The 56,129-nt window shown below is 69.5% G+C and carries 50 protein-coding genes, 1 tRNA gene and 2 pseudogenes; 34 read left to right on the top strand and 19 right to left on the bottom strand.

The features are described from left to right. Positions 1-491: 491 nt before the first annotated feature. A pseudogene (locus HMPREF3121_RS12380) lies at positions 492-827 on the top strand (integrase core domain-containing protein); the annotation flags it as partial. Here HMPREF3121_RS12380 and glgX read toward each other — a convergent pair. Together glgX and HMPREF3121_RS05095 are read right to left on the bottom strand one after the other, a co-directional pair. Then, positions 824-2,965: a glycogen debranching protein GlgX gene (glgX, locus tag HMPREF3121_RS05100; protein WP_070520558.1), complete on the bottom strand. Its 2,142-nt coding sequence runs from the start codon at positions 2,963-2,965 to the stop codon at positions 824-826. The pseudogene HMPREF3121_RS12380 and the gene glgX overlap by 4 nt on opposite strands. A gap of 153 nt (positions 2,966-3,118) precedes the next feature. Then, a complete protein-coding gene (locus HMPREF3121_RS05095) occupies positions 3,119-3,673 on the bottom strand; it encodes a TetR family transcriptional regulator (RefSeq protein ID WP_070520555.1) in 555 nt (184 codons plus the stop codon). Between the two features lie 187 nt (positions 3,674-3,860). Here HMPREF3121_RS05095 and bioB point away from each other — a divergent pair, with 187 nt between their 5' ends. Then, positions 3,861-4,871: a biotin synthase BioB gene (gene bioB, locus HMPREF3121_RS05090; RefSeq protein WP_070520530.1), complete on the top strand. Its 1,011-nt coding sequence runs from the start codon at positions 3,861-3,863 to the stop codon at positions 4,869-4,871. Positions 4,872-4,873: 2 nt separating this feature from the next. After that, a complete protein-coding gene (locus HMPREF3121_RS05085) occupies positions 4,874-5,167 on the top strand; it encodes a biotin synthase auxiliary protein BsaP (protein WP_070520527.1) in 294 nt (97 codons plus the stop codon). Between the two features lie 16 nt (positions 5,168-5,183). Here the strand turns inward: HMPREF3121_RS05085 and HMPREF3121_RS05080 are convergent, their stop codons facing one another. Continuing rightward, a complete protein-coding gene (locus HMPREF3121_RS05080) occupies positions 5,184-6,329 on the bottom strand; it encodes an 8-amino-7-oxononanoate synthase (RefSeq protein ID WP_070520524.1) in 1,146 nt (381 codons plus the stop codon). Between the two features lie 105 nt (positions 6,330-6,434). Here HMPREF3121_RS05080 and HMPREF3121_RS05075 point away from each other — a divergent pair, with 105 nt between their 5' ends. The 4 genes from HMPREF3121_RS05075 (at position 6,435) to nadC (ending at position 10,712) form a co-directional block, all read left to right on the top strand. Next, entirely contained in the window at positions 6,435-7,022 is a 588-nt protein-coding gene (locus HMPREF3121_RS05075; protein ID WP_070520521.1) for a hypothetical protein, read from the top strand. A gap of 40 nt (positions 7,023-7,062) precedes the next feature. Further along, complete coding sequence (nadA, locus tag HMPREF3121_RS05070; protein WP_070520518.1) at positions 7,063-8,151, top strand: quinolinate synthase NadA; 1,089 nt, start codon at positions 7,063-7,065, stop codon at positions 8,149-8,151. 3 nt (positions 8,152-8,154) lie between these two features. Next, positions 8,155-9,738: an L-aspartate oxidase gene (gene nadB, locus HMPREF3121_RS05065; protein ID WP_070520516.1), complete on the top strand. Its 1,584-nt coding sequence runs from the start codon at positions 8,155-8,157 to the stop codon at positions 9,736-9,738. 131 nt (positions 9,739-9,869) lie between these two features. Beyond that, positions 9,870-10,712: a carboxylating nicotinate-nucleotide diphosphorylase gene (nadC, locus tag HMPREF3121_RS05060; RefSeq protein ID WP_070520513.1), complete on the top strand. Its 843-nt coding sequence runs from the start codon at positions 9,870-9,872 to the stop codon at positions 10,710-10,712. Positions 10,713-10,740: 28 nt separating this feature from the next. Here nadC and HMPREF3121_RS05055 read toward each other — a convergent pair whose 3' ends face one another. From HMPREF3121_RS05055 to HMPREF3121_RS05045, 3 genes are read right to left on the bottom strand one after another with little or no spacing between them, the layout of a single operon-like run. Continuing rightward, the gene (locus HMPREF3121_RS05055) at positions 10,741-11,331 is read right to left on the bottom strand and encodes a hypothetical protein (protein ID WP_070520510.1); all 591 of its coding nucleotides are present in this window, start codon (positions 11,329-11,331) and stop codon (positions 10,741-10,743) included. Positions 11,332-11,367: 36 nt separating this feature from the next. Further along, positions 11,368-12,954: a hypothetical protein gene (locus tag HMPREF3121_RS05050; protein ID WP_070520507.1), complete on the bottom strand. Its 1,587-nt coding sequence runs from the start codon at positions 12,952-12,954 to the stop codon at positions 11,368-11,370. Between the two features lie 41 nt (positions 12,955-12,995). Next, positions 12,996-13,961 carry a hypothetical protein gene (locus HMPREF3121_RS05045; protein WP_141742976.1) on the bottom strand — a complete coding sequence of 322 codons (966 nt, stop codon included), beginning with the start codon at positions 13,959-13,961 and terminating at the stop codon, positions 12,996-12,998. Between the two features lie 193 nt (positions 13,962-14,154). On the opposite strand from HMPREF3121_RS05045, the gene hisD reads away from it, so the two are divergent. The 6 genes and pseudogenes from hisD to HMPREF3121_RS05020 all read left to right on the top strand — a co-directional run bounded on the left by hisD (position 14,155) and on the right by HMPREF3121_RS05020 (position 20,193). Beyond that, entirely contained in the window at positions 14,155-15,486 is a 1,332-nt protein-coding gene (gene hisD, locus HMPREF3121_RS05040) for a histidinol dehydrogenase (protein ID WP_070520501.1), read from the top strand. Further along, positions 15,483-16,625, top strand: a pseudogene (locus HMPREF3121_RS05035) (histidinol-phosphate transaminase); the annotation flags it as partial. The gene hisD and the pseudogene HMPREF3121_RS05035, both read left to right, overlap by 4 nt. 105 nt (positions 16,626-16,730) lie before the next feature. Further along, positions 16,731-17,354: an imidazoleglycerol-phosphate dehydratase HisB gene (gene hisB / locus HMPREF3121_RS05030; protein WP_070520499.1), complete on the top strand. Its 624-nt coding sequence runs from the start codon at positions 16,731-16,733 to the stop codon at positions 17,352-17,354. Further along, complete coding sequence (locus HMPREF3121_RS12590; RefSeq protein WP_168161368.1) at positions 17,351-17,524, top strand: hypothetical protein; 174 nt, start codon at positions 17,351-17,353, stop codon at positions 17,522-17,524. The genes hisB and HMPREF3121_RS12590 overlap by 4 nt, the downstream gene beginning before the upstream one ends. 110 nt (positions 17,525-17,634) lie before the next feature. Further along, on the top strand, positions 17,635-18,981 hold the full coding sequence (locus HMPREF3121_RS05025; protein ID WP_070520496.1) for an MFS transporter: 1,347 nt from the start codon (positions 17,635-17,637) through the stop codon (positions 18,979-18,981). A gap of 12 nt (positions 18,982-18,993) precedes the next feature. Continuing rightward, positions 18,994-20,193 carry an MFS transporter gene (locus HMPREF3121_RS05020; RefSeq protein WP_246816074.1) on the top strand — a complete coding sequence of 400 codons (1,200 nt, stop codon included), beginning with the start codon at positions 18,994-18,996 and terminating at the stop codon, positions 20,191-20,193. Between the two features lie 45 nt (positions 20,194-20,238). Here the strand turns inward: HMPREF3121_RS05020 and HMPREF3121_RS05015 are convergent, their stop codons facing one another. Continuing rightward, positions 20,239-20,877: an arsenate-mycothiol transferase ArsC gene (locus HMPREF3121_RS05015; protein WP_070520493.1), complete on the bottom strand. Its 639-nt coding sequence runs from the start codon at positions 20,875-20,877 to the stop codon at positions 20,239-20,241. 218 nt (positions 20,878-21,095) lie between these two features. Between HMPREF3121_RS05015 and hisH the strand changes: the two genes are divergently transcribed. The 15 genes from hisH (at position 21,096) to HMPREF3121_RS04940 (ending at position 38,801) form a co-directional block, all read left to right on the top strand. Then, a complete protein-coding gene (gene hisH, locus HMPREF3121_RS05010) occupies positions 21,096-21,770 on the top strand; it encodes an imidazole glycerol phosphate synthase subunit HisH (RefSeq protein ID WP_070520489.1) in 675 nt (224 codons plus the stop codon). Positions 21,771-21,922: 152 nt separating this feature from the next. Further along, positions 21,923-22,657: a bifunctional 1-(5-phosphoribosyl)-5-((5-phosphoribosylamino)methylideneamino)imidazole-4-carboxamide isomerase/phosphoribosylanthranilate isomerase PriA gene (gene priA / locus HMPREF3121_RS05005; protein WP_070520486.1), complete on the top strand. Its 735-nt coding sequence runs from the start codon at positions 21,923-21,925 to the stop codon at positions 22,655-22,657. Positions 22,658-22,733: 76 nt separating this feature from the next. Further along, positions 22,734-23,552 (top strand): inositol monophosphatase family protein, encoded by an 819-nt coding sequence (locus HMPREF3121_RS05000; RefSeq protein ID WP_070520483.1) that lies wholly within the window; start codon positions 22,734-22,736, stop codon positions 23,550-23,552. Between the two features lie 52 nt (positions 23,553-23,604). Then, complete coding sequence (gene hisF / locus HMPREF3121_RS04995; RefSeq protein ID WP_035122541.1) at positions 23,605-24,381, top strand: imidazole glycerol phosphate synthase subunit HisF; 777 nt, start codon at positions 23,605-23,607, stop codon at positions 24,379-24,381. Further along, positions 24,378-24,782 carry a phosphoribosyl-AMP cyclohydrolase gene (gene hisI / locus HMPREF3121_RS04990; protein ID WP_070520480.1) on the top strand — a complete coding sequence of 135 codons (405 nt, stop codon included), beginning with the start codon at positions 24,378-24,380 and terminating at the stop codon, positions 24,780-24,782. The genes hisF and hisI overlap by 4 nt, the downstream gene beginning before the upstream one ends. 92 nt (positions 24,783-24,874) lie before the next feature. Continuing rightward, positions 24,875-26,458 (top strand): anthranilate synthase component I, encoded by a 1,584-nt coding sequence (locus tag HMPREF3121_RS04985; RefSeq protein ID WP_070520477.1) that lies wholly within the window; start codon positions 24,875-24,877, stop codon positions 26,456-26,458. Next, positions 26,448-27,206, top strand: a complete 759-nt coding sequence (locus tag HMPREF3121_RS04980; RefSeq protein ID WP_070520474.1) for a TIGR02234 family membrane protein — start codon at positions 26,448-26,450, stop codon at positions 27,204-27,206. The genes HMPREF3121_RS04985 and HMPREF3121_RS04980 overlap by 11 nt, the downstream gene beginning before the upstream one ends. A gap of 138 nt (positions 27,207-27,344) precedes the next feature. After that, complete coding sequence (trpC, locus tag HMPREF3121_RS04975) at positions 27,345-28,148, top strand: indole-3-glycerol phosphate synthase TrpC (protein WP_070520472.1); 804 nt, start codon at positions 27,345-27,347, stop codon at positions 28,146-28,148. A gap of 42 nt (positions 28,149-28,190) precedes the next feature. After that, positions 28,191-29,588: a tryptophan synthase subunit beta gene (trpB, locus tag HMPREF3121_RS04970; RefSeq protein WP_083291291.1), complete on the top strand. Its 1,398-nt coding sequence runs from the start codon at positions 28,191-28,193 to the stop codon at positions 29,586-29,588. Beyond that, positions 29,585-30,370, top strand: a complete 786-nt coding sequence (trpA, locus tag HMPREF3121_RS04965) for a tryptophan synthase subunit alpha (RefSeq protein ID WP_070520470.1) — start codon at positions 29,585-29,587, stop codon at positions 30,368-30,370. Before trpB ends, trpA begins: the two co-directional genes overlap by 4 nt. Further along, positions 30,367-31,266, top strand: a complete 900-nt coding sequence (gene lgt / locus HMPREF3121_RS04960; protein ID WP_070520467.1) for a prolipoprotein diacylglyceryl transferase — start codon at positions 30,367-30,369, stop codon at positions 31,264-31,266. Before trpA ends, lgt begins: the two co-directional genes overlap by 4 nt. A 10-nt stretch (positions 31,267-31,276) precedes the next feature. Continuing rightward, positions 31,277-32,698, top strand: a complete 1,422-nt coding sequence (pyk, locus tag HMPREF3121_RS04955) for a pyruvate kinase (RefSeq protein ID WP_070520549.1) — start codon at positions 31,277-31,279, stop codon at positions 32,696-32,698. 165 nt (positions 32,699-32,863) lie between these two features. Beyond that, on the top strand, positions 32,864-35,497 hold the full coding sequence (glgP, locus tag HMPREF3121_RS04950; protein WP_070520464.1) for an alpha-glucan family phosphorylase: 2,634 nt from the start codon (positions 32,864-32,866) through the stop codon (positions 35,495-35,497). Positions 35,498-35,766: 269 nt separating this feature from the next. Beyond that, entirely contained in the window at positions 35,767-37,470 is a 1,704-nt protein-coding gene (locus HMPREF3121_RS04945; RefSeq protein WP_083291294.1) for a BCCT family transporter, read from the top strand. A gap of 197 nt (positions 37,471-37,667) precedes the next feature. Then, positions 37,668-38,801, top strand: a complete 1,134-nt coding sequence (locus tag HMPREF3121_RS04940) for an alkene reductase (RefSeq protein ID WP_083291290.1) — start codon at positions 37,668-37,670, stop codon at positions 38,799-38,801. 15 nt (positions 38,802-38,816) lie between these two features. Here the strand turns inward: HMPREF3121_RS04940 and HMPREF3121_RS04935 are convergent, their stop codons facing one another. From HMPREF3121_RS04935 to HMPREF3121_RS04920, 4 genes are all read right to left on the bottom strand, one after another. Next, positions 38,817-39,776 carry a TIGR03571 family LLM class oxidoreductase gene (locus HMPREF3121_RS04935; protein ID WP_070520458.1) on the bottom strand — a complete coding sequence of 320 codons (960 nt, stop codon included), beginning with the start codon at positions 39,774-39,776 and terminating at the stop codon, positions 38,817-38,819. A 65-nt stretch (positions 39,777-39,841) separates the two neighbouring features. Then, complete coding sequence (locus HMPREF3121_RS04930; protein WP_070520456.1) at positions 39,842-41,128, bottom strand: amidohydrolase; 1,287 nt, start codon at positions 41,126-41,128, stop codon at positions 39,842-39,844. Positions 41,129-41,284: 156 nt separating this feature from the next. Continuing rightward, positions 41,285-42,634: a DUF4921 family protein gene (locus HMPREF3121_RS04925; RefSeq protein WP_070520453.1), complete on the bottom strand. Its 1,350-nt coding sequence runs from the start codon at positions 42,632-42,634 to the stop codon at positions 41,285-41,287. Between the two features lie 9 nt (positions 42,635-42,643). Then, entirely contained in the window at positions 42,644-43,774 is a 1,131-nt protein-coding gene (locus tag HMPREF3121_RS04920) for a glycerate kinase (protein WP_070520451.1), read from the bottom strand. A 46-nt stretch (positions 43,775-43,820) separates the two neighbouring features. On the opposite strand from HMPREF3121_RS04920, the gene HMPREF3121_RS04915 reads away from it, so the two are divergent. The 5 genes from HMPREF3121_RS04915 (at position 43,821) to HMPREF3121_RS12585 (ending at position 47,915) form a co-directional block, all read left to right on the top strand. Further along, a complete protein-coding gene (locus tag HMPREF3121_RS04915) occupies positions 43,821-44,204 on the top strand; it encodes a hypothetical protein (RefSeq protein ID WP_070520448.1) in 384 nt (127 codons plus the stop codon). Between the two features lie 345 nt (positions 44,205-44,549). Then, a complete protein-coding gene (gdhA, locus tag HMPREF3121_RS04910; RefSeq protein ID WP_070520542.1) occupies positions 44,550-45,893 on the top strand; it encodes an NADP-specific glutamate dehydrogenase in 1,344 nt (447 codons plus the stop codon). A gap of 71 nt (positions 45,894-45,964) precedes the next feature. After that, the gene (locus tag HMPREF3121_RS04905) at positions 45,965-46,720 is read left to right on the top strand and encodes a sulfite exporter TauE/SafE family protein (protein ID WP_070520446.1); all 756 of its coding nucleotides are present in this window, start codon (positions 45,965-45,967) and stop codon (positions 46,718-46,720) included. 450 nt (positions 46,721-47,170) lie between these two features. Beyond that, positions 47,171-47,488, top strand: coding sequence for a hypothetical protein (locus tag HMPREF3121_RS12375; RefSeq protein ID WP_141742975.1), 318 nt, complete (start codon positions 47,171-47,173; stop codon positions 47,486-47,488). Between the two features lie 316 nt (positions 47,489-47,804). Beyond that, positions 47,805-47,915, top strand: a complete 111-nt coding sequence (locus HMPREF3121_RS12585) for an integrase core domain-containing protein (RefSeq protein ID WP_371327322.1) — start codon at positions 47,805-47,807, stop codon at positions 47,913-47,915. On the opposite strand, the gene HMPREF3121_RS04900 is transcribed toward HMPREF3121_RS12585, so the two are convergent. From HMPREF3121_RS04900 to HMPREF3121_RS12125, 8 genes are all read right to left on the bottom strand, one after another. Beyond that, positions 47,912-48,664 carry an amino acid ABC transporter ATP-binding protein gene (locus HMPREF3121_RS04900; protein ID WP_070520539.1) on the bottom strand — a complete coding sequence of 251 codons (753 nt, stop codon included), beginning with the start codon at positions 48,662-48,664 and terminating at the stop codon, positions 47,912-47,914. The two genes, HMPREF3121_RS12585 and HMPREF3121_RS04900, sit on opposite strands and share 4 nt — an antisense overlap. A 53-nt stretch (positions 48,665-48,717) precedes the next feature. Beyond that, entirely contained in the window at positions 48,718-49,695 is a 978-nt protein-coding gene (locus HMPREF3121_RS04895) for an amino acid ABC transporter permease (protein WP_035122556.1), read from the bottom strand. After that, positions 49,692-50,588: an ABC transporter substrate-binding protein gene (locus tag HMPREF3121_RS04890; RefSeq protein ID WP_070520442.1), complete on the bottom strand. Its 897-nt coding sequence runs from the start codon at positions 50,586-50,588 to the stop codon at positions 49,692-49,694. Before HMPREF3121_RS04890 ends, HMPREF3121_RS04895 begins: the two co-directional genes overlap by 4 nt. An 11-nt stretch (positions 50,589-50,599) precedes the next feature. Continuing rightward, positions 50,600-51,880, bottom strand: coding sequence for an NAD(P)-dependent malic enzyme (locus HMPREF3121_RS04885; protein WP_083291289.1), 1,281 nt, complete (start codon positions 51,878-51,880; stop codon positions 50,600-50,602). A gap of 122 nt (positions 51,881-52,002) precedes the next feature. Beyond that, entirely contained in the window at positions 52,003-52,794 is a 792-nt protein-coding gene (locus HMPREF3121_RS04880; protein ID WP_141742974.1) for a hypothetical protein, read from the bottom strand. Between the two features lie 208 nt (positions 52,795-53,002). Beyond that, positions 53,003-53,076 (bottom strand) — tRNA-Leu (locus HMPREF3121_RS04875). 54 nt (positions 53,077-53,130) lie between these two features. Then, on the bottom strand, positions 53,131-54,132 hold the full coding sequence (locus tag HMPREF3121_RS04870; protein WP_083291288.1) for a DUF368 domain-containing protein: 1,002 nt from the start codon (positions 54,130-54,132) through the stop codon (positions 53,131-53,133). A 157-nt stretch (positions 54,133-54,289) separates the two neighbouring features. Then, positions 54,290-54,910: a TetR/AcrR family transcriptional regulator gene (locus tag HMPREF3121_RS12125; protein ID WP_141742973.1), complete on the bottom strand. Its 621-nt coding sequence runs from the start codon at positions 54,908-54,910 to the stop codon at positions 54,290-54,292. A 280-nt stretch (positions 54,911-55,190) separates the two neighbouring features. Between HMPREF3121_RS12125 and HMPREF3121_RS04860 the strand changes: the two genes are divergently transcribed. Continuing rightward, a partial coding sequence (locus HMPREF3121_RS04860) for a 5'-3' exonuclease (RefSeq protein ID WP_371327323.1) occupies positions 55,191-56,129 on the top strand: 939 nt, incomplete at its 3' end.

Below are 56,129 nucleotides of genomic sequence, written 5' to 3'. Positions count from 1 at the left end.
AATTACGCACTCCAGATCCGGATGAGCCGGTTTGGGGTGGGGGTGGTGGTCCCCGTGTTTTGTCGGCCCCCTTTGGGCCGTTTCAGGCTTTGCGACGGCCGTCGTCAAGCATCTCTTTCTTGGATGGTCGGCGGCGACCCGGCGGATGGAGACCGCGTGAGAAACAGCCGGCAGGAGCGTGCCCGGATGGTTGGAGACCCGATGGGGGCGTCTGAAAGGGCCTGAATACGACAAATGCAGCCTCATGCCGAGTGAACGTCGATAAAAGCCCAGGACGAGAAAATCCGTGGCTGCATTTGTCGTCTAACTGTTGTGACCCCGGTAGGTCGCGAACGTTGCCTACCGGGCGAGGAGTGCCTGGCCCAACTCATCGTCGACGACGGATGGAACTGCGCCCGAGCCGCCGAACGATTCCACGTCTCGACCTCTACGGTCCACCCGGTACTGCGCCGCTGCCTGCTCGCGCTTGGCGTACACGGAAACCCCCGGCGTACCGGTCGCGGTTGTTCAACGACGTGCTTGCTGCCCAGCAGATCAAACACATCTTCACGCGTCCGCATCGGCCGCATCCCCGATGGCGGTGGCAGGCGCAAACGTGGCCGCAGACCAACGGCCAAGGTCGAGCGGTTCAACCGGACGGTGGCCGCTGAATGCGCCTACGCCGGTACCGACGGCGGCGAGGGCCGATACTTGCGACGGCGAAGCCGCCCGTGCGCGGCAGTATCCGGGGTGGCTGCATCACTGCAATCACCACCGCCCCCCATAGCGCACTGGGCGGCTCAACTCCCGCGGAAGTCGTTCACAACCTCGCGGGACACAACAACTAGAGCTTCTCCATCAGCACGACGGTCGAACGCGCCGGAACGCGCAGCTCACCCTCGGGGTGCACCAGGCGCTCGCGGGTCGGACGCCCGGTCAGCTCGGTGGTGTCGATGATCACTTCCCACTCGGAGGCGTACTCGGTGCCCGGGATCTGGAAGGTCAGATCCTCGTGGTGGGAGTTGAAGCACAGCATGAACGTATCGTCGACGATGCGGTGGCCGCGGGCGTCGGGTTCGTCGATGGCCTTGCCGTTGAGCCACACCATCAGCGACTTGCCGAAGTCGAAATCCCAGTCGTCCTGCGTCATGACGCGACCCTCGTGGGTCAGCCAGGCGATGTCGCGGTCGTCGGTTTCGGCGCCCAGCGGGCCGCCCTTGAGGAAGCGCCGGCGACGGAACACCGGGTGGTCGGCGCGCAGCTTCAGCAGGAAGCGGGTGAAGTCCACCAGCTCCGAGTTGGTGCGCACCTGGTTCCAGTCCATCCACGCCAGCTGGTTGTCCTGGCAGTAGACGTTGTTGTTGCCCTTCTGGCTGCGGCCCATTTCGTCGCCGTGGCTGATCATCGGGGTGCCCTGGGACAGCAGGAGGGTGGTCAGGAAGTTCCGGCGCTGCCGTCCGCGCAGCTGCAGGATGGTCTCGTCGTCGGTGGAGCCTTCGACGCCGCAGTTCCACGAGCGGTTGTGGGATTCGCCGTCGCGGTTGTCCTCGCCGTTGGCCATGTTGTGCTTGTGGTTGTAGCTGACCAGGTCGTTGAGGGTGAAGCCGTCGTGGGCGGTGACGAAGTTGATCGACGCGGTGGGGCGGCGGTCGTTGTTTGCGTACAGGTCGGACGAGCCGGTGATGCGGGAGGCGAATTCGCCCAGGGTCGACGGTTCGCCGCGCCAGTAGTCGCGGATTGTGTCGCGGTACTTTCCGTTCCACTCGGTCCACTGCGGGGGGAAGTTGCCCACCTGGTAGCCGCCTTCGCCGACGTCCCACGGTTCGGCGATGAGCTTGACCTGCGACACGATCGGGTCCTGCTGGACGAGGTCGAAGAACGCGGACAGGCGGTCGACGTCGTGGAACTCGCGGGCCAGGGTGGAGGCGAGGTCGAAGCGGAAGCCGTCGACGTGCATCTCCGAGACCCAGTAGCGCAGGGAGTCCATGATCAGCTGCAGCGAGTGCGGGTGGCGGACGTTGAGGCTGTTGCCGGTGCCCGTGTAGTCCATGTAGTGCTGCTTGTCGCCTTCGACGAGGCGGTAGTAGGCGGCGTTGTCGATGCCGCGGAAGCAGATGGTCGGGCCCATGTGGTTGCCCTCGGCGGTGTGGTTGTAGACCACGTCGAGGATGACCTCGATGTCGGCGTCGTGGAACGCGCGGACCATGCCCTTGAACTCGGACACCGCGCCGCCGGGCTTGGTCGACGCGGCGTAGTCCTGGTGGGGGGCGAGGAAGCCGAAGGTGTTGTATCCCCAGTAGTTGCGCAGGCCGAGGTCGCGGAGGCGGTCGTCCTGGAGGAACTGGTGGACGGGCATCAGTTCGATGGCGGTGACGCCGAGGTCCTTGAGGTAGTTGATGATCGCGGGGTGCGCGAGGCCGGCGTAGGTGCCGCGGAGGGATTCGGGCACGTCCGGGTGCGTCATGGTCATGCCCTTGACGTGGGCTTCGTAGATGACGGTTTCGGAGTAGGGGTGCTTGGGCTGGCGGTCGGTGGCCCAGTCGAAGAAGGGGTTGATGACGACGGAGGTCATGGTGTGGCCGAGGCTGTCGTCGGTGTTGCGTTTGCTGGGGTCGTCCAGGTCGTAGCTGAACAGGGACTTGTGGCCGTCGAAGTCGCCGTCGAAGGCTTTGGCGTAGGGGTCGACGAGCAGTTTGCTGGGGTCGCAGCGGTGGCCGTTGGCGGGGTCGTAGGGGCCGTGGACGCGGTAGGCGTAGCGCTGGCCGGGCATGATGCCGGGCAGGTAGCAGTGCCAGATGTGGGCGTCGACTTCTTCGAGGGGGATGCGCTTTTCTTCGCCTTCCTCGCTGATGAGGCACAGTTCGACCTTTTCCGCGATATCGGAGAACAGGGCGAAGTTGGTGCCGGCGCCGTCGTACGTGGAGCCCAGGGGGTAGGGGTCGCCGGGCCAGACCTGGTACTCGCCGTCGATGTTCGCGTTTGTCATGTCGATAACCATACCGGGAGGGGGCCGGGTTATACGCGCCGACGAAACCTTTGGTGCGTTACGGATTCATGGGATGTGCTTTACGACGGCCCGGCCTCGGGGTGAGCGGTGTGCGGGGCGGGTGAGGTGCTGGGAGCGTTCGGCGTGTCGGCGTCAGGAGTCCCCGGCGGCGATGCCGGCGATGATCAGGTCGACGCCGTGGCGGATGCGGCGGCCGTGTGCGGTGGGGTCGGTCGGGTTGTCCGCGACCCTGGCCAATTCTGCGGCGGTCTGTTCGTCGACGGTGGAGCCGAGGATGAAGTAGACGAGGGTGGCCGCGGCGTCGACGGCCAATTCCTCCCCGATCGGGGCGTCGGAAAGCAAGGGGACGAGAATCGAGGCCGGTCGTACGGAGACGGTGTCGGTGGCCAGGCCGGCGGAGACGACCTCGGCGCCGTCGCGGTGCGACGTCAGGCACTCGTGGAGTGCGGTGGCGAAGGCGGTGACGTCGGTGGGCCAGTTTCCGGTGGACTCCAGCTCGGACAGGGGTGCGAGCAGCTGGTCGGCGACCGCGCCGAGCAGCGCCTGCTTCGACGGGAAATGCCAGTACATGGCGCCGGCGGCCGCGTCGAGGTGGCGGGCCAGGCGGCGGATGGTCAGGTCCTGGAGTCCGTATTCGTCGAGGATCTCCATTGCCGCACCCATGATGATGTCCTTGGTGAGCTGCACGGAATCCACGTTATCGGAAAGGGAGGGGGCGGGTTCGGCCAATTTCTTGAACGACGTTCGTGAGCGGGGTACATTCGTCTCCAAACATCCTTCGATATAACGATCGCGCCCCGCGGAGCCTGCGGCGGCCACGTTTCCGGTCGGCGGTGCCGCACATCGCCGAATCACCCACCAGCCAGGAGAACCCATGACCGACAATTCCTCCGCCGACATTCTCGAGATCGCCCGCGAGAAGGTGCTCGGCCGAGGGGAAGGCCTCGACCATGCCGAAACCCTCGCAGTGCTCCAGCTCGACGACGACCGGGTCGACGAGTTGCTCGCCCTCGCCCACGAGGTCCGCCTGAAGTGGTGCGGCGAGGAAGTCGAGGTGGAGGGCATCATTTCGCTGAAGACCGGCGGCTGCCCCGAGGACTGCCACTTCTGCTCGCAGTCCGGCTTGTTCCAGTCGCCGGTGCGCAACGCCTGGCTGGACATCCCGGCCCTGGTCGAGGCCGCCAAGCAGACCCAGAAGACCGGCGCCACCGAGTTCTGCATCGTCGCCGCGGTCAAGGGTCCGGACGAGAACCTGCTGTCCCAGCTCGAGCAGGCCGTGCAGGCCATCCAGGAGGAGGTCGACATCAACGTCGCCGCCTCGGTGGGCATCCTCACCCAGGAGCAGGTCGACCGCCTGGCCAAGGCCGGCGTGCACCGCTACAACCACAACCTGGAGACCGCGCGCTCGCACTTCCCGAACGTCGTGACCACCCACTCCTGGGAGGACCGCGCCGAAACCCTGCGCATGGTCGCCGAAGCCGGCATGGAGGTCTGCTGCGGTGGCATCCTGGGCATGGGCGAGACGTTGGAGCAGCGCGCCGAGTTCGCGCAGGACCTGGCGGCGCTCAACCCGACCGAGGTGCCCATGAACTTCCTCGACCCGCGCCCGGGCACCCCGTTCGAGGGCCGCGAGCCGCTGCCGGCCAAGGATGCCCTGCGCGCCATCGGCGCGTTCCGCCTCGCGCTGCCGAAGACGATCCTGCGTTTCGCCGGTGGTCGTGAGCTCACCCTCGGCGACTTGGGCGCGGAGCAGGGGCTGCTCGGCGGCATCAACGCCGTCATCGTGGGCAACTACCTGACCACCCTGGGCCGCCCGGCAGAGCAGGACCTGGACATGCTGGGCAAGATCCGCCTGCCCATCAAGGCCCTCAACGCGACGGTCTAGTCATGGCGGCCACCACCGCGCGCACCACGGCGCGCCGGGGCTCGAACCCCGACTCGACGGAGTTGCTGAAGGCGACGTTGCTCGGCGACCCGCCGGAATACGACCCATTCACCGGCGCACACCTGGCGGCGGGGGAGGAGCGGCCGCTGAGCCACTCCGCCCGCGCCGGGCTGGAGGCGCCGCGTTACTGCCGTCTGTGCGGGCGCCGCATGGTCGTGCAGGTCCGGCCCGACGGCTGGTCCGCGCGCTGCTCGCGCCACGGCGAGCTCGACTCGGCGCTGCTCGAACGCCGCTGAGCGAATCTCGCCGGGTCTAGGCCGGCGGCACGTCGCCCGGGCGCGGGGCGGCGCGCCGAAGTTCTTCCGCCGTGAGGTTCGCCCGCGCCGTGATGCGCAACCGTGAGCCTCCCGGCGGCACGCTCGGCGGGCGGAACACCCCGACGAGCACGCCGCGCTCGCGCAGGTTGTCGCGCGCGGCGACCGCGCGGACCGGATCTTCCAGGATCACGGGCACCACCGCCGACGGGGGAGCGGGAACCCGCCACGCGTCCGCGATGGCCTCTGCATTGCGCAGGACGGATGCGGGCAGCGACGGATCGTCGGCAAGCATGCGCAACGCCGCCAGCGCGCCGGCGGCGGCCGGCGGGGCGAGGGCGGTGTCGAAGATGATGGGTCGCGCGACGTCGATGAGATGGTCGCGCAACTGCGGCAGGCCGAGGATCGCGCCGCCCTGGGCGCCGAGCGACTTCGACAACGTCACCGTGACCACCAGATCCGGCGCGCCGGACAGTCCGGCCGCCGCCACCGCCCCGCGCCCGCCGGGGCCGACGACCCCCAGCCCGTGTGCCTCGTCGACGAGCAGCGCCGCACCATGCGCGCGGGCGACGTCGTACAAGGCCCGGACGTCGGCGACGTCACCGGACGTGGAGTACACGGCGTCGGAGATCGCCAGGGCGCGGGCTTCCGTGCGCGAGGCCAACGCCTCCTCGATCGCCGCGACGTCGCCGAGAGGGGTAACCGCCACGCTGGCCCTGGACAGTCGGCAGGCGTCGATGAGCGAGGCATGCGAGCCGCCGTCGGAGACGATGAGATCGCCGCGCCCGGCCAGCGCCGTCACCGCCGCGAGGTTGGCCATGTACCCCGACGAGGCCGTCAGCGCCGAGCCGAACCCCATGAACGCGGCCAGCGCGCCCTCCAACTCGTCGTGGACGACCGTCGCGCCGGTGACCAGGCGCGATCCCGTCGACCCCAGCCCGTAGTCGTACAGGGCGGCCGTCGCCGCGTCGACGACGGCGGGGTGGGAGTGCATGCCCAGGTAGTCGTTCGACGCCAGGTCGAGCAGTTCGGCCGGCCCGGGCGGTCGCGGCGACAGGGTGCGGTGCAGGCCCGCGGCGATGCGCGAACGGGTCAGTTCCCCCAGTTCCGAAAGGTGGGAGCGGCCGGTGCGTTCATCGGTCATGTTCCCACGATAAACCATCTATTGAACAATGTTCGGGAGGGTGTCGTCGTCACGCTCCCGCACGCCGGAAGCGGGCCCGGCGCCGGGACGGGTACATTTTCCCCCATGGAACCGCAGACCCCCGCGCAGGCCGCCCGGCCCACCCGCCGCCCGCCCCGCTTCATCGGCGACGCGTCGGCCGTGCTGTTTTCGGCGCTGCTCGGCGGCGCGCTCGGCGGAGTCGTCTGGGCGCTGGTCCGCCCCATGCAGACCGTCACCTTCCTCGAAGGCGGCCGCCTGGCGGTGCGGCAGGACGGCCTCGACGCGGCGTTTTCGGCGCTGCTGTGGTTCACCGGCATCGCCCTGGTGCTGGGGCTGGTCCTGGGTTCGATGGCGCACAAGCGCTTTCCGACGGCCCGCGGCCTGGCCATGGAGGCCTGGGTCGGAGTGGCGGCGCTGGCCATGGCCGCGGTGCAATGGGCGTCGGGAAACCTGCTCGCCGGGATGCGCCAGCCCGACCTCGATGCCGTCGCGCCGGGTTCGTCGGTGGACGTGCTGCCCGCGTTCGACTCGCCGGTCGCGCTGCTCGTCGCGCCGTTCGCGGCGATGCTGGCCTACTGGTGCCTGTTCTTCCTGGCCCCGAGGCCGGGGGAGGATCCCCGCCCCGGGCCCGGCGGCGACGGTGATGCGGGAGGCGGCCGACCCACGAGCTAATATCGGCGGCAACAAGATCCTTTCCAGCCAAGGAGCCGATGTGACCACCCCCGCGTCCGCGCAGGACAGCGCGACCCTTCAGCCCCTCGAGTCCGCGTTGGCGGCATCCGTCGTCGACGCCGAGGGCGGCTACACCGGCGTCGAGGCCACGCAGGAATGGGCGGACGAGGTCCGCCGCCTGGCCCGCGAACGCAACGCCGTGATTCTGGCGCACAACTACCAGCTGCCGGAGATCCAGGACATCGCCGATTACGTCGGCGACTCCCTCGGCCTGTCCCGCGTGGCCGCCGAGACGGAGGCCGACGTCATCGTGTTCTGCGGCGTCCACTTCATGGCGGAGACCGCGAAGATCCTCAGCCCCGACAAGACGGTGCTCATCCCCGATGAGCGCGCCGGCTGCTCTCTCGCCGATTCCATCACCGCCGATGAGCTGCGCGAGTGGAAGGCCGAGCACCCGGGTGCCCTGGTGGTCAGCTACGTCAACACCACCGCCGACGTGAAGGCGGAGACCGACGTGTGCTGCACCTCCTCCAACGCCGTCGACGTCGTCCGGTCCCTGCCGGAGGACAAGGAGATCCTGTTCAACCCGGACCAGTTCCTCGGCGCCCACGTCAAGCGCGAGACCGGCCGCGACAACATTCGCATCTGGGCCGGCGAATGCCACGTCCACGCCAACATCAACGGCGACGAATTGGCGCGCCGGGCGGAGGAGAACCCGGACGCCGAGCTGTACATCCACCCGGAGTGCGGGTGCGCCAACTCGGCGATCTACCTGGCCGGCGAGGGCACCATCGAGCCCGAGCGCGTGCACATGCTGTCCACCGGCGAGATGTTGGCGTCGGCGCAGCGCGAGGGGCAGCGCGCGGAGAATCGCGCCGAGCGCAAGGTGCTCGTCGCCACGGAGGTCGGCATGCTGCATCAGCTGCGCAAGGCCGCCCCGGACGTGGAGTTCGAGGCCATCAACGACCGAGCCTCCTGCTCCTACATGAAGATGATCACCCCGGCGGCCCTGCTGCGCTGCCTGGCCGAGGGCGCCGACGAGGTCACCGTGCCCGCCGACGTCTCCGACAAGGCGCGTGCCTCCGTCGAGCGGATGATCGCCATCGGCAATCCGGGCGGCGGCGAGTAGGTCGTGGCCGCGGGCTCCGGTTCGGGACGTGACCCGGTGGCCGGTTTCGACTGGTCGGACCGGTGCGATCTGCTGGTGATCGGCGGCGGCGTCGCGGGATTGTCCGCGGTGCGCCGGGCCCGGGAACTGGGGTTGGACGTCCTGCTCGTGGACAAGGGCCACTGGTCCGCCGGTGCGCGTCGGCATCTGCGTTTTGCGGGGGCGGCGACGAATCTCGCTCAGGGCGGCCTGGCCGTCGTGGGGCTCGACGACGCCCCCGAGGGGCCGGAGGGCCCGGGCGGCGACGGCGGCCCGGAGGGACCCGATTCCGTCGAGGCCCACGTCGCCGACACGCTCGACGCCGGTGCGGGGCATTGCGGCGGCGACGCCGTGCGCGCCATCATCGGTGCGGGTGCCGACGCCGTCGAATGGCTCATTTCGTTGGGCGCACTGTTCGATCCGAAGACCAATCCGGGCGACGCCGGCCGGTATTCGCGCACCCGCGAGGGCGGTCACGGCCACCGCCGCATCATCCACGCCGGCGGCGATGCCACGGGCGCCGAGATCCAGCGGTGCCTGGAAGCGGCGGTGACGGGGGTGCGCGTTCTGCAGAATGCGGTAGCCGAGGAGATCATCGTCGACGACGACGGCGCCCACGGCGCGCTGATCCGCGACCCCCGCGGCCTCGGGGCGGTGCTGGCGTCGGCGACGCTCATCGCCACCGGCGGCGTCGGCCACCTCTACCGCGCCACGACCGCGCCCGACGGTGCGTTGGGCCAGGGCCAGTGCCTGGCGCTCGATGCGGGGGCGGAGCTGGCGGACATGGAGTTCATCCAATTCCACCCGACCGTGCTGTTCGATCGGGAGCGCCGCGGCCGCCGCCCCCTCATTTCGGAGGCGGTGCGCGGCGAGGGCGCCCGCCTGGTCGACTCCCGCGGCCGCTCCGTCACCGAGGGCGTGGACCCGCGCGGTGACCTGGCGCCGCGCGACATCGTCTCCCGGGCCATCGCCACGCGCCTGCGGGAGCTCGACGAGGACTGCGTCTACCTCGACGCCCGGCACATTCCCGGCGTCCGCGAGCGCTTTCCGACGGTCACCGCGGGCGTGGCCACCGCGGGATTGGATCCGGCGAAGGACCTGCTGCCCGTCGCACCTGCCGTGCACTATTCCTGCGGCGGCATCGCCACCGACGTCAACGGACGCACCCGGGTGCCGGGGCTCTACGCTGCGGGAGAGTGCGCCCGCACCGGCCTGCATGGCGCGAACCGGCTGGCGTCGAATTCGCTGTTGGAGGGTCTCGTCGTGGGCCGCGCCGTCGCCGAGGACGCCGCCGCGGCGATCGGGGCCGGGACGCTGGGGGAGCAGCACCCCGCCGACATCCGCCGCCGTCGCATCCGCCCGCGCCCGTGGCCCCGGGATCTCGACCGCCTGCAACGGGCCATGACCGACGGCGCGGGAGTCACCCGCACCGCCGAATCCCTGGCGCGGGCCGCACACGCCCTGTCGGCCCTGCCCGACTCGGCGGAAGTCGCCGTGGCGCGCACCATCGTCGCCGCGGCGGCCGCACGACCGACCACCCTGGGCTGCCACACGCGGCTCGACGAGTAACCGGGGCGGCGTCGCAAAGCAACGGAACCGACCGCGAACCGACCCGACCCGATCCGAACCGCTCGACCCCGCCACCGACCGAAACCGACGACCACACCAGACCCGACGAAAGCCAAGGAGCGCGAATTCCCATGCTGGACGAAAGAATCACCCGCGGCCTCATCCGCACGGCACTGCAGGAGGACCTGGCCTACGGCCCCGACGTGACGTCGCTGGCCACCGTCGGGCCGACTCAGCGGTCGCGGGCGAAGGTCGTCTCGCGCGTCGACGGCATCATCGCGGCGGGCGCCGCCATCCGCTGGACGCTCGAGGAGGTCATCGCCGACGACTTCGAGGTGGACATCCTCGTCGACGACGGCAGCCGCGTCGCCCCGGGCACCGTCGTCGCAGAGATCGAGGCCCCCACCCGCGGGCTGCTCACCGCCGAACGGACGCTGCTCAACATCGTCACCCACGCCTCCGGCATCGCCACGGCCACCCGCCGCTGGGTCGACGCCGTCTATGGAACCGGCGCCCGCATCCGGGACTCCCGCAAAACCATCCCCGGCCTGCGCAACCTGCAGAAGTACGCCGTGACCTGCGGCGGCGGCGTCAACCACCGCAACGGCCTGGGCGACGAGGCCCTGATCAAGGACAACCACGTCGCCGCCGCCGGGGGAGTCGTGCCCGCCCTGGAACGCGTGCGCCGCGCCTACCCGGAGCTCAAGTGCGAAATCGAGGTCGACGACCTCACCCAGCTCGACCAGGTGCTGGAAATGAAGCCCGAACTGGTCATGCTGGACAACTTCGAGGTGTGGCAGACCCAGATCGCCGTCCAGCGTCGCGCCCAGGTCTCGCCGGCCACGCAGCTGGAGTCCTCCGGCGGGCTCACGCTCGAGGTCGCCCGCGAGTACGCCTCCTGCGGAGTCGACTTCCTCGCCGTCGGCGCGCTGACCCACTCGTCCGGCGTGCTGGACCTGGGCCTGGACTTCTAGGCCCCGTAGTTCCCGCCGCCGGGTGCGATCACGGCCGCAGCTCGGCGGTGATCCGCGCCGCGACGTCGTCGAGCAGGTCCGCGAACTTCGCCGCCGCAGCCGGGTCCGAGGCGCCCAACGCCGCCTTGGCGGTCAGGGCGCGGTTGAGCGCATTCTCCGCCCGGGGCACGTCGCCGCTTTCGAGTTGGCACAGGGCGATCTGCGCCAGCAGCGGAATCTCCTGGGCGCGCATGCCGTCGGAGCCGAACAAGCCGGCCGACAGCTCCAGGTGATCGACGGCGCGGCCGGGGTGGCCGCGGCGGACCTCCGCCTGACCGTTGAGCGCGTGCCACTGGGCCCAGCGCATGTGGCGCGGCGGGGTGGCGGCGGCGACCTCGGCGTCGATGGCGTCCGGATCGTCGGCCTCGAGGGTATCGAGCAAGTCCAGGTAATCGGCGGCGCGGTCCATGAGTTTCGGCGCCGAACCCCGGATCGGGCGGCCCAGCGAATCGGCGTTGGGCGCGTCGGCGGCGTCGCCGAGATCGGCGAAACCGGCCATCAGCGTGTCGGCTGCGGACCAGAGCTTGCCGTCGACGGCCAGGGCCGACGCGGCCTCGAAGATGTCGGTGGGGGTGCGCATGGCCGTTGATCCTACCGGCCCCGGTCCACCGACGGATCACTCCATCAGGACGGCCAGCGCCTCGCGCACCGGGTGACCCGCCCAGGCGTCGCCGGGCAACAATTCGGCGATGCGCCCGGCGTAACGGCGGGCCCCGGAGGCGTCGTCGCGGTCGAGGCAGCAGCGCACGCCGGTGAGCAACGCCCGGGCGGCCTCCTCGCCGTCGCCGGCTTCGAGGTACCCGGCCGCGGCGGTGTCCACGTGGCCCAGCGCCAGGTCCTCGCGCGACGACGCCCAGTAGACGTAGGCGAGGTCGTCGTGCCAATCGGCGATGGCCCAACCGTCGGTGATGAGGTCCCGGGCGGCGACCATGAGGTCCTCCGCGCGGTCGGGGTCGGCGTGGACCGCGCTGCGGGCGGCCTGCCGCAACGCCCGCGACGCCCCTTCGCCGTCGCCGAGGCGCCCCAGGTGTTCGGCGTGCTCGACGAGCAGATCCGCCGCCCGCCCCGCGTCACCGGACCTGCCCGCGGCGGTGGCGGCGATGGTGAATGCCGCGTCGGTGCGTTCCTCGTCGCTGGTCAACGACGACCACTGGGCCACCGGCACCGCGTGCGACAGGGCGGCGTCGTCGTCGCCGGAGTCGAGCAGCGACCGGGCCAGGATCAGCCGCAGGTCCATCACCAGACCGTTGACTGGCATGCCCGACGCCGCGTCGAGCGCCGCCGCGGCCAGTTCGGCGGCCCGGGCGTAGTCGCCGTCGGAGTTGAGCAGCGCCGACAGCAGCCGCACCGACCGCAGCGTGCCCACCACGAGGTCGTACTCGAGGCCGACCTCGACGACGGGCGTCAGCTGGCGCACCGCCTCGGCCGGCTCCTCGGCCTCCAGCGACAGGTGCGACAGCATCTGCCGGGCCTCGATGGTGCTGGTCACCGGTTCGGACGCGGGGGAGTCGGCCACCGCGGCGCACATCTTGGCCGATGCCACGAGGTCACCGCGGCCATGGGCGACCTGCGCCTCCAACAGCCGCCGGTCGTCGTCGCCGGTGCGCGGCGGGGCGTACTCGGCCGACCACCGGGACAGCGCCTGCGCCAGATCCGGGCGCCGCGCCAGCGACGCCGAAGCCCCGGCCACCGCGGCCGACAACGCGAATTGGTACGCCTCGGGCCCGCTGGGCCGCAGGTCCAGGATGTCGCGGGTCAACGAGGTCAGCTGCGGCACGTCGGCGTCGGCGGGCCGACCGCCGGCCGGGTGGGCGTCGATGTACTTCTCCGCCTCGGCGAAGGCGCCGAAGGATCGGGCATGAAACGCCGCGGCCGGCTGGTTGGTGCGGATCGCCCAATCGAGCCATTCGCGGCGCGCCTCCTCGGCTTCGTCGGCCAGCTCGAGCTGATCCGCCGTGGCGTGGCGCAGGGCGTAAAACTCGCCGAGGAGCTCCTCGGACACCCCGTCGGCGTCGTCAAGCCAATGATCCCGGGCGAACGCGGTCACCGCCCGCCAACTGGACACGTGGTCCAGCGTGTGGGCCGCGGTGCGCGAAAACTCCAGCAGATCCGGCAATTCGGACGGAACGGCGGGCGGATCGGAAACGGGGCGCCGGGCCGGAATCGGGGCCGACGCGTCAAGAGATTCATCCCACCAGGTCATTCGGCCATTGTGGGGCCGGGGCGACCGGGAAAGCAAAGCGGCTATCGCGCCGCCGCGGAAACCTCCGCCAGCGCCGGCGACTCGGGGAAGCCCTCGGCGGCGGCCAACGCGGCCTTGGCCAGGGCCCGACGCTCGCGCGTGCGGTCCAGACGATCGAGCACCGGCGCGGCCAGACGGGCGGCGGCGACGAAATCGAGGGTCAGGCCCGCCGCCTGCGCCGCATCGGCGACCATGCCCAACATGCGGGCGGCCGTTTCGTCCTGGCGCGCATCGATGGAGTACAGCGCCAACTCGCGGCGAAAATCGATGACCGCGGTGACCGGCTCGCCCACCGGATCTGCCGCAGCCGCCGCGCACAGGCGGGCCGCGGCGGGCAAATCCCCGATGGCGTGGAGACGACGGGCGTCGATGAGCGTCACCGCGTCGGACAGGTTCTCCGCACCCGCAGCCTCCGACTGATCGCGCAACCAATTGGCCAGCGGCTCGGCGATGTCGGGGCGGCGCACCATCGTCGCCGCGGCCTCCGTCTGCAGCATCGCGTCGACGAGGAACGGGTCGGCCGGTTCCGTCGCCGGGCGCGGCTCGCCCTCGCGGCCGGGTAGACCCCGCACGATCCGGGCCAGCAGGGGAATGTCGGACACGTCGGCGCCGGCGGAACCGTCGTCGACGAAACGCAACCACCGGTTCGCCTCGTCGACGGCCAAGCGGGAGCGGGCGCGCAGCTCCTGGGCGTTGTTCTGCTTCGTCATCGCCCATCCGGTCCACGCCATCGCCGCCGAATGCGCGGCTTCCTCCATGCCGAGCGCCTCGGCCACCGATCGCCGAAGCCCGTGGTAGGCGCCGTGCAAGTCCTCGTCGAGATCCTCCGGGGGCGTCGCGACGGCCGCATGACCCGAGGCGGCGAACTCCGCCGCGGCCAGACGGGCGGCACGCGGATCGCCGTCCCATGCGGCGGATAGCGCGCGGCGCGCCAACTCTGCGAGGTCTCTGCCATCGGTCCTGGACATGCGGATGATTGTGGCGGATCGTCCGGCCCGAGCGCAACGGAAAACGGAAGATCCGGAAAAGATCGGGCGAGACGGCCGGCCCCCGGGGAGTGCGGGCGCGGCCCGCTCCCGGGGCGCCCGCGACCGGCAACTATGATGAATGCCGTCCCAGACCAAGCACATGAGCACTTCCCGAAAGGTGGCGTCTGCCCCGATGCTGTCCACCATTGACCTGCGCGGTCGCGTCCCCTCCACCGCCGAACTGCGCCGGGCGCTGCCCCGCGGTTCCGCCGACGTCGATTCGATGCTGCCGACCGTCCGCCCCGTCGTGGAGGACGTCGCGGCCAACGGCGCGGAAGCGGCGATGCGGTACTCGGAGAAGTTCGACGGCATCCGGCCGGAGTCCCTCGTCGTCCCCGCCGAGGTCATCGCCGACGCCCTCGCGGGACTGGACGCCGACGTCCGCGCCGCCCTGGAGGAATCCATCGCGCGCATCCGCACGTTCCACGAGGCCCAGAAGCCGTCCGACGTCTCCGTCGACGTCGTGCCCGGCGGCGTGGTCAAGGAGAAGTGGATCCCCGTCCGCCGCGTCGGCCTGTACGTGCCCGGCGGCAACGCCGTCTACCCGTCGAGCGTGCTCATGAACGTCATCCCGGCGCTGGCCGCCGGCGTCGAGTCGCTGGTGGTCGCCTCGCCGCCGCAGGCCGACTTCGGCGGATGGCCGCACCCGACCATCCTCGCCGCCTGCGCCCTGCTCGGCGTCACCGAGGTGTGGGCCGTCGGCGGCGGCCAGGCCGTGGCGCTGCTGTCCTACGGCGACGAGTCCGCCGGCCTCGAGCCCGTCGACATGGTCACCGGCCCCGGCAACATCTTCGTCACCGCCGCCAAGCGCCTGTGCCGCTCCGTCGTGGGCATCGACTCCGAGGCCGGCCCGACGGAGATCGCGATCCTGGCCGACTCCACCGCCGACCCCGTGGCCGTGGCCTACGACCTCATCTCCCAGGCCGAACACGACGTCATGGCGGCGTCGGTGCTCATCACCGACTCCGTCGAACTCGCCGAGGCCGTCGACCGCGAGGTGGAGGCCCGCTACGGAATCACCCTCAACGCAGACCGCGTCAAGGAGGCGCTGGAGGGCCCGCAGTCCGGCATCGTCCTCGTCGACGACATGGAGGTCGGCCTCAAGGTCGCCGACGCCTACGCCGCCGAACACCTGGAAATCCACACCGTCGACGCCGCCGCGATGGCCGATCGCGTCACCAACGCCGGCGCGGTCTTCGTGGGCAACTTCTCCCCGGTGCCGCTGGGCGACTACTCCGCCGGCTCCAACCACGTGCTGCCGACGTCGGGCACCGCCCGCCATTCCTCGGGCCTGTCCACCCACACGTTCCTCAAGGCCGTCCACGTCGTCGAGTACGACGAGGCCGCGCTCAAGGGCGTCGCCGATACGGTGGTGGCGCTGGCCGACGCCGAACGCTTGCCCGCCCACGGCGAGGCGATCCGCGCCCGCTTCGAAGACCCGGCGGCCGCCGCGGAGAACCGATGAGCGTCGCAAAGCACGACGAAGACGAAACGACCACCGGAGGAGAATCGTTGAAGGACACCGGAATCACCCTGGCCGACCTGCCGCTTCGCGACGAACTGCGCGGCGAAGAGGCCTACGGGGCGCCGCAACTCGACGTCGACGTCCGGCTCAACACCAACGAAAACCCCTACCCGCCGTCGGATGCGCTGATCGACGAACTCGTCGGGGAGATCGGCAAGGTCGCCTCAGACCTCAACCGCTACCCGGAACGCGACGCCGTCGTCCTGCGTCGGGCCCTGGCCGACTACGTCACCGCCCGCACCGGCGTCGACGTCGGCGAAGCCAACCTGTGGGCCGCCAACGGTTCCAACGAGATCCTGCAGCAGCTGCTCCAGGCGTTCGGCGGACCCGGCCGCACGGCGATGGGCTTCACTCCTAGCTACTCCATGCACCCCATCCTGGCGGCGGGCACCCAGACGGAGTTCCTCGCCGTCCCGCGCGACCCCGCGACGTTCGACATCGACATGGAGCAGTCGCTGGCCGCGATCCGAACGCACCGGCCCGACGTCATCTTCGTCACCTCGCCGAACAACCCCACCGGCAACCTCACGCCGATGGCGGACCTGCGGGCTATCCTCGACGCCGCGCCGGGCATCGTCATCGTCGACGAGGCGTACGCCGAGTTCACCGACGAGCCCTCGGCCGTCGGCCTCATCGCCGAGTACCCGGCCAAGCTGGTGGTCAGCCGCACCATGAGCAAGGCTTTCGATTTCGCCGGCGGCCGCCTCGGCTACTTCGTCGCCGACCCCGCCTTCGTCGACGCGGTTCTGCTGGTGCGCCTGCCGTACCACCTGTCCACGCTGACGCAGGCCGCGGCGACCGTCGCCCTGCGCCACGCCACCGAGACCCTCGGCACCGTCGACAAGCTCGCCGCGGAACGCGACCGGGTCGTCGACCGGCTGGAGGAGCTGGGCTACGACGTCATCGAATCACACGCAAACTTCGTGTTTTTCGGGCTTTTCGACGACGCGGCCACCGCATGGAACGACTTCCTCGAGCGTGGCGTGCTCATCCGCGACGTCGGGGTGCCCGGTCGTCTGCGCGCCACCATCGGCCTGCCGCCGGAAAACGACGCGTTGCTCGATGCCGCCGAAGCCGTCATCGCCGCAGGCGCCGTCCGTGGCACGGGCGACGGCACCACCGCGGCCACCGACTCGAACGCAGCCACCGCCGCCACCGACAACCAGGAGAAGTGACGTAGAACAATGACCGATCCCACCCACCGCGACAAGCCCCGCATCGGCACCGTCGAGCGCGCGACCCGCGAGTCCTCCATCGTGTGCACCGTCGACCTCGACGGCACCGGCCAGGCCGACATCGACACCGGCCTGCCGTTTTTCGACCACATGCTCACCGCGCTGACGACGCACGGCAGCTTCGACATCAAGCTCCACGCCAACGGCGACACCGACGTCGACGCCCACCACACCGTCGAGGACACCGGCATCGTCCTGGGGCAGGCGTTCGCGCAGGCCCTCGGCGACAAGTCCGGCATCCGCCGCTTCGCCGACGCCTACATCCCCATGGATGAAACGCTGGCCCACGCCGTCGTCGACGTGTCGGGCCGCCCGTACTTCGTCATCACCGGCGAGCCGGACCAGATGCTCACCGCCGTCATCGGCGGCCACTACGCCACGGTGATCAACGAGCACTTCTTCGAGTCCTTCGCCCTCAACGCGCGGATTGCCCTTCACGTCCGCTGCCTGTACGGTCGCGATCCTCACCACATCACCGAAGCCGAGTACAAGGCGGTGGCCCGCGCCCTGCGCGCGGCGTGCGAGCCCGATCCCCGAGTCAAGGGCATCCCGTCGACGAAGGGAACGCTGTGAGCGCGGCGGACCTGTCCACCATTTTCCTGTTCATCCTCGCCGGTCTGCTGGTCGGCGGCGCCTGGTCCGCCTACCAGGCCGGATCGAGGGTGGGCACGATCGTGCTCGGCTTCCTCGCCGTGCTGGCGCTGGCCGGCGCGATCCTGTGGCTGATCGGCGAGATGGGCTGACGGCGCCGACGTCGCCGACGATTTCGATGACCATGACCATGACGTGAGGCACCGGCCTGCGCCGGTGGCCGATGCCGGCGCAACACCGGAGGAAGGGGAGATGAGCTGACATGACGCAACGGGCGCAGGCCGCCGGGGGCTCCGCGGAAATCGACTCGATGTGGAAGGCGCCCGGGCTCGTCCCCACTCTGGTGGCGGTGCTGGCGGCGTTCGGCGGTTGGTCGCTGCTGCTGCCGGTGATCCCGCAGGCGATCCTCGACGACGGTCGCGGCACGGGCCTGGCCGGCGCGTACACGGGCGTGTTCATGGCTGCGACGGTGCTCACGCAGACGCAGACGCCGAGGATGCTGCGCAAGTACGGCTATCAGGCGACGATGTTCGTCTCCGGCCTGCTGCTGGGCCTGCCGACGTTCTTCCACTTGTTCGGCACCGACGCCGCCCTGGTCCTGGCCATCGCGGTGGTGCGGGGGATGGGCTTCGGGGCACTGACGGTCGCGGAGTCGGCGTTGATCGCCGAGCTGGTGCCCCTGAAGTTCCTGGGCAAGGCGTCGGGCACCCTCGGCGTGGCCGTGGGCGTCGCCGAGTTGACGTGCCTGCCGCTGGGTCTGGCCATCGCGCATTGGACGGGCAGCTACCAGTGGGTGTACGTCCTGGGCGGCATCATTTCGCTGGTGGGTTCGGCGATGGCGCTGTTGATCCCCAAGATCAAGGCCGCCGCCAAGCCGGGTCGCCGCGGGAAGAAGTCGTGGGGAGGCGCCGAGCTGCCCGCCCGCGATCCGGGTCCGGCGGCGCCGGTGCCCACGTGGAAGCTCGTGGCGGTGCCGGCGTTGGCGATGGCCACCACGGCGATGGGCTTCGGCGGCATTTCGGCGTTCCTGGCCCCGGCCGCGCAGGAGATCGACCTCGTCGCCGGCGCGTTCGTCGCCGGCGGGGCGTTGTCGGTGATGGGCGGCTCCCAGATGGTCTTCCGGTACATCGCGGGCGTGTGGGCGGACCGCAAGGGCCGGGCGGGCACGCTGCTCATCGGGGCACTGACCGCCGGTGTGCTGGGTCTGGCGTTCATCGCGCTGGTGGTGTCCGCCGGCTGGTCCGCGTGGTGGCTGCTGGGTGCGGCCGCGTTCTACGGCGCCGGGTTCGGCATCGTGCAGAACGAGGCACTGCTGCTCATGTTCGCCCGTCTGCCGCGCGAGCGCACCGCCGAGGCCAGCGCCTACTGGAACATGGCGTTCGACTCGGGCACGGGTTTGGGGTCGTTCATCCTGGGCCTCGTCGCGGGCGTGGCGCTGCAGCCGTATCCGGCGGTGTTCGCCGCCGCCGCGGGGCTGATGGCGCTGGGTCTCATCGCGGCGATCCTCGACCAGGTCATCGGGGCGCATCGCGTGGCCGAGATCCACAACACCCGTGCGACGCTGCGCAAGTTGGGCGGTGCCGTCGTCAAGCCGCGCCGCAGGGGCTGACCCGTGGCCGGGATGAGCCGGGGCTTCGCCGGCACGTCGCTGATGTTCGCGTCGAATGGCGCGATCTTCGCCTCGCTGCTTCCGTGGTACCCGGCGCTGGTCAAGGAATGGGGCCTGACGGACCTGCAATTCGGGTTCATCGTCGCCGCCATGCCGGTGGGCTCGCTGGTGTCGTCGGCGTTGCCCGCGCGGGTCGTGTCGTGGCGCGGTCCGCTGTTCGCTTCGGTCGGCGGCACGCTGATCATGGCGGTGCTGATGACCCTGATCGGGCAGATCTCCGGTGGCCTCGCCCTGGCGGTGCTGCTGTTCGGGTGCGGCATCGTCGACGCCACCGCCGACGTGGGCCAGAACGTCGCCGGCACGCGCGTCCAGGATCGGGCGGGCAAATCGCTGATTTCCCGGCTCCACGCGTTCTGGAGTCTCGGCGCCGCGTCGGGCGGCGCCATCGCCACCTGGTCGGCGCTGGCCGGCAACGACGTCGGGGTGCATCTGGCGGCGTCGTCGGCGGTGTGCCTGGCCATGGCGTCCCTCGGCGCGTCGCTGGTGGGGGACCGCGCCGCGCCGCTGCCGCGGGAGTTGCTTGACGACGCCCGCCCGGATGCCGACGCCGCCGCATCCGACTCGGCTCCGAAGCCGTCGGCGCTGCGATCGGCGTTGCTGGCGGTGCTGCCGTTGGCCGCGGTGGCGACGGCGGGTACGGCGGTGGAGGACCTCGGCCAGAACTGGGGAGGCCTGGCGGCCCACGAGCTGACCGGACTCGCCGCCGCATCGGCCGGCATCGCCTACGCGGTGTTCCTGTCGTCGCAGACGCTGGGCCGGTTCCTCGGCGACGCGTTCATCGATCGTTTCGATCGGGCGCGGGTCGCCGGTGCCGGTGGCATTCTCATCGCGGTCGGCGGCGTGCTCGTCCTCGTCGGCGGTGCGGCGTCGTCCCCGGTGGTTCTCCTCGGCGGGTTCGCGTTGGCCGGATTCGGCTGCGCCACGCTGGTGCCCTCCGCGTTCGCGGCGGCGGCCGCGCTGCCCGGGGTGGCCGACGGTGCCGGCGTCACCCTCGTCGGATGGATGATGCGCATGGGATTCCTGGTCACCAGCCCCGCCATCGGCGTCGCCGCCACCGGCATCGGGCTGCAGTGGGCGTTGGGCCTGCTGCTGGTGCTCGGCGTCGTGGCGGCCGCATGTTCGCCGGCGCTGAAGGTGCGGGCCAGGGCGTGAGCCCGTCGGGCCGCCGTCGTAAAGCGGTGCGCCCGCAGGAATGTTTTACGCGGACAGGGCCTCGTCGAAGCCCATGTCGGCGAGCAGCGCGCGCACATGGCGCTCGACGTCGTCGGCGATGGCGCGGACCTCCTCGATGGAGGCGTTCTCCGGGTCGGCGATGTCCCACTCGACGTAACGGTCGCCCGGAATGTCGGGGCGTTCGTCGACGCCCAGGAGCACGACCACGTCGGCGCGGTGGACGGTGCGGGCGACGATTTCCGTCTGGTGCAGGTGATCGGCCGGGATGCCGCGCTCGGCGAGGACCTTCAAAACGGTCTCGTTGATGCCGCCGACCGGTTCCAGGCCCACGGTGCGGACGAAGACCCGGTCGCCGACGAGCCACGAGGTGATGGCCGTGGCGAGCTGGGAACGGCCGGAGTTGCGCTGGCAGACGAAGAGGATTTCCTCGCGGGGCTTCGGGTCGGCGACGCCGGCGTCGGCCGCCTGCTGTTCCAGCTTCTCGGACACGATGCGCTCCACGATGACGGGGAGGAAGGTGTCGACCGTGGCTCCGGCGGTGCGCTCGGCGATGGTGGCGTCCATGAGCGCGTCAATGTGGTCGGCGGTGTGGAGCGATCCGTAGAGGCGGTGCATGTCCTCGCGGACGATCTCGAACTGGCGGTTGAGCAGCGGGTTGGTCATCGGGGCCCCTTTCCCGGGAGGTCGTGTGCTTCTCCGTGTGCCCGGTGTCCGTCGGAGGGTGATTCAAGCGGTGCCGAGCTGCACAGATTGGCATGAAGTTAAATGAAAGTTAACCTGCCGTTAACCTTAACATCTCTCAGGCGCCGTGCCTCCCGGTGGGGCGGCAGCGCGTCGGGGCGGTGCGGGGGAGCGGCGAAACGACCATTTATGATTCCCCCATGACCACCGTCGCAATCCTCGACTACGGCTCCGGCAATCTGCGCTCCGCCGAGCGCGCCGTGGCCTCCACCGGCGTCGACGTCGTCGTCACCGCCGAACCGGACATCGTCATGAACGCCGACGGGCTGCTCGTCCCCGGCGTCGGCGCCTACGCCGCCTGCATGGAAGGCCTTCATCGCGTGCAGGGGCCGCGCCTCATCGGTTCCCGGCTGGCCGGGGGGCGGCCCGTGTTCGGCATCTGCGTGGGCATGCAGGTGCTCTTCGACCGCGGCGTCGAGTACGCCGAGGGAATCCATGCCGATGAGGTCGACTCGTCGGCGCGCGCCGTCGGAACGCCCGGCTGCGGCGAATGGCCCGGCACCGTCGAACGTCTCGACGCCGCGATCCTGCCGCACATGGGCTGGAACACCGTCGACGTCCCCGAGGGCGGCGAGATGTTCCGCGGCATCGACGACGAGCGCTTCTACTTCGTGCACTCCTACGCCGCCCGCCGCTGGGAGCTCGACGCCGACTCCCGCATCGCCGCTCCGCTGGTGACCTGGACCACCCACGAAAACGACCGTTTCGTCTCCGCAGTGGAAAACGGCCCGCTGTGGGCCACCCAGTTCCACCCCGAAAAGTCCGGCGACGCGGGTCTGGCCCTGCTGCGCAACTGGGTCGACACTCTGCGCTGACCCGGCGCCGCGCCGCCCGGCCCCGGTCACCGTGCCGGGGCGCTCGCCTATACTTCACAACGGAACTTCGGGCGGACGTCGCCGATCATCGACGACGCCCGCCGAGTTGCACGCCGACATGACCACCGACTCCCGGGGAGCGATACACCGCCATGACCTTGACCCTCCTGCCCGCCGTTGACGTCGCCGATGGACAGGCCGTCCGCCTGGTCCAGGGTGCCGCGGGTTCCGAGACGCACTACGGTGCGCCGCTCGACGCCGCCATGAACTGGCAGAACGCCGGTGCGGAGTGGATTCACCTCGTCGACCTCGACGCCGCCTTCGGGCGTGGCTCGAACTACGAGCTGCTCAAGGACGTCGTCGGCAAGCTCGACATCGACGTCGAGCTGTCCGGCGGCATCCGCGACACCGAGTCACTCGAGGCGGCGCTGGCCACCGGCTGCCGTCGCGTCAACATCGGCACCGCCGCCCTGGAGAATCCGGAGTGGTGCAAGGAGATCATCGGCAGCTACGGCGATCGCGTCGCCATCGGCCTGGACGTCCGCCAGATCGAGGGCGAGTGGCGCCTGCGCGGCCGCGGTTGGGTTTCCGACGGCGGCGACCTGTGGGAGGTGCTCGAGCGTCTCGACTCCGAGGGTTGCAGCCGTTTCGTGGTCACCGACGTGTCCAAGGACGGCACCCTGGCCGGACCGAACCTGGATCTGCTTCGCGACGTCGCCGCGGCGACCGACGCCCCGATCGTCGCGTCCGGCGGAGTGAGCTCCCTGGCCGACGTCGAGGCCATCAAGACCCTCGTGTCCGAGGGCGTCGACTCCGCGATCATCGGCAAGGCGCTCTACGCCGGCCGGTTCACGCTGGAGGAGGCCCTGGCGGTGGCGCGCTCCTAGCGTCGGCCCACGCACATCGGCGCGACCAGCGCCAACCAACGACCAGCGCTCACCAACGCGGAAAGGTCACTCGACCATGGCGGATCTGGAACCCCGGGCCCTGCTGGCGATGGCGGAGGCGGCGGTCGACGAGGTCGAGGACCTCTTCACCGTCAACCTCGGCGCCGACCCTCTGGTGACCAAGGCCCGCGGCGACTTCGCCACGGAAATCGACTTGGCCATCGAGCGTCGTCTTCGCGAGCTGCTCCTGCACTTCACCGGGTTCCCCGTGCACGGCGAGGAGTACGGCGTGGGCGACGACGAGCCGACCCCCGACACCGTGTGGGTCGTCGATCCCATCGACGGCACCACCAACTATGCGGCGGGTTTCCCCATGTGCGCGATTCTCGTGGCGCTGGTGCACAAGGGCGAACCCATCGTGGCGCTGGCGTCGATGCCGCTGCTGGGCCGCCGTGTCACCGCGACACTGGGCGGCGGCACCCGCGTCAACGGCCGCGAGGTCCACATGGACCCCAAGTCCGGCCGTCCCGTGTCCATCGCCTTCGGTTCCGTCATCGCCCGCCACGACGGCACCTTCCCCCGCGACTGGCGGCAGCTGCTGCTGTCGGCGGTGGGGGACCGCTATCCGACGATCCGCATCTCCGGATCCGTCGGCGTCGATCTGGCCGCCACCGCCGCCGGGTCCTTCGGCGGAACGGTGACCTTTTCCCCGCACGTGTGGGACAACGCCGCGGGTGTGCTGCTCATCCGCGAAGCCGGCGGCGTGGTCACCGACCTGACCGGCGAGCCGTGGCGCGTCGGCTCCGTCGGCGTTCTCGCCGGCACGGAGGAGGTCCATGCGGGCCTGCTCCACATCATCCGCGGCCTGCTGCCGCCCACCGACTTCCGGGCCTGAGCCAAGCTCACGTCCGCACCAGCAGAATCACCACTACCAAGAGGAGAACCCCATGTCCGTCGCGATCCGCGTCATCCCCTGCCTGGACGTCAACGACGGCCGCGTGGTCAAGGGCGTCAACTTCGAAAACCTCCGTGACGCCGGCGACCCGGTCGAACTGGCGCGCCGCTACAACGAGGAGGGCGCCGACGAGCTGACCTTCCTCGACGTCACCGCCTCGAAGGACGGTCGCGGCACCATGCTCGACGTCGTGCGCCGCACCGCCGAGCAGGTTTTCATTCCGCTGACCGTCGGCGGCGGCGTCCGCAGCGTCGAGGACGTCGACCAGCTGCTGCGGGCGGGGGCGGACAAGGTCAGCGTCAACACCTCCGCCATCGCCCGTCCGGAGCTGCTTCGCGAGCTGTCGCAGCGTTTCGGCGCCCAGTGCATCGTCCTGTCCGTCGACGCCCGCCGCGTGCCCGAGGGAGGACAGCCCCAGCCCTCCGGTTTCGAGGTGACCACTCACGGCGGCTCGAAGTCCGCGGGCATCGACGCCGTCGAGTGGGCCCGTCGCGGCGAGGAGCTCGGCGTGGGCGAGATCCTGCTCAACTCCATGGACGGCGACGGCACGAAGGACGGCTTCGATCTGGAGCTGCTGCGCAAGGTTCGCGCCGCCGTCGACGTGCCGATCATCGCCTCCGGTGGCGCGGGCGCGGCCGAGCACTTCCCTCCGGCCGTCGACGCCGGCGCCGACGCGGTGCTGGCCGCGTCGATCTTCCACTTCGGCGAGGTTTCGATCCGCGAGGTCAAGGACGCCATGGCCGACGCCGGCATCGAGGTCCGTCGATGAGCGCGGATGCGGTGAACGGGCCGACGTTGACCGTCGGCACGCGAAACCCCGACGACCCGTCCACGTGGGATCTGGCCCCCGACCTGGCCGCCCGCCTCAAGCGCAACGACGTCGGCCTGGTGCCCGCGATCGTGCAGGAGGCCGGCACCGGCGAGGTGCTCATGCTGGCCTGGATGGACGACCATGCGCTGGCGTACACGCTGGGCACCCGCCGCGGCACGTACTGGTCGCGGTCGCGCGGCGAGTACTGGATCAAGGGCATGACGTCGGGGCATTTCCAGAAGGTCCTCCACGTCGCCCTGGACTGTGACCACGACACGGTCCTGGTCACCGTCGAGCAGACCGGCGCGGCCTGCCACACGGGCGCGCATTCCTGCTTCGACGTCGATCCGCTGATCTAGTCGGGCCGATTCCGGGACCGTCGACCGGGCGGCGCCGTCGGGGACCGGCCCGAGTCCCGTCCGGGCCGTCGCCGTTTGGCATGATGTGACCCATGACGCGAACCTCGACGCGAACTTCGATGACCTCCCGGGAGCGCTTCCGCGCCCTGGCGCGGGACCACCGCGTGGTGCCGGTGATCAAGCGGGTGCTGGCCGACGGCGAAACCGCCCTGTCCGCCTACCGCAAGCTCGCCGCCGACCGCCCCGGCACGTTCCTGCTGGAGTCGTCGGACGTGGGGCAGTCGTGGTCGCGCTGGTCGATGATCGGTTGTGGTTCGCGCACGGCGCTGACCGTCGTCGATGGTGAGGCCCGGTGGATCGGAACGGCTCCGAAGGGCGCGCCCGAGGGCGGCGATCCGCTCGTCGCGCTGCGCGAGACCCTGCGGCTGCTGCACAGCGAGCTTCCGCTTGACGACGCCGCCGTGGCGGCCGGTTCGGTGCCGCCGTTCACTTCCGGCCTGATGGGCTATTTCGGACACGACATCATCCGTTTCATCGAGCGCAAGCTGCCCGACACGTGCGTCGATGATCTCGACGTGCCGGAGATGGTGCAGCTGCTGGTCGAGGACCTCGCCGTCGTCGATCACCACGAGGGCGTGATGTGGCTGGTGGCCAACCAGATCAACTGGGACGGCTCCGATGAGCGCGTCGACGCCGCCTACGACGATGCCGTGTCCCGCATCGACGCGATGCTGGCCAAGCTCGCCGCACCGCTGTCGACGCCGCCGGCGGTGGTGGAGTTGCCGGAACCGGAGGTGCGTCGCCAGCGCACGCCCGAGGAACACATGCGGCGCATCGAGACGTGCAAGGAGCACATCCGCGCCGGCGACGCGTTCCAGATCGTGCTTTCGCAGCGCTTCGAGATGGACACCGACGCCACCGCGCTGGAGATCTACCGCATGCTGCGGATGACCAACCCCAGCCCGTACATGTTCCTGATCAACGTGCCCGACGAGTCGATGTCGGAGACGGCCTTCCAGATCGTGGGTTCCTCGCCGGAGTCGCTGGTGCAGGTGAAGGGGCGCCGCGTGGTCACCAATCCGATCGCCGGCACTCGCCCGCGCGGCGACGACGTCGAGGCGGACATCCTGCTGGAAAAGGAGCTGCTGGCCGACGAGAAGGAAAACAGCGAGCATCTCATGCTCGTCGACCTGGGCCGCAACGATCTCGGCCGCGTGTGCGAGCCGGGCACGGTGAAGGTCCACGACTTCCGTCACATCGAGCGGTACTCGCACGTCATGCACTTGGTGTCCACCGTCACGGGCACGCTGGCCGACGATGCCACGGCCGTCGACGCTTTCGCGGCGACGTTCCCGGCGGGCACGCTGTCGGGGGCTCCGAAGCCGAGCGCGCTGGCCATCATCGACCGGCTGGAGGACACCCGCCGCGGCGTGTACGGCGGTACGGTCGGCTACTTCGATTTCAGGGGCAACACCGACCAGGCCATCACCATCCGCAGCGGCCTGATCAAGGACGGCACGGTGTACGTGCAAGCCGGCGGCGGCATCGTCGCCGACTCCGACCCGGAGGCCGAAGACGCCGAGACCCGGAACAAGGCCGCGGCCGTGCTGCGCGCCGTCGCCGCCGCCGAGACCATCCGCGACGCCACGGGAAACGGGGGATCCGATGACCGATAAGTCCGCCGAGAAGAAGTCCGATCGCCGTCCCGGCATCGCGCTGCTGCTGACGCTCGCGTCGGCGGCGGGCCTGTGGCTGGCCGGACGCGCGGCATGGCTGACGGTGACCACGTTCGACGACAAGTCGGGCGAGGCGGTCAACGACCTCGTCGGCGCGACGTGGGCGCCGGAGTCCACCGCGCTGGCACTGGCCCTGGCCGCCGCCGTCGCCGCGACGCTGATCATGGGCGGCATCGGCCGGCGCATCGTCGGCGGCCTGGCCGCCGTCATCGCCGCCGCGGCCGCGTGGTCGCCGCTGCAGCTGCTCACCGCCGGCGCCGACCCCGAACGGGCGCTGGACCTGCTGTCGTCCGGTGCGGCGACCCAACGGGCCAACGCGCCGGTGACGGTGTCGGACTGGGCGCAGATCCAGGACCTGCAGATCCACAACCTGGGGCCCATCCTGTCCATCATCGCCGCAGCCCTGGGAGTGCTCGGCGGCGTGCTGCTGCTGGTGCGTCCCGGCGGACACGTCGCAAAGCGACGCTCCGGCGCGTACGAAACCCCGGAGGTCCGCCGCGAACGAGTCCGCGAGGACCTGTCCCACGAGCCCGAGTCGGGCCGCGTCCTGTGGGACGCGCTCGACGCGGGCGTGGACCCCACCGACATGGATGAGGTGGACGCGGAGGCGGCCGACGTGGACCCGACGGACGTGGACCCGACCGATGGGGACGCGACGAGCGGGAACGGGGACGCCGCGCGCGATTGACGACCCCGGGCCCGACGCCCGCGGCACCGACAGATAACATTCATCCGCAAACGATTCCGCGGATTCGACTGCGGATGCAACCGACTTCAGCGGACCCGCGGCACCGCCCGCCACGGGACCGAGACGAAGGGATTGACCATGGCAACGGTTCTCGACGACATCATCGCCGGCGTGCGCGAGGATTTGGCCGCCCGCGAGGCGAAGGTTCCCTACGAGGAGATCAAGGCCCGCTCGCTCGACGCCCCGCCGGCCCTCGACGCCGTCGCAGCGCTGTCGCGCCCGGGCGTGCAGGTCATCGCGGAGGTCAAGCGCGCCTCCCCGTCGAAGGGCGAACTGGCCGACATCCCCGAGCCCGCAGTGCTGGCCAAGCAGTACGCCGACAACGGCGCCGCCGTCATCTCCTGCCTCACCGAGGAGCGCCGTTTCCGCGGATCGCTGGCCGACCTCGACGCCGTGCGCGCGGCAGTGGACATCCCGGTGCTGCGCAAGGACTTCATCGTCACGCCGTACCAGGTCCACGAGGCCCGCGCCCACGGCGCCGACCTGGTGCTGCTGATGTGCTCCGCGCTGGACCAGCCGGCCCTGGAATCGCTGCTCGACCGCACCGAGTCGCTGGGCATGAACGCGCTGGTCGAGGCGCACACCGCCGAAGAAGTCGACCGTGCGCTCGCCGCCGGCGCGAAGATCCTGGGCATCAACGCCCGCAACCTCAAGACCCTCGACGTCGACATGGGCGTCTACGGGCAGCTGGGCCCGATGCTGCCGGATTCCGTGGTCAAGGTCGCCGAGTCGGGCGTCAAGGGGCCGGAGGACCTGCGGGCCTACGCCGACCAGGGCGCCGACTGCGTGCTCGTCGGCGAGGGCCTGGTCACCGCCGGCGATCCGGGCGAGGCCTGCCGCCGTCTCGTCGCCGCCGGGCAGCACCCCGCCTCGCGCGCGTAGCGACGACCCGGCCGGACCCCGGTGCCCGCGCATCGGGGTCCGATGCGTCACAATGGTCGGGTGAACGATCAGGATTTCAAGAAACAGGACGTCGCCGGCGGCCGTCTGCCCACGGTGGGCGAGGTCATTTCCCGGACCACCGACCATGAGCCCGATGAGCTGGGCCACTGGGGCCAGTGGGGCGGCACCTACATCCCCGAGGCCCTGATGTCCATCATCGGCGAAGTCACGGAGGGCTACGCCAAGGCCCGGGCCGACGAGGCCTTCCTGGCCGAGCTCGATCGCCTGCAGCGCGATTACACCGGCCGCCCGTCGCCGCTGTACCCGGCGGCCAAGTTCGGCGAGATGATCGGCGCGCAGGTGTGGCTCAAGCGCGAGGATCTCAACCACACGGGCAGCCACAAGATCAACAACGTGCTCGGCCAGGTGCTGCTGGCCAAGAACATGGGCAAGACCAAGATCATCGCCGAGACCGGCGCCGGCCAGCACGGAGTGGCCACCGCGACGGCGTGCGCGCTGCTGGGCCTGGAGTGCCGCATTTACATGGGGGCGGTCGATGCGGAGCGCCAGGCGCTCAACATCGCCCGCATGCGTCTGCTCGGCGCCGACGTCATCGAGGTGCAGATCGGTTCCCGCACCCTGAAGGACGCGATCAACGAGGCGATGCGCTACTGGGTCGCCAACGCCGACGACACGTACTACTGCTTCGGCACCGCCGCCGGCCCGCACCCGTTCCCGGCGATGGTCCGCGACTTCCAGCGCGTCATCGGCGCCGAGGCCCGTCAGCAGATCCTCGCCGCCACCGGCGAGCTGGCCGACGCCGTCATCGCGTGCGTCGGCGGCGGCTCCAACGCCATCGGTCTGTTCCACCACTTCATCGACGACGAGTCGGTCCGCCTCATCGGCGCCGAGGCCGCCGGCGACGGCATCGAGACCGGTCGCCACGCCGCCCCGATCTCCGCGGGCGGCAACCCGGGCGTCTTCCAGGGTTCCTTCGCGGCCCTCATGCAGGACGAGGACGGCCAGATCATCGAGTCGCACTCCATTTCCGCCGGCCTGGACTACCCGGGCGTCGGCCCGGAGCACTCCATGCTCGCCGACTCGGGTCGGGCGCAGTACGTTCCCATCACGGACACTCAGGCGATGGAGGCCTTCCGCGACCTGTCCCGCACCGAGGGCATCATCCCCGCCATCGAATCCGCGCATGCGGTCGCGGCGGCGCGGGTCGTCGCAGGGAAGCTTCGCGACGAGCTGGGCCGCGAGCCGGTCCTCATCGTCAACGTCTCCGGTCGGGGAGACAAGGACGTCGACACCGCAGCGCGGTGGTTCGACCTGCACCCGGAGTCCATCCGCACGCCCGCGCAGACCACCGGTCCGGACACCGCGGAGCACGAATTGAGCGACCAGCTGAGCGACGAGAAGAAGGAGCAGGGCAAGTGAGCCTCGCAGACGTTTTCGCCCGGGTGCGCGCGGAGGACCGCGCCGCCTTCATCGCGTACCTGCCCGCCGGGTACCCGACCGTCGAAGGGTCGATCGACGCCATCAACGCCGTGGTCGACGCCGGCGCCGACGTCATCGAGGTCGGCCTGCCGTACTCCGACCCGATGATGGACGGCCCGACGATCCAGGAGGCCGCCGACATCGCGCTCGACGCGGGGTTCCGCATCAAGGACCTCTTCCGCGTCGTCGGCGAGGTCACCGCCGCAGGCGGCAAGTGCGTGACCATGACGTACTGGAACCCGGTGCTGCAGTACGGTCCCGAAAAGTTCGCCGAGGACTTCGCCGCCGCCGGCGGCCTGGGCGCGATCATCCCGGACCTGATCCCGGAGGAGGCGGAACGCTGGCTCGCCGCGGCCGAGAAGCACGGGCTGGACACCATCTTCCTCGTCGCCCCGTCGTCGTCGAACGAGCGCATCGCACTGACCACCGCGGCCTCCGGCGGATTCGTGTACGCCACCAGCCACATGGGCGTCACCGGCGCTCAGAAGGCCGTCGACTCGGCCGCCGGCGTGCTGGTTTCCCGCACCCGCGAATACACCGACCTGCCGGTGTGCGTCGGCCTGGGCGTGTCCAACGGTGAACAGGCCAAGGAGATCGCGGGCTTCGCCGACGGCGTCATCGTTGGCTCCGCCCTCATCAAGGCCGCGGCCGCCGGTCGCGACGATCTCGTCGCCCTGGCGAAGGAACTCGCCGCCGGCGTGCGGGCGGGGGAGCGGGCGTGACCGTCGACCTCCTGGCCAACATCCCCTCGCCCCCGCAGGGCGTGTGGCAGCTCGGGCCCATCCCGCTGCGCGGCTACGCGCTGTCGATCCTGGCCGGCATCATCATCGCCGTGCTGTGGTCCAAGCGCCGCTACGCCGATCGCGGCGGCAATCCGGAGATCGTCCTCGACGTGGCCATCGTGGCCATCCCGGCGGGCATCATCGGCGGCCGCATCTACCACGTGATGACGGACTGGCGGAAGTACTTCGGCGAGGGCGCCAACCCGTGGCAGGCGTTCAACATCACCGCCGGCGGCCTGGGCATCTGGGGCGCCGTCGCGTTGGGCACGGCGGCCGGCTGGCTGATGCTGAAGTACCGGAAGGTCCCCGTGGCACCGATGCTCGACGCGGTGGCCCCGACGATCATCCTCGCCCAGGGCATCGGCCGCCTGGGCAACTGGTTCAACCAGGAACTCTACGGCGGCCCCACCGACCTGCCGTGGGGCCTGGAGATCTACCGTCGCGTCGACGAAGCCGGCAATCCGGCCCCGGTCACCGGCACGTCCACCGGAGAGGTCCTCGCCGTCGTGCACCCGACGTTCCTCTACGAACTGGTGTGGAACGTCGCCATCTGCCTCCTGCTCGTCTGGCTCGACCGACGCTTCCGCCTCGGCGGCGGCCTGGTCTTCGCCCTCTACGTCGCCGGCTACACCCTCGGCCGCTTCTTCATCGAACTGATGCGCACCGACGCCGCCACCGAAGTCTTCGGCGGCCTGCGCATCAACACCGTCACCTCCACGGTGGTGTTCCTCATCGCATGCGCATTCGTCGTCGCACTGCGGAATCGACGTCGTGAAGCACCCGAAGAAGTGCGCGGCGGGGCGAGCCGCGACGCGGACCCCGCCGTAGAGGGCTAGGGTGGGGACCGTGCAAAGACGAACGAAGATCGTATGTACCCTCGGCCCGGCCGTCGCCTCCCTGGAAGGCATCACCGGCCTGGTCAACGCCGGCATGGACGTCGCCCGCCTGAACTTCTCCCACGGCGAGCACGAGGACCACGAGCAGAACTACCGCTGGGTCCGCGAAGCCTCCGACGCCACCGGTCACGCCGTCGGCGTCCTCGCCGACCTGCAGGGCCCCAAGATCCGACTCGGTCGCTTCGCCGAAGGCTCGACGTACTGGGCCGACGGCGAGGTCGTCCGCATCACCGTCGATGACGTCGAGGGCACCCACGACCGCGTGTCGACTACCTACAAGAACCTGGCCCAGGACGCCAAGCCCGGCGACCGCCTGCTCGTCGACGACGGCAAGGTCGGTCTGAAGTGCATCGGCGTCGAGGGCAACGACGTCATCTGCGAGGTCACCGAGGGCGGCCCCGTGTCCAACAACAAGGGCGTCTCCCTGCCCGGCATGGACATCTCCGTGCCGGCGCTGAGCGAAAAGGACGTCCGCGACCTGCGCTTCGCCCTGAACCTGGGCGTCGATTTCATCGCCCTGTCCTTCGTTCGCTCGCCGTCCGACGTCGAGCTCGTCCACGCCATCATGGACGAGGAGGGCCGCCGCGTCCCCGTCATCGCCAAGCTGGAGAAGCCGGAGGCCGTCGACGCGCTGGAGGCGATCATCCTGGCGTTCGACGCCGTCATGGTCGCCCGCGGCGACCTGGGCGTCGAGGTCCCGCTGGAGGACGTGCCGCTGGTGCAGAAGCGCGCGGTCCAGATCGCCCGCGAAAACGCCAAGCCGGTCATCGTCGCCACGCAGATGCTCGACTCGATGATCGTCAACTCCCGCCCGACCCGCGCCGAGGCCTCCGACGTCGCCAACGCCGTCCTCGACGGAGCCGACGCGGTCATGCTCTCCGGCGAGACATCGGTGGGCAAGTACCCGGAGACCACCGTGCGCACCATGGCCCGCATCGTTACCGCCGCCGAACGCGACGGCGAGGTGCCCGCACTGACGCACGTCCCGCGCACCAAGCGCGGCGTGATCTCCTACGCCGCCCGCGACATCGGCGAGCGCCTCAACGCCCGCGCCCTCGTCGCCTTCACCTCCTCGGGCGACACCGCCCGCCGCGTCGCCCGCCTGCATTCGCGCCTGCCGCTGCTGGTGTTCACCCCGCACCAGTCGGTGCGCTCGCAGCTGGCGCTGACCTGGGGCGCGGAGACGTTCCTCACCCGCGACGTCCGCACCACCGACGAAATGATGGCCACCGTCGACGAGGCGCTGCTGGCCATGCCGGAGTACCACTCCGGCGACATGATGGTCGTCGTCGCCGGCTCGCCCCCGGGCAACGAGGGCAACACGAACCTGGTCCACGTCCACATGCTCGGCGAGGACATCAAGGCGGAGTAGCCCCGTCTCCGGCGCGGGCGTCCCCACCCGAACGGGGCCGCGTCGGAGTCAACGGATCCGCCCCGGACCTGCACGGACCCGCCCGGACCCCACGTAGTCGACCCCGTCATGGCAGCCGAATCCGCTGCTGTGGCGGGGTCGTCCGATTGGGGTTAGGTTCGGTTCATGAAGGCTACTGGCACCGTCGCGGTTTCCTACAACATCCCGTCCGCCCTTGAGCCGCTGGTTCGGCTGGCCATGAATCTGCGCTGGTCGTGGCACCGCCCCACGCGCGAACTTTTCGAGGGCATCGACCCGGACCTGTGGTCGCGCGTCAACGGCCCGATGGCCCTGCTCCACGCCAGCCCGCGGTCGACGCTCGAGGCACTGGCCGCCGACGAGGACTTCGTCGGCCGCATGCGCGCCGCCGCCGACGACCTGGACCGCTACCTGCAGGATTCGCTGTGGTTCCAGGACACCCACGCCGAGCATCAGATCGCCGACGTCGCCACCACCGGCGCCACCAACCGCATGCCCACCGACCCGATCGCCGCGTACTTCTCCATGGAGTTCGGCATCCATCCGTCGCTGCCGATCTACTCCGGCGGCCTGGGCGTATTGGCCGGCGATCACCTGAAGTCGGCGTCCGACCTGGGCGTGCCGCTCATCGGCGTCGGGTTGCTGTACTCCAACGGGTACTTCACCCAGGCGCTGTCGGCGGACGGGTGGCAGGAGGAGTCCTACGTCGAGCATCCGCCGGCGGCGCTGCCCGTGCAGAAGCTGCGCGACGGTTCGGGCACTCACCTCCACGTCGAGGTCGATTTCCCGGACAACCGCACGGTGACCGTCGCGTTGTGGGTGGCGCAGGTCGGCCGCGTGCCGCTGATCCTGCTGGACACCGACGTCGACGCCAACCCCGCCGAGCTGCGCGGCATCACCGACCGTCTCTACGGCGGCGACGACGAGCACCGGGTGCGCCAGGAGATCATCCTCGGCGTCGGCGGCGTGCGCGCCGTCAACGCCTTCTGCGATTCCCGCGGTTTGATGCGCCCCCGCGTCGCCCACCTCAACGAGGGCCACGCCGGATTCCTGGGGCTGGAGCGCATCCGCGAGCGCATGGACGAGGGGTCCTCCTTCGATGAGGCGCTGGCCATGACCCGAGCCGGCAGCGTCTTCACCACCCACACCCCGGTGCCGGCGGGCATTGATCGCTTCGATCGGGAGATGGTCCGTCGTCACGTCGACGCCGGCGGGGACGGCACCTCGCGGCTGTGCCCGGGCGTGCCCGTCGACCGCATCCTGGAGCTCGGTGCCGAGGAAGACCCGAACCGGTTCAACATGGCGCACCTTGGTCTGCGGTTGTCGCAGCGGGCCAATGGCGTCGCACGGTTGCACGGCAAGATTTCGCGCGAGAACTTTCGGGGCCTGTACCCGGGTTACGAGCCCGACGAGGTCCCCATCGGCTCGGTGACCAACGGCGTGCACCTGCCGACGTGGGCGCATCCGGCGATGGGCCCGATCATCGAGAAGGTTTCCGGTGGGGCGGACGTCGCCGTCGCCGACACGTGGGATCACCCGGAGGCGGCCGGCGACGCGGAACTGTGGGCCGCCCGCAACTCCATGCGCGCCGACCTGGTCGACGTCGCCCGCGCCGCCATCCACGATTCGTGGCGCCACCGCGGCCTCGATGAGGCGCAGCTGGCGTGGACCCGCCGCGTCCTGGACCCCGACACGCTCACCGTCGGGTTCGCGCGCCGGGTGTCCACGTACAAGCGGCTGACGCTGATGCTGAAGGATCCGGACCGCCTGCGCGAGATTCTGCTCGCCCCGGATCGTCCCGTGCAGTTCGTCATCGCCGGCAAGGCGCACCCGCGCGACATGGGCGGCAAGCAGCTCATGCAGGAGCTCATCCGTTTCGCCGACGACGCCGGCGTGCGCGATCGTTTCCTGTTCCTGCCGGACTACGACCTGGAGTTGGCGTCGCATCTGGTCTCCGGCGCGGACGTGTGGCTGAACAACCCGATTCGCCCGCAGGAGGCGTCGGGCACGTCCGGCATGAAGGCCGTCATGAACGGTGGCCTGACTTTGTCGATCTCCGACGGGTGGTGGGACGAAATGCCGCAGGAGGGCAACGGCTGGACCATCCCGACCGTCGAGTCGCATGACCCGGGGTACCGGGACCAGCTCGAGTCGCAGGCGCTCTACGACCTGCTGGAGCAGGAGATCGCGCCGATGTTCTACGACCGCGACTCCGACGGCATTCCGCGCGCGTGGGTCGACCGGATCCGTGCGTCGCTGACGACGCTGTCGCCGAAGGTGACGTCGACCCGCATGCTCCGGGACTACGTCGAGGGCTACTACCGGCCGGCGGATCACGCCAGCCGCCTGATCTCCGCCGACGACGACACGGCGCGTCAGTTCGTCAATTGGCTGGCCCACGTGAAGCAGGGTTGGCCGAACGTCACGTTGACCCGGGTGCGGTGCGACGATGAGCCGGTCGGACCCGGTACCCGCGTGCTGGCGGGCAAGGATTTTCGCGTCTGCGTCGACGTGGAGTTGGGCACGCTTGCCGACGAGGACGTGCGCGTCGAAGCGATCGTCGGCGACGTGGACGTCGATGCGGACGGCGAGGGCGGCGTCGGCGCGGAACTGTCCGACACCTCGATCCACGTCATGGAGCACATCGGGCAGGGCCGCTATTCGGCGACGATCCGCACCGACCGTCCGGGCACCTTCGGGTACGCCGTGCGCGTGGTCCCGCGTCACCAGCTGTTGGCGCACCCGGCGCAGACCGGCCTGATCACCTACCTGGAGGCCTGACCGCAGGGCGGGGAAGTGCGCCGGAACGGGCAAGAATCGGTAACGATTCTGCTCGCTCGGGTTGTATCCGAAGGTGAATGATGGTCATGTGAGAAGGGACAGTCGACCGACCGATTGACCCTGAGGTGATTGCCGTGTCCCTGCCAGAATCCGACAAAAACAAAGGCAGCAGACCACGTGACGGAAAACCGGGGGAGGCGGTCCCCGACGACGACGGCCTGGGGGACATCACCCGCGGTCGCAAGGTCCCTTTCCGCATCGATCCGCCGGTGTTCTGGCCGTCGGTGATCCTCATTCTCGGCTTCGTGGCGTGGACGCTGGTGTCCACGGAATCGGTCACGGCGACGTTTTCCACCGCCGCGGACTGGCTGAAGGAGAACCTGGGCTGGTTCTACATTCTCGGCATCACCGTGTTTCTGGTGTTCCTCATCTGGATCGCCATGTCGAGGTTCGGCCGAATCCGCCTCGGCGGCGACGATGAACGCCCGGAGCATTCGACGGCGACGTGGTTCGCGATGCTCTTCGCCGCGGGCATCGGCACGATCCTCATGTTCTGGGGCGTCGCCGAGCCGCTCAACCACTTCGCCAATCCGCCGCGGGCGGGCACGGAGCCGCTGTCCAACGACGCGGCCCGCGAAGCGATGGCGTTCACCTTCTACCACTTCGGTCTGCACACGTGGACGATCTTCGCGTTGCCCGGTTTGGCGTTCGCCTACTTCATCTACAAGCGGAAGCTGCCCGCGCGGTTGTCGTCGATTCTCGCGCCGCTGATCGGCACGCGCATCTATGGGCCGATCGGGCGGATCGTCGACGTCGTAGCCGTGGTCGGCACGGTCTTCGGCGTGGCGGTGTCCATCGGCTTGGGCACGATGCAGATCAGCGCCGGCCTGAATCGCCTGTACGGCTTCGATGAGTCGGTGAGCGTCCAGGTGCTGCTGATCATCATCGTGTCGCTCATCGCGTGCGTGTCCGTGGCGCTGGGGCTGGACAAGGGCATCAAGCGTCTGTCGAACCTCAACATCGTGGCCGCGGTGCTGCTGCTCGTCTTCGTGTTGGTCGCGGGCCCGACGCTGTATCTGCTGCGCGGCACCATCGAGGCGATCGGCGGTTACCTTGCGGAATTGCCGCGCCTGGCGCTGTGGAACGACGCGTTCGACGAGAACCCGGGCTGGCAGGGCGGATGGACCGTCTTTTACTGGGCATGGACCATCACGTGGGCGCCGTTCGTCGGCATCTTCGTGGCCCGCATTTCCCGCGGCCGCACCATCCGGGAATTCGTCGGCGGCGTGCTCGCGCTGCCGGTGGCGTTTTCGCTGATCTGGTTCGGCATCTTCGGCATGGCGTCGTTCCGCGCGGAGCAGGAGCACGGCAAGCTCGTCGACGTCGTCGTCGACCAGGGCGATGTGCCCGGCGCGCTGTTCGAGTTCCTGTCGCACTTCCCGTTTGCACCGGTGCTGTCGCTGTTTTCGGTCATCATCGTGGTCATCTTCTTCACGACGTCCATGGATTCGTCGTCGATGGTCCTGGACATGATGGCGCTGGGCGACGAGAACAAGTCGAACCCGGTGCAGCGCGTGGTCTGGGCGGTGCTGACCGGCCTGGTCGCCGCGATCCTGCTCGTCGGAGCCGGCGAGGCGGGGCTCACCGCGCTGCAGGACACGATCACGGTCGTCGGCCTGCCGTTCTTCGTGCTCGGCTTCACCATGATGATCTCGCTGGTCAAGGGCATCCGCGACGATGCGGCCGCACGCCCGGAGCCCCGTACCCGCCAGTGGAGCCCGGCGTTTACGCCGGATGCCCTGGAGTCGCAGGAATCGACTCCCGCGCCGGGCTACGACGAGCAGGGCGAGCCGTTGCCGGCCCCGCTCATCGACGACGACGGCAATCTCCATATTCCGGGCGGTGCGGTCATCGACGGCGACGTCACGGTGCGCGGATCGCTTCAGGAGGAGTCGGGCACGGACGAGAACTGACGACGACCGACCCCGTCGTCGGCCCCACGACCGACTCCCGTCGGCGGCCGCACCGGGGTTGGCCCGGTCGGTGCGGCGCCCCACGGCTTTACGCGCCGGGACGCGGCGGTGTTAAGGTCACCGGAAAAGTTTCCGGTCAGGTGACCGTCCGCTGACCGTCCGCGTCCGCGTGCTGCGGCCGTTTCCGAGGAGGCCCGTTGCCCACCCTGTTCGACTCGTTCCGCATCGGCGAAATGTCGCTTGCCAACCGGGTGGTGATGGCGCCCATGACCCGCGTGCGGTCGGAGTCGCAGGTGGCGGACGAGATGGTCGCCGAGTACTACGCGCAGCGGGCGACGGCGGGGTTGATCGTGTCGGAGGGGACGTTCATTTCGCCGGAGGCCCGCGGTTTCGCGGCGGTGCCGGGGATCTGGAAGGCGTCGCAGGTCGAGGGGTGGGGGCAGGTCCTCGACCGGGTGCATGCGGAGGGCGGCCGGATGGTGGCGCAGTTGTGGCACTGCGGCCGGGTGTCGCACACGGCGCTGCAGCCGTCGGGGTCCGCGCCGGTGAGTTCGACGTCGACGCCGGCGCAGGGCGCGAAGTGCTACGTCTTCGATTCGCGCGGCGAGGCCCGGTTCACGGGTGCCTCGGACCCGGTGGGGCTTGACGACGACGGCATCGCCGCCACCATCGCCGACTACGCCCGAGCAGCCGGCCACGCGGTGGAGGCGGGCTTCGACGGCGTCGAGATTCATGCCGCCAACGGCTATTTGATCCAGCAGTTCATCAACCCCGGCGTCAATGACCGGACGGATGATTGGGGTGCGCAGACCGTCGACAAGCGACTGCGGTTCCCGCTTGCGGTGACCGACGCGGTGCTGGCCGCCGTGCGCGATGCGGGCCGTGAACCCGGCGTCGACTTCGCCGTCGGCATTCGGATTTCCCCGTACGGCACCGTCAACGACATCCCGCTCTACGACGGCGTCGAAAACACCTACGTCACCCTGGCCCGGGAGCTGGGGCGGCGCGGCGTCGACTTCATCCACGTCGCCGACCAGTCATCGACGACCGGCGATGTCGTGGTGCCCGGCGTGCCGCGCGGGTTCATGGAGCACATGCGGGAGGAATACCCCGGCGCCGTGATCTTCACCGGTGGCCAGGATGCCGAGTCGGCGCAGGAGTGGCTCGACTCCGGGCTGGTGGACCTGGTCGGCTTCGGGCGGCCGTACATCGCCAACCCGGATCTGGTGCGCCGCATGCGCGACGGTCTGCCGCTGGCCGACGTCGACCCCGACACCATCTACGCGCAGGGCCCGGAAGGCTACGTCGACTACCCGGCATACGACGCCTGACCTCGCGCCGGGCGGCTACCGCGGGTACAGGGGGAAGACGTGTTCGGCGAGTTCGTCGAGGACGTCGGGCACGGGTCGTCGTGAAGCACGCAGCCCCAGCATGACGTGGTCGACCCCGAGTACCGCCAGGCGTTCGAGGTACCGCAGCAGGAAGGTCCGGCCCGCGCGGAAACCGTAGCGCAGGGGCTTCGGCTCGGCGTCCGGGTCGGGCAGCAGGTCCAGGGTCAGGGTGGTGATGTAGGGCTTGACGACGTCGCGGCCGGACGCATCCGTGCCGCATAGCCGGGCAACGTCGTCGCGCCAGCCGCGGACGAGCTTCGCCGTGGTGTCGAGGTCCTGCCCGTAGTACATCCAGCCGTCGCCGTGTTCGGCGATCCAGTCCGGGGTTTGGCCGCAGAAGCCGGTGACGAAAAGCGGGATGGGGTCGCCGCCGACGGGCTTGGGCAGCATCTCGATGCCCATGTCGACGCCGCCCCACCGGTTGGCGCGGGTGCGGGGCGTGCCCGGGCGCCACAGGGCGCGGACGTAGTCGACGGCGTGGCGGAAGTCCTCGGCGCGGTCGGAGCGGCGACGTTTGAAGGCGGGGAACTCCTCGGGCCGGTCGCCGGTGGCGACGCCGAGTGCGACGCGCCCGCCGGAGAGCCGGTCGACGCTGGCGGCCTGCTTGGCCACGTGAATCGGGTGGCGCAGCGTCAGCACCGTCGACGCGGTGGCCAACCCGATGGTGGAGGTGTGCGCCGCCAGGTACGCCATGTGCGTGAACGGGTCGAGGATCTGCCCGGCGTCGCGGAACTCGTCGACCAGCAGCGGCACGTCGCGAAACCACAGGGCGGTGGCCCCGGCGTCCTCGGCGTGCCGGGCGAGGGTGGCCGTGTCCCGCAGCAGCACGTCGAGATCCGGCACCGGCCCGCGCCCGCCGGCGAGGGGTTCGGCCAGGCCGATGGTCATCCGGTCGGTGGGCAGGTGCAGGGGCATGGCGGTGTGCTTTCCGTGGGGCGGGCGTCGTCGGGGCCCGGGGCGGGGAAACCGGGGGAGGAGGACTACCTGCGCAGGCAGGCCAGGACGGCGGCTGCGGCGGCGCGGGTGGTGGCGTCGACGGTGGGCTCGTAGTCGGGCAGGAACGTCGACATGTGGTTGGAGGGCACGTCCTCCAGGACCCGGTCGGCGGCGACGGCGGAGTCCCACAGCTCGCGGGGAGTCACGCCGACGGTCCAGTAGACGTAGGGGCAGCCGAAGGCGTTGGGGATGTCGGAGAAGTCCTCCGAGGCGGTCCACCGCTCGGCGGTGACGGACTCGTCGCCGAAGACGCCGTCGAACGCGGCGCGGACGTCGGCGAAGACCTCGGGGTCGTTGTCGGTGACGTTGCCGTGGTCGGAGTACGTGAACCGGGGCTCGACGTCGGCGCCGGAGGCGGCGCACTCGGCGCGGACCATCCGCTCGATGGCGTCGATCAGGATCGTCCGGACCTCGTCCGAGTAGTAGCGGATGTTCAGGACGATGCGGGCGTGGCCGGGGATGGTGTTGTTCGAGTTGCCCGACGACAGCGTGCCCACGGAAATCACCGCGAACTCGTGGGGAGAAACCTCGCGGCCGACGATTCCCTGCAACCGCATGACGATGGCCGCGGCGATGTACGTCGGGTCGACGCCGTTGTGCGGCATGGAACCGTGGGCCGAACGCCCGGTGATGTCGATGGTGATGGTGTCGCAGCCGGTGAGGACGGGGCCCGCGGCGGACATGACGCGGCCGGCGGGGCCGGGGACGACGTGCTGGCCCAGGCACACGTCGGGCCGGGGGATCATGGTGGTCAGGCCGTCGTCGACCATGGCCTGGGCGCCGCAGGCGGCTTCCTCGGCCGGCTGGAACAGGGCGATGAAGGTGCCGGACCAGTCGTCGCGGTTGGCGTCGAGGATGGCGCACGCGCCGAGCAGCGCCGTCATGTGGTGGTCGTGGCCGCAGGCGTGCATGACCTTCGACGCGACGCCTTCGCGGGAGATGCCGTCGGCGACGGACGCGTAATCGACGCCGGTGGCCTCCTCGACGGGCAGGGCGTCGATGTCGGCGCGGAACAGCACCGTGGGGCCCCCGCCGTTGCGGAACACGCCGACGAGGCCGTGGCCGCCGATGCCGGTGGTGATGCTGCAGTCGAATTCGGACAGCCGATCGGCCAGGTACGCGGCGGTGGCTTCCTCCACGGACGACAGCTCCGGGTTGGCGTGCAGGTGCCGGTACACCGACTGCTGCCAGGACAGGTCGGCGCCGTGGTCCGCGATGACCTCGGGGACCGTGCGGTGAAAGCGGGCGTCGGTGGGCGGGGTGACGGACATGGAGTCGGTGATCCTCGTTTTCCGGTTGACGGGCCGTGTGCGGCGGGGCGTCGACCCGGGCGCGGTGCCGTGGGCCGACCTTGCTGCCGCCAGTGTACCGATCGGTTCAGTCCGGCCCCGCCCGGTGCCGGATGCGTCGAACGCCGTCACCCCGCGTTACAGGCGCGGCTCCTTGGACACCTGCGGGTTGTAGCGCAGGGAGTTGGGGCGGCAGGCGCATTCGACGGCGATGCGGATGTCTCCGGCGATGCGGCCCTCGTCGCGAAGCCTGTAGAACTGCGGCACGACGCGGTCGCGCAGATCCTGTGGGGAGATGGTGTTGAGGTAGATCTTCGTGCCGCCCTCGAAACCGGCGAGGTTGGACACGCGCCACTTGATCATCACGCGCCACGGCATGCGCACGTCGAGGTCGATGGGCCGGTGGTGCCATTCCTCGTTGCAGGGCACGTCCGGGCCGGCGGCGGCGTGGCAGGCGTGGATGAGGTCGCTCATGCCGGCGATCTCCTCGGGCCGTTGGCGCCACGGCTCGCACGTCGGCGATTTCGAGTGGATCTCCAGGGTGGGGTAGCGGTGCCCGAAGCCGGCGAATGCCACGGCGTGGTCGTTTTCGGCGATGACCAGGTTGTGCCGCGCCGCGTAGTCGACGGCGAACTCGTTGTACATGTTCGGGTTGGCGCGCAGGCGGCGGATCTCCTGCTCGAGCTGTTCGCCGTGCTCGTCGATGGCCACCAGCTGCTTGTGCAGGTGGTCGAAGCTGGCGCCGGCGGGTTTGAGCCAATTCTGGAATGCCACGACGTAGCGCACGTACCGGTTGCGTCGGTACAGGTCCGCCATCGACTCGACGGTGAAGTCGATGAACGCCCGGTGCTCGTCGACGGTGAGCGTGCCCGACGACGCCAGCTGGTCGTCGTGGGTCGCGCCATCGACGAAATGCCGACGGCCGATGATGACGTCGTGTCCGCCGGCGAAGTACCCCGGGGCGTGTTCGAGCAGTTCACCGTCGGTGAGCTCCGCGATCGCCTCGGGCGTCATGCCGCCGGCCTTCAGCCGCGTGCGCACGATGGACAGCACGTGGTCGCGGCCGGCCGGGTCCGCCAGGTAGTCGGCCATGCGTTGGCGGGTTTCGTCGTCGGGCATGAAGTCGTAGTTGGCGGCCCAGTAGCCGTAGCTGACGATCTCGAACAGGTTCGGCACGCGCCGGAACTCCGCCTGCGTGTCGTGGAGCTGTCCGGGATGGACGCCGTAGATGGTGCGGAAACCGGTCGGCGACGAGTCGTCGCGGACGACGCGGGCCTTTTCCGGCGGCGTCTGCAGCGCGTTGGCGGAACCGAAGGCGTCGCGGGAGGTGAAGTCCGCGTCGGTCAGGGGTTTCGGTTCGGGGCGGGAGATGCCCAGCGGCCGGTTGCCGCGACCGGGGACGGTCCATACCTGGGTGCCGGAGAAGGGGTTGAGCTGTTTGACGGTGCCGTCCGCCAGGGTGACCAAGGGCGTTCCGATTTCCTGCATGTCACCAGATTACGGCCGCCGCGTCCGCCCCGCCTTCCGCGCCGCCCGCACCGTCGCCTCGTATGCGGCGGCGCGCAGCTGCTTCCGGGTGTGCTCCATGGGGCCGGGCAGGGCCGTGGCCCCCGTCGCGTGCTTGACGACGACCGCCTCCTCGTCCACTGCTCCGCCGATGACGTGAACCGGCGCGTCGGCGTGGTCGACGACCCAGCCGACGACCTTGCCCACGTGGCTCTGGGCGTCGACGGAGCCTTCACCGGTGAGAATGAGGTCGCACGCCGCGGCGGACATCGCCTCGTCGAGGCCGGTGGCGCCTCCCAGCAGCGCCGCGCCCCCTTCGATCGATAGGGAATCGGCCGCCACCGTGGAGATGCCCACCGGCGTCGCTCCCGCCGCACCGTAACCGGCCTCGTCCGGGGCGACGCCGCAGATGCGGCACCAATTCACCAGCGCCCCGGTGAGATGGTCGATCTGCTCCGGTGTCGCACCCTTCTGCGGGCCGAACACGGTCGGGGCGTCGCGCGGCGGCGTCGTGACGTCGAGGACCAGCGTCCACGTGGCGCGCCGGGCGCGCGGATCCAACCCCGCGAGGTCGAGGCGGTCCGCCCCGGCCAGCGCGCCGCCGCCCCGGGGTACGGTGCGGCCCGACGCATCGTCGATCCGACCACCCAGCGCGACGACGATTCCGGCGCCGCCGTCGGTCGTCGCCGAACCGCCCAGGCACAACGTGAGGTCCGTGGCCCCGTGGTCCAGCGCGTCCAGGATCACCTCGCCCGTACCGAACGTCGAGGCGCCGAGGGCGTCGGGGGAGTCGGCCACCGCCGGCAATCCCGACGCGGACGCCAGATCGAGCACCGCGCGTCCCGGGGTCGGTTCCCACCAGCGGGCCGTGATCGGGCGGCCGATCGCATCCACGGCGTCGACGTCATGGGCCACCGCTTCGTCGACCGCCCACGCCCGCGCAAGCAATTGGGCCGTGCCCTCGCCACCGTCGGCCATCGGCACGGCCACCGCCGTCGCGCCCGCGTCGCGCACGCCCGCGGCCATCGCCTCGGCGGCTTCGTCGGCGGTGGCGGTGCCCTTGAAACTGTCCGGGCAACAGATGACGGTGAACTCCGGGTCGACGGCGAGGCTGGTGTCCATGGCCCCATCATGGCGCACCGCTTCGGGTGAGGGTACCCTTACCGGTATGCCTGCCATCGTCTTCGATTGCCTTGTTCCGCCCGCCGACTCCGACGACCTTGCCCGCGCCTTCTCCGCGCGGCTGGGCCAGCTGGAATCCGAGGGCAAGATTTCCGACGCCGACGTCATCGTCTCCGACGCCCCCGTCGACGAGCAGTTGATCGAGCAGTGGGAACGCGAAAACCCCGACGAGCCCGTCGGCGATCGCGTCATGCGCCGCTACACGCTCGACCTCGCCGGCTTGCAGGGCTCCCTCAACGCCCTGGCCATGGACCTGTCGCGTCTGCTGACCCCCGCCGCCCCGCTTCCCGACGATCCCGTGCTCCGCGAGTTCGACGACATGCTCGAAAACGTCGCCCGCTACCCCTGGATGGTCGCCGTCCGGCCCTGATTCGGCCCCCGGGTGACGAGGATCACTTCGCGTCGTCGTCAAGCACCGAAAGCCCCGGACGCCACCGCCGCAGCCGTCCCGGATGTTACGGCCGTGTTTCATGGCCGTTATCCGTCCATTTCCCGGGGTTTTGACCATGTTGACAATGGGGGTGACGGTAGGGGGCGGCGCGTTGTCGGAGTGCGCCGCGCGTTTCCGTGGGGGCGACGAGCGTGGAAGAATGCCGGTTGGCAAGAAACCATCTCCCCGTCCCGGCCGGCGCCTCGCGCGCGGTCCCGCGCTTCGGTTGGCCCAGGCCCGCCGCGAACGCAGGTGCGCCGGACGGGAGCGAAGAAAGGCGAAAAGTTGAACGTCGACGATCGAGTCTCCGACTTTTACCAACTCGTGCTGCGTCGGAACGCGGGCGAGCCCGAGTTCCACCAGGCGGTGTCCGAGGTCCTCGAATCCCTGAAGATCGTCCTCGCCAAGAACCCCGAGTACGGCGAGATGGGTCTGGTCCAGCGCCTGTGCGAGCCGGAGCGTCAGATCATCTTCCGCGTGCCGTGGGTCGACGACCAGGGCCAGGTTCAGGTCAACCGCGGCTTCCGCGTTCAGTTCAACTCCGTGCTGGGCCCGTACAAGGGCGGCCTGCGCTTCCACCCGAGCGTGAACCTGGGCATCATCAAGTTCCTCGGCTTCGAGCAGATCTTCAAGAACTCCCTCACCGGCCTGCCCATCGGCGGCGGCAAGGGCGGCTCCGACTTCGACCCCAAGGGCAAGTCCGATCTGGAGGTCATGCGCTTCTGCCAGTCCTTCATGACCGAGCTGCACCGCCACGTCGGCGAGTACACCGACGTGCCGGCCGGCGACATCGGCGTCGGCGGCCGCGAGATCGGCTACCTCTTCGGCCAGTACCGCCGCCTGAACAACCGCCACGAGTCCGGCGTCCTCACCGGCAAGGGCCTGACCTGGGGCGGCTCTCTCGTCCGCACCGAGGCCACCGGTTACGGCTGCGTCTACTTCACCCAGCGCATGATGGAGGAGCACGGCGAGTCCCTCGACGGCGCCAAGGTCGTCGTCTCCGGCTCCGGCAACGTCGCCATCTACGCCATCGAGAAGGCCCAGCAGCTGGGCGCCACCGTCGTCGCTTTCTCCGACTCCTCCGGCTACGTCTCCACCCCCAACGGCGTGGACGTCGAGCTGCTCCGCGAGGTCAAGGAGGTCCGCCGCGGCCGCGTCGCCGAGTACGCCGAGGAGGCCGAAGGCGCCGAGTTCCACGCCAAGGGCAACGTGTGGGAGGTCGCCTGCGACGTCGCGCTGCCCTGCGCCACCCAGAACGAGCTCAACGGCGACGACGCCAAGAAGCTCGCCGCCAACGGCTGCAAGTACGTCGCCGAGGGCGCCAACATGCCGTCGACGCCGGAGGCCGTGGAGTACTTCCGCAAGTCGGCAATCCACTTCGCCCCGGGCAAGGCCGCCAACGCCGGCGGCGTGGCCACCTCCGCCCTGGAGATGCAGCAGAACGCCACCCGCGACTCCTGGTCCTTCAAGTACACCGACGAGCGTCTGCAGCGCATCATGTCGAACATCTTCGACAACTGCGCCAAGACCGCCGCCACCTACGACCGCGAGGACGACTACGTCGTCGGCGCCAACATCGCCGGCTTCAAGAAGGTCGCCAACGCCATGCTCGCCCAGGGCATCATCTAGCGTTTTCCCGCTTCACCGCGACCCGCGCCCGCGTCGGACGGTTCCCGGGCCGGGGAGTAACATCCCCGGCCATGGACCTTTCGACGTGGGCGTTGCTCGTCATCGCCGTTGTCGCCCTGGTGGGGGCGTGCCTCCAGCGGGTGTCCGGCATGGGGCTCGGGCTCATCGGCGCGCCGGTGCTGAGTCTCATCGTCGGTCCGGTGGCGGGCGTGTTGATCATCAACGTGCTCGCGACCGTCAACGCGATCTTCCAGACGCTGTCGGTGCGCGACAACGTCGACTGGCGGAAGTTCTGGTTGATCGGCCCGGTGATGCTCGTCGGGGCGATCCCGGGCGCCTGGGTCGTGCACAACACGCCGACGGCGCCGCTGCAGGTCATCGTCGGCGGGCTCGTGCTGCTGGGGCTGACGGTGACGACGGTCATGCCCGAGCACGTGCGCATCGACGGCCGCCGCTACGCGATGGCTTCCGGTGCGGTCGGCGGGTTCATGAACACCCTGGCCGGCATCGCCGGGCCGGCCATCACCGTCTACGCGCAGGCCAGCCGGTGGCCGCAGAAGACGTTCGCGGCGACGTTGCAGCCGCTGTTCTTCGTCTCCGGGGCCCTGTCGCTGACCGTGAAGGAATTGTCCGCCGCCGAGCCGATCATCCCGCAGGCACCGTGGCACGTTTGGGTCATCGGCGTCGTCGGCATGGTGGTGGGACTGAAGGTCGGCACCGCCATCGCCAAGCGCACCGACGTGCGCAAGGCCCGCCGATTGGCGCTGATCGTCGCCTCCACCGGAGCGGCGGTGACGTTGGTCCGTGGCCTGGTGGGGATGGCTTAGGGAATGTCTCCGACTCGGTGTAGTCAGGTCAGTTCAGTGTTGAGGATGACGAAACCGCAGTAGAAGATCCGAGCTGCGGCCTTCCGGTTGTTCGAGATCGCGATCGAACCCAGGGGGTGTGGCAGGCGCGACCGCCGCCCGAAAGTACCGAGGCAGCAGAGTCTTCGGAGACCGGAAATATCTTTCCGGACCTTGGGGACACGAAGTCACGTGAACCCTCAACGAGGGGAGCCTCGCCCGTTGTGCTGCGGCTTTATTTGGGAGTATCTTTCTCCTAAGAAGATTCGCATCAGGTTTAGGGGATTCGTCATCTATGGTGCCGGCTGATCCGGATATCCGCGATGTAAAGCGCGGGGATAGGAAAATCGGCCAGGAGTTGGTTTCTCGAATGGGGAGTTCGATATTGCCCGTGTCGGCGAGATGTTAAGTGTTAGGGCATTGTGGTTCGAGATGTCTAGGAAAATTCTGATCAGTTTTACCCTGGCTACCCTGACTGCTGGTGTCTTCTGGATTTTAGGTGATTACTTAGATAGTGTCGAAATGGTGCCTGTATTGTGTTGTTTTTGGCTTGTGGCTGGCCTGATCGCTATGGGGCGCCTGCGTGACGTGCAATTATTGCAACTGGTTCTTGCGTCGATAGCTGCGATGGTTACCGTTGGTACAATTGTTTACTATAATATTGCTGCAGGTGATAATCACATCGGGGCTCTAGCGCTCCTCTCGCTATTTCTGGTTTTTTCTGCGCAAGTATTCCTTCGTTGGAAATGACGTTCGCCAGGCTGGAGGGTATGAGTTCATAGGCTGTGTGTCCTGGTGCAATAAGCGGCATGTAGCGCTTCGGCTGGATTCGGTCATCATGCCGCTAGGTGTACTGGCCGGAGACGTTGGTCGAATCTATGCGATCCGACCACATGACGAAGACCTCCAATGTGGAATGGGAATTGCCCTAATCCAACCCAGCCACACAGGAGGTCTTCTGTGGCTCACCCTAACGCAGCGCTCACGCCCCGACACCGACTTCAAGTAGCCCGCCTCGTCGTCGACGACGGCGATCCCATCTCCGAGGTCGCCGCCCGGGTCATCAGTGACAATGGGCCGGTGGCTGCACGATTACAATCACCACCGGCCCCATTCCGCGTGTGGGGGTCTTTCACCGGTGTCCCGGTTAACTAACCTCCCCGGTCAGTACATCTAGAACAGCGACGACAGGAACGACTTCGTCCGCTCCTCGCGGGGATTTCCCAGAACCTCGTCGGGCGTTCCCGACTCGACGACGGTGCCGTCGTCCATGAAAACCACCCGGTCGGCGACTTCGCGGGCGAACGCCATCTCATGGGTGACCACCATCATCGTCATGCCGTCATCGGCCAGGCCGCGCATGACTGCGAGAACATCACCGACGAGTTCGGGGTCCAGGGCGGACGTCGGCTCGTCGAAAAGCATCAGCTTCGGATCCATGGCCAACGCCCTGGCGATGGCCACGCGCTGCTGCTGGCCACCCGAAAGCTGCACCGGGTACGCATCGGCCTTGTGGGCCAGACCAACCTGGTTGAGCAGCTCCATCGCCCGCTCCGAGGCCGCGCCCTGCGTGACGCCCTTGATGTGCATCGGGGCCTCGATGATGTTGCCCAGCACCGTGCGGTGCGGGAAGAGATTGAAGTTCTGGAACACCATGCCGATGTCCGCGCGCTGACGGGCGGCTTCCCGCGGCGAAATCTCGTGCAGGACGCCATCGCGCTCGCGGTAGCCGATCAACTCGCCGTCGACGTACAAGCGGCCGGCGGTGACCCGCTCCAGATGATTGACGCAGCGCAACAGCGTCGACTTGCCCGAACCGGACGGGCCGATCAGACACGTGACCGTGCCGCGGGGCACCTCCAGGTCGATGCCCTTGAGCACCTCCAGGCGGCCGAAGGACTTGCGCACGTGGCGCGCCTCGACCATGGGACGTTCGGCACCGGTGCCTCCGGTGGCGGGGCCGTGTGCGGTGGCCGGGCTCATCGCTGATCCTCCTCGTAGTTGGCGCGCTCGGACTTCTCCACGACGCGGGCGTTGACCGGGGGCACGCCCTCGGCATCGGCCAGCGCCGCAAGCTGGCGGGCGGTGAGATTGCGCGTTGCGCCCTTGGCGAAGTGCTTCTCCAGGTAATGCTGGCCGACCATCAGAATCGACGTGATGACCAGGTACCAGGTGGCGGCGACCAGCAGCATCGGCACCGGCAGGAACAGCTCGTTGGCGATGTCCGTCGCGCGTCCGTACAGCTCCGCGGTGTAGGGCACCGCCACGACCAGCGACGTGGTCTTCAGCAGCGAAATGAACTCGTTGCCCGTGGGCGGAATGATGATGCGCATCGCCTGCGGCAGAATGGTGCGGCGAATGGTCATGCCCCAGCTCATGCCCAGCGCCTTCGACGCCTCCGTCTGGCCCTCCGGCACCGCCTGAATGCCGGCGCGGACGATCTCGGCCATGTACGCGGCCTCGTTGAGGCCCAGGCCCAGCACGGCGAGCAGGAACGTGTTCTGCAGCGCGGACTGCAGATCGATCTCGGCGAAACCGACGTTCACCGAGCTGTAGATCGTGCCCAACAGGCCCCAGAACACCAGCTGCACGTACACCGGGGTGCCGCGGAAGATCCACAGGTACACCCACGAAATGGAGGACAGCACCGGGTTCTCCGACATGCGCAGCACGGCGATGAGCGCGCCTCCGACGATGCCGATGAGCATCGCCAGCACCGTCAACGCCAGCGTGTGCAGCGCCGCCGTGGCGATGCGGGTGTCCAGCAGGTACTTGAAGTACACGTCCCAGTGGTACGCCTCGTTGCGCGCGGCGCCGATGACGAACCACGCGGCCAACGCCAACAGGATCGCCGCACCGATCCACCTGCCCGGATGCGGCAGCGGCTTCGCCTTGATCGGTGCGTCGAGCTCGCGCTCGGTCGGCTCGCGGCGGGCGCCGCTCGTCGTCTCCGTCATCGGATGTCCTCTCCATTGATGCGCGCCTGGTCCACGGCGCCGTCGTCGAGCCCCCACATGGTCAGGATTCGCTCGTATTCACCGGTGTCGATGAGGTGCTGCAACGCGTCGGCCAGCAGCGGGCCCAACTCGGATCCCTTGGGCACCGGCCAGCCGAAGGGAGCGCCGTCGTAGATGTCGCCGGCCATCTCCAGCTTCCCGTCGGCGCGGGCGACGGCCCATGCGGAAATGGGGGAGTCGGCGGCGATGGCGTCGGCGCGGCCGAGCACCACCGCCGTCGCCGCGGTGCCGGCGTCCTGGTAGGCCAGGCGTTTGATCGGCGCCTTGCCCTCCTCGACGCACGCGTCGCTGCGGGCGGGCAGATCCTCCATTTCGGCGACGGTGCCGCGCTGGACGGCGATCTCCAGCCCGCAGGCGTCGTCGGGGGTGACGTCGGAACCGGCCGGACGGGCCCACTGCAGGCCCGTGTCCAGGTAGTCGACGAAGTCGTACGTCTGGCGACGTTCCTCGTTGCTGGTGAACCCGGAGGCTCCGAAGTCGACCGTGCCGGCCGAAATCGACGGCAGGATCAGCGTGAAGTCCTGCTCGCGGACGACGAGGTCCAGGTCGAGCACCCGCGCGGCGGCGCGGGCGAGGTCCAGGTCGAAACCGATGATCTCGCCCTTCGCGTCCTTGAACTCCAGCGGGGCGAACGGGGGATTGGTGCCGATCGAAATCGTCCCGCGGGCCCGGATGTCCTCCGGCACCTGTTCGGCGAGCTCGGGCACGGGGTCCGGAGACACCGGTTCCCACCCGTCGGGGTGACCGCCTTCGTCGTTGGTGACGCAGCCGGTCAACCCCAGCGTCAGTGCGGCCGCCAGCGTGGCCGCGGCGGCGGCGAGGGATCTTCTCATGTGAGAAGAGTCTAGCGGGAGGCCCCCGAGGTCGAATCATTGCGGGCGGCGACTTCCACGGCGGCGGCGACGGCCGGGGCGACGCGGGGATCCAGCGGCGACGGGACGATGTAGTCGGGGCGCAGATCCTCGGCGGCGACGGCGGCGATGGCGCGGGTGGCGGCCAGCTTCATGGACTTGGTGATGCGCGTGGCGCCGGCGGCCAACGCGCCCTTGAAGATGCCGGGGAACGCCAGCACGTTGTTGATCTGGTTCGGGTAGTCGGAGCGGCCGGTGGCCACGACCGAGCCGTACTGCAGGGCGATGTCCTGGGGGATCTCGGGGTTCGGGTTGGCCAGGGAGAACAGGAACGGACCGTCGGCCATCTTCGCCACCTGCTCGGCGGTGAGGTGGCCGGCGGACACGCCGATGAAGGCGTCCGCGTCGACGAGGGCGTCGGTGATGGTCCCCTGCAGGCCGCGCGGGTTGGTCAGCTCCGCGATGGTGGCCTTGACCTCGTTGAGGGGCTCGCGGCCCTCGTGGATGATGCCGCGGGAGTCGACGACGACGATGTCGCTGACTCCGGCGGACAGCAGCATTCGGGTGGTGGCCACGCCCGCGGCGCCGGCGCCGGAGATGACGACCTTCAGGTCTTCGAGGCGGCGACCGGTGAGCTTGCAGGCGTTGCGCAGGCCCGCGGTGATGACGATGGCGGTGCCGTGCTGGTCGTCGTGGAACACGGGGATGTCGAGCTTGTCGTCGAGGCGTCGCTCCACCTCGAAGCAGCGCGGCGCGGAAATGTCCTCCAGGTTGATGCCGCCGAAGGAGGGGGCGAGGCGGGCGATGGTGTCGACCAGTTCGTCGGGGTCGGTGGTGTCCAGGACGATGGGGACGGCGTTGATTCCGGCGAAGCGGCCGAACAGCTGGGCCTTGCCCTCCATGACGGGCAGGGCGGCGCGCGGTCCGATGTCGCCGAGGCCGAGGACGGCGGTGCCGTCGGAGATGACGGCGACGTTGTTGCCGGTCCACGTGTAGGTGCGGGTCAGCTTGGGATCATCGTGGATGGCTTCGCAGACCTGGGCGACGCCGGGGGTGTAGGCGATGGACAGGTCGCGGGTGGAGTCCAGGGGCAAGGTGGAGGCGGTGATGAGCTTGCCGCCCTCGTGCGCCTTGAAAATCTCGTCGGTGGTGACGGGGGCGGCGGGGGACTCGCCGGCGGTGACGTCGGCGCGCACGTCGTCGTGGACGGCGTGCTCGTCGCTGGGGTGGTCGCTGCTGGTCTCGCTGCTGTTGCTGCCCTTGCCGCTGGCCATCTGCGTCGGCTCCTCGTTGATCGGCCGGGCGCCTTTCGCCCGTCGGTTCGTTTTAGACAGCCTAATGGACGCGCCGGCGGCCGCGGCATCCGGGATCGGGGATGGCGCCGGTGGCGGACCGGCTATTGGGGAAGCGGGGCGAGGGCGGCCCCGGCCGCCGGGTCGGATTGCGTCGGCTGGGTGGTCGGCGGGGGCGGCTGCGTGGGCTGCGTCGGTTGGGTGGTCGGTTGCGTCGGCGGAGTCGTGGGCTCGGGCGGTTGGGTGGTCGGCTCGGGCGGTTGGGTGGTCGGCTCGGGCGACTGCGTCGGCGCGGTGGTGGGTTCGGTGGTCGTGCCGGACTCGCCGGTGCTCGGCCGGGTGCTTGACGACGTCGACGTGTCGGGCTCCGAGCTTTCCGACGATGTCGGCGTGGTCGTCGTCTCCGTGAAGGTCGTCGTGGTGCGCGGGGGTGCCGATCGGGACTTCGACGTCGAGGAGGGCTTCGGCGGAGTCCGGTGGCTGGTGGTCTCCTCTTCGACGGGCGGGGCGTCGTCGTCGGGGGCGGGCAGCGCGAAGGCGAGGACGGACCCGACGGCGAGCAGGATCACGGCGATGGGGGCGATGAACCGCCAGCGCCGGTCGAGGACCGCGGCGGGCGCCTCGGGGTCGGCGGCCGCGCGTCGTTCGCGATGTTCGTGCCACAACCACCATCCGGCGGGCAAGAGCATGCCGCCGGCCAGTGCGGCGCCGATGGCGACGCCGGGCCACCCGCGCCAGACGATGGCGGCGATGAACGCGATGACGCCGACGATCACGGCGACCGCCACGAGGATCCTCTTCCACGGCGCGGGCCCGGAGTAGTCGACGTCGAAGTCGTCTGCTGCGCCCATGTCGTCGTGTCCTCGGTCGTCGTTGCCCGTGTCGTCGTTCCGCATCGTGCCGTCCACTCTACGGCGTCGGCGACCTGTGCGGGCATCGGTCGAGGTCACCGCCCCGGTCGGGATCCGGTCGCGCCCCGGTTGCCGCCCGGCCTTTGCCGGCCGTGCGCGATCGGGACCTCCCCAGGGTGGGCGCAGGGCCATCCCGACAACAGGAAAAACCCCGACCACCTGCAATGACAAGTGATCGGGGTCGAATTATCCGTGCCCCCGGTGAGACTCGAACTCACACTGTGTGGGTTTTGAATCCACTGCCTCTGCCAATTGGGCTACGGGGGCGCTCCAGGTCGCTTCACTCCCGGCGCGGGCCGTCGCAAAGCAACGTGAAGAATACTAGCGCACCGACTCCGGCTCAGAGAAACGGTGCTGCACCCACGCGACGATGCCGACGATGAACGCCCCCAACAGGAACAGTCCCAGGGCCATCGGCCAATCGTCGCCGGCGCGCAGCATCGAACCGTCCTCGGCCTGCCACGGCCACAGGGCGCGCAGCGAACCGAGCAGCAGACCCGCCATCGCCATCATCGTCACCGTGTGCTTGTGCGCCAACAGCCACTCCAGCAGACGGACGAACAGGACGATGCCCACCAGCGCGCCGAGCATGAACGTGCCCAGGTACGCGAAATTGCGCTGGTCGACCGCCGCCATCGTCGGCGCGTACAGACCGACCACGAGCAGGAAGAACGAACCGGACACGCCCGGCAGAACGAGCGCGCAAATCGCCACCGACGCGGCGAGGAACACCACCCACAGCGCCGGATCCGACGACGAGGTGGACTGCGGCAGCGACGTCAACCAGAACGTGCCCACCGCGAAGAGCACGAAGACCGCCAACGCCTTGCCGCGCACCCCCGGCCGGTCCAGCGCACCCGGGCGCACCTCCTGGAACGGAATGAGCGCCGACATGGCGATCATGCCCATGAACAGGGCTTTCGACGCCACCGGCTTATCCGTGACGAAGGACTCCATGATGCCGGCCATGGAGAAAACCGCCGCCAGCATGCCGACGGCGACCGGCAGCAGCAGCCACCAATCGATCTTGCGGGCCGACGCGCGCCAATCGCCCTTCGTCGCCAGATCCTTCGGGATCTCCGTGATGTGCTTCGCCGACGCGATCAAACGCTCGTAGATGCCCGTGATCAGGGCGACGGTGCCGCCGGACACGCCGGGGACCGTCTCCGCCAGGCCGATGAGGCCGCCGCGGACGACGTTGGCGACGGTGCCGCCGACCGTCGGGGGACGGGGGTTCGTGGTGGTCGCCGGGCCGTCCACTTGTGCGGACGCGTGGTGCGCGCCGTCGCTGCGGGAGGGGCGGGCGTTGTCGTTGGTATCCATCGCGTCGGGATGTTACCGGGTCGGCGCCGAAAAACCGGTGGTGGCGAAGGGTAGTGCGCGTCACATCCGCGATCTGGCCCTGTCATCGGGCGATCGGTGCCGTGACGCTCACGTGGACGGCGGACGGCTGGCGCGGTGGTGCGCGGGTGGGGGGCGGTCAGTCCCCGGCGTTGGCGACCGGGACCTCCGTCGGGGTTTCCAACACCCGCTGGATGTGGGCGCCGTAAGACTTCACGGCGTCGGCTCCCTCCGACGGGATGCCCCGGGCGTAGCTGACCAGCACCGTGCCCAGGCCGGTGTACATGGCCAGCGCGTACTGGCAGCGCTGCTCGGCGTCCTCGTCGCCGTTGACGGCCGGGGCCTCGTCGCGGATGCGATCGAACAGGGCGCCGCCGATGACCTCCTGGAATTGGTCGGTCACCGTCTTCACCGCGGCCGGGCTGCCGGCGGTGGCCATGAGCAGGGCGATGAGGGAGCCCGTGGAGGAGCGGTCGCCGTTGATGGCGTCGTCGGCAAGCGTCGCGCCGATGTCTTCGAAGGCGGCCTCGCAAATGAGGTCCTTCATCGGGGAGAAGTTGATCAGCTCTTCGAGCAGGCCTTCCTTGGTTCGGAAGTACTTGATGATCAACGGCGCGCTGACGCCCGCTTCCGAGGCGATCTCCTTCAGGGAGACCTTCGCGAAGGGCTTGCGGGTGAAGTAGTCCGCAGCCACCTCGACGATGCGAGCCCGGGTGGCAGCGGAATTCTGGCGCCGGGGTCGTGAGGTATCGCTTTCCATGATCAATAGCTTAAAGCTTGGGGGTCCGCGTACCCACAAGCACCCCCGGGTATTTCGATCGACGGTGGTGAATGGGGGACACCCGGGGCCCAAAAGGGGGAGGAGTGACCCTGGGGTGGCCGTCCGTTGCGTACTCGCCGCATTCGCCGCGGGCCTCGCACTCGCCGCGCTCGCTGCACCCTCCGTGCGTATCGTGCCCCTCCGTCCGGCGCCGGTGGTCATCGCCGTCGGCGGTGCGGTGGCGCCGTTTCCTACACTGGTCGGCATGAAACGAACCCTGATGCTCGTCGATGGCCACTCCATGGCGTTCCGCGCCTTCTTCGCGTTGCCCACGGACAACTTCTCAACGACGGGCGGGCAGTACACCAATGCGGTGTACGGGTTCCTGTCGATGCTGTCGAACCTCCTGGCGGAGGAGAAGCCGACCCACGTCGCGGTGGCCTTCGACGTCGGGCGCAAGACGTTCCGCACGGACAAGTTCCCGGAGTACAAGGCCCAGCGCGAGAAGACGCCCGAGGAGTTCCGCGGCCAGGTTCCGCTGCTGAAGCAGGTGCTTCAGGAGATGGGCATCGTCACCCTGGAAAAGGAGAACTACGAGGCCGACGACATCATCGCCACCTTGGCCACGGAGGCCCTGCCGGAGGGCTTCGAAACCTTCATCGTCACCGGCGACCGTGATGCGCTGCAGCTCGTCAACGATTCGACGACCGTGCTGTACCCCATGCGCGGCGTGTCCACGCTGCACCGTTTCACGCCGGATGCGGTGAAGGAGAAGTACGGTCTGACGCCGACGCAGTACCCGGATTTCGCGGCGCTGCGCGGCGATCCGTCGGATAATCTGCCGGGCGTGCCGGGGGTGGGCGAGAAGACGGCGCAGAAGTGGATCCTCCAATACGGCAGCCTGGCGGAGCTCATCGACCGGGTCGACGAGGTGCGCGGCAAGGTGGGCGACAATCTCCGCGAACGCGTCGCCGCAGTGCAGATGAACCGCGACCTCACCGAGATGGTCAAGGATCTTCCCTTGCCTTATGGTCCGGAGGAGCTGGAGCTGCGTCCGGCGAACGCCCAGGGCATCGCCGATTTCTTCGATCGCCTCGAATTCGGAGAATCCTTGCGCGACCGCGTTTTCCGCACGCTTGCCGTCGAGGGCGCCGGCGTGACCGCGAGCGCGGGCGACTCCGGCACGCAGGTCGCCGTCGTCAAGCTTGACGACGGCGAC

The organism is Corynebacterium sp. HMSC11E11 (assembly GCF_001807025.1).
In the GTDB taxonomy this organism is placed as follows: Bacteria; Actinomycetota; Actinomycetes; order Mycobacteriales; family Mycobacteriaceae; genus Corynebacterium; species Corynebacterium freneyi.
The sequence above is the reverse complement of the archived record's forward strand: the minus strand, read 5'-3'. Positions and strand labels throughout refer to the sequence as shown.

Bases quoted from the DNA above. Each gene is read 5' to 3' on its own strand.
- glgX (WP_070520558.1), bottom strand. From the start codon at position 2,965: ATGACAAACGCGAACATCGACGGCGAGTACCAGGTCTGGCCCGGCGAC.
- bioB (WP_070520530.1), top strand. From the start codon at position 3,861: ATGACCGACAATTCCTCCGCCGACATTCTCGAGATCGCCCGCGAGAAG.
- HMPREF3121_RS05085 (WP_070520527.1), top strand. From the start codon at position 4,874: ATGGCGGCCACCACCGCGCGCACCACGGCGCGCCGGGGCTCGAACCCC.
- HMPREF3121_RS05080 (WP_070520524.1), bottom strand. From the start codon at position 6,329: ATGACCGATGAACGCACCGGCCGCTCCCACCTTTCGGAACTGGGGGAA.
- HMPREF3121_RS05075 (WP_070520521.1), top strand. From the start codon at position 6,435: ATGGAACCGCAGACCCCCGCGCAGGCCGCCCGGCCCACCCGCCGCCCG.
- nadC (WP_070520513.1), top strand. From the start codon at position 9,870: ATGCTGGACGAAAGAATCACCCGCGGCCTCATCCGCACGGCACTGCAG.
- HMPREF3121_RS05055 (WP_070520510.1), bottom strand. From the start codon at position 11,331: ATGCGCACCCCCACCGACATCTTCGAGGCCGCGTCGGCCCTGGCCGTC.
- HMPREF3121_RS05050 (WP_070520507.1), bottom strand. From the start codon at position 12,954: ATGACCTGGTGGGATGAATCTCTTGACGCGTCGGCCCCGATTCCGGCC.
- HMPREF3121_RS05045 (WP_141742976.1), bottom strand. From the start codon at position 13,961: ATGTCCAGGACCGATGGCAGAGACCTCGCAGAGTTGGCGCGCCGCGCG.
- hisD (WP_070520501.1), top strand. From the start codon at position 14,155: ATGCTGTCCACCATTGACCTGCGCGGTCGCGTCCCCTCCACCGCCGAA.
- hisB (WP_070520499.1), top strand. From the start codon at position 16,731: ATGACCGATCCCACCCACCGCGACAAGCCCCGCATCGGCACCGTCGAG.
- HMPREF3121_RS05025 (WP_070520496.1), top strand. From the start codon at position 17,635: ATGACGCAACGGGCGCAGGCCGCCGGGGGCTCCGCGGAAATCGACTCG.
- HMPREF3121_RS05020 (WP_246816074.1), top strand. From the start codon at position 18,994: ATGAGCCGGGGCTTCGCCGGCACGTCGCTGATGTTCGCGTCGAATGGC.
- HMPREF3121_RS05015 (WP_070520493.1), bottom strand. From the start codon at position 20,877: ATGACCAACCCGCTGCTCAACCGCCAGTTCGAGATCGTCCGCGAGGAC.
- hisH (WP_070520489.1), top strand. From the start codon at position 21,096: ATGACCACCGTCGCAATCCTCGACTACGGCTCCGGCAATCTGCGCTCC.
- priA (WP_070520486.1), top strand. From the start codon at position 21,923: ATGACCTTGACCCTCCTGCCCGCCGTTGACGTCGCCGATGGACAGGCC.
- HMPREF3121_RS05000 (WP_070520483.1), top strand. From the start codon at position 22,734: ATGGCGGATCTGGAACCCCGGGCCCTGCTGGCGATGGCGGAGGCGGCG.
- hisF (WP_035122541.1), top strand. From the start codon at position 23,605: ATGTCCGTCGCGATCCGCGTCATCCCCTGCCTGGACGTCAACGACGGC.
- hisI (WP_070520480.1), top strand. From the start codon at position 24,378: ATGAGCGCGGATGCGGTGAACGGGCCGACGTTGACCGTCGGCACGCGA.
- HMPREF3121_RS04985 (WP_070520477.1), top strand. From the start codon at position 24,875: ATGACGCGAACCTCGACGCGAACTTCGATGACCTCCCGGGAGCGCTTC.
- HMPREF3121_RS04980 (WP_070520474.1), top strand. From the start codon at position 26,448: ATGACCGATAAGTCCGCCGAGAAGAAGTCCGATCGCCGTCCCGGCATC.
- trpC (WP_070520472.1), top strand. From the start codon at position 27,345: ATGGCAACGGTTCTCGACGACATCATCGCCGGCGTGCGCGAGGATTTG.
- trpB (WP_083291291.1), top strand. From the start codon at position 28,191: ATGCGTCACAATGGTCGGGTGAACGATCAGGATTTCAAGAAACAGGAC.
- glgP (WP_070520464.1), top strand. From the start codon at position 32,864: ATGAAGGCTACTGGCACCGTCGCGGTTTCCTACAACATCCCGTCCGCC.
- HMPREF3121_RS04935 (WP_070520458.1), bottom strand. From the start codon at position 39,776: ATGCCCCTGCACCTGCCCACCGACCGGATGACCATCGGCCTGGCCGAA.
- HMPREF3121_RS04930 (WP_070520456.1), bottom strand. From the start codon at position 41,128: ATGTCCGTCACCCCGCCCACCGACGCCCGCTTTCACCGCACGGTCCCC.
- HMPREF3121_RS04925 (WP_070520453.1), bottom strand. From the start codon at position 42,634: ATGCAGGAAATCGGAACGCCCTTGGTCACCCTGGCGGACGGCACCGTC.
- HMPREF3121_RS04920 (WP_070520451.1), bottom strand. From the start codon at position 43,774: ATGGACACCAGCCTCGCCGTCGACCCGGAGTTCACCGTCATCTGTTGC.
- HMPREF3121_RS04915 (WP_070520448.1), top strand. From the start codon at position 43,821: ATGCCTGCCATCGTCTTCGATTGCCTTGTTCCGCCCGCCGACTCCGAC.
- HMPREF3121_RS04905 (WP_070520446.1), top strand. From the start codon at position 45,965: ATGGACCTTTCGACGTGGGCGTTGCTCGTCATCGCCGTTGTCGCCCTG.
- HMPREF3121_RS12375 (WP_141742975.1), top strand. From the start codon at position 47,171: ATGTCTAGGAAAATTCTGATCAGTTTTACCCTGGCTACCCTGACTGCT.
- HMPREF3121_RS04900 (WP_070520539.1), bottom strand. From the start codon at position 48,664: ATGGTCGAGGCGCGCCACGTGCGCAAGTCCTTCGGCCGCCTGGAGGTG.
- HMPREF3121_RS04895 (WP_035122556.1), bottom strand. From the start codon at position 49,695: ATGACGGAGACGACGAGCGGCGCCCGCCGCGAGCCGACCGAGCGCGAG.
- HMPREF3121_RS04890 (WP_070520442.1), bottom strand. From the start codon at position 50,588: ATGAGAAGATCCCTCGCCGCCGCCGCGGCCACGCTGGCGGCCGCACTG.
- HMPREF3121_RS04885 (WP_083291289.1), bottom strand. From the start codon at position 51,880: ATGGCCAGCGGCAAGGGCAGCAACAGCAGCGAGACCAGCAGCGACCAC.
- HMPREF3121_RS04880 (WP_141742974.1), bottom strand. From the start codon at position 52,794: ATGCGGAACGACGACACGGGCAACGACGACCGAGGACACGACGACATG.
- HMPREF3121_RS04870 (WP_083291288.1), bottom strand. From the start codon at position 54,132: ATGGATACCAACGACAACGCCCGCCCCTCCCGCAGCGACGGCGCGCAC.
- HMPREF3121_RS12125 (WP_141742973.1), bottom strand. From the start codon at position 54,910: ATGGAAAGCGATACCTCACGACCCCGGCGCCAGAATTCCGCTGCCACC.